The organism is Pseudoneobacillus rhizolycopersici (assembly GCF_054786815.1).
In genome coordinates, this window is sequence record NZ_JBTOOE010000001.1 from 403099 (window position 1) to 460769 (window position 57671).

58 protein-coding genes and 2 pseudogenes (1 of these 60 running past the window's edge) are annotated in these 57671 nt (G+C 36.8%); 11 read left to right on the forward strand and 49 right to left on the reverse strand.

The features are described 5' to 3' along the window. Positions 1-680 precede the first annotated feature (680 nt). The 3 genes and pseudogenes from ACX9YW_RS02110 to ACX9YW_RS02120 all read right to left on the reverse strand — a co-directional run. Positions 681-1535: a malate synthase gene (locus tag ACX9YW_RS02110; RefSeq protein WP_460340991.1), complete on the reverse strand. Its 855-nt coding sequence runs from the start codon at positions 1533-1535 to the stop codon at positions 681-683. Between the two features lie 623 nt (positions 1536-2158). Further along, entirely contained in the window at positions 2159-2440 is a 282-nt protein-coding gene (locus ACX9YW_RS02115) for a YokU family protein (protein WP_460341285.1), read from the reverse strand. A gap of 30 nt (positions 2441-2470) precedes the next feature. Then, positions 2471-2814 (reverse strand): annotated as a pseudogene (locus ACX9YW_RS02120) (lysine 2,3-aminomutase); the annotation flags it as partial. 256 nt (positions 2815-3070) lie between these two features. Here ACX9YW_RS02120 and ACX9YW_RS02125 point away from each other — a divergent pair. Continuing rightward, positions 3071-4768 carry a M3 family oligoendopeptidase gene (locus tag ACX9YW_RS02125; protein WP_460340994.1) on the forward strand — a complete coding sequence of 566 codons (1698 nt, stop codon included), beginning with the start codon at positions 3071-3073 and terminating at the stop codon, positions 4766-4768. A 308-nt stretch (positions 4769-5076) separates the two neighbouring features. Here the strand turns inward: ACX9YW_RS02125 and ACX9YW_RS02130 are convergent, their stop codons facing one another. From ACX9YW_RS02130 to ACX9YW_RS02265, 28 genes are all read right to left on the reverse strand, one after another. Then, positions 5077-5358: a YokU family protein gene (locus ACX9YW_RS02130; RefSeq protein WP_460340997.1), complete on the reverse strand. Its 282-nt coding sequence runs from the start codon at positions 5356-5358 to the stop codon at positions 5077-5079. Positions 5359-5368: 10 nt separating this feature from the next. Further along, the gene (kamA, locus tag ACX9YW_RS02135; RefSeq protein ID WP_460341000.1) at positions 5369-6799 is read right to left on the reverse strand and encodes a lysine 2,3-aminomutase; all 1431 of its coding nucleotides are present in this window, start codon (positions 6797-6799) and stop codon (positions 5369-5371) included. Positions 6800-6972: 173 nt separating this feature from the next. Next, on the reverse strand, positions 6973-8385 hold the full coding sequence (locus ACX9YW_RS02140; protein WP_460341003.1) for a sigma-54 interaction domain-containing protein: 1413 nt from the start codon (positions 8383-8385) through the stop codon (positions 6973-6975). Positions 8386-8438: 53 nt separating this feature from the next. Continuing rightward, positions 8439-9308, reverse strand: coding sequence for a putative beta-lysine N-acetyltransferase (gene ablB / locus ACX9YW_RS02145; RefSeq protein ID WP_460341006.1), 870 nt, complete (start codon positions 9306-9308; stop codon positions 8439-8441). 49 nt (positions 9309-9357) lie between these two features. Further along, positions 9358-10776, reverse strand: a complete 1419-nt coding sequence (locus ACX9YW_RS02150) for an aldehyde dehydrogenase family protein (RefSeq protein ID WP_460341009.1) — start codon at positions 10774-10776, stop codon at positions 9358-9360. A 52-nt stretch (positions 10777-10828) separates the two neighbouring features. Then, positions 10829-12106: a peptidase gene (locus ACX9YW_RS02155; protein ID WP_460341012.1), complete on the reverse strand. Its 1278-nt coding sequence runs from the start codon at positions 12104-12106 to the stop codon at positions 10829-10831. Between the two features lie 128 nt (positions 12107-12234). Then, the gene (locus tag ACX9YW_RS02160; RefSeq protein WP_460341015.1) at positions 12235-12900 is read right to left on the reverse strand and encodes a 3-oxoacid CoA-transferase subunit B; all 666 of its coding nucleotides are present in this window, start codon (positions 12898-12900) and stop codon (positions 12235-12237) included. Then, on the reverse strand, positions 12885-13577 hold the full coding sequence (locus tag ACX9YW_RS02165; RefSeq protein ID WP_460341018.1) for a CoA transferase subunit A: 693 nt from the start codon (positions 13575-13577) through the stop codon (positions 12885-12887). The genes ACX9YW_RS02160 and ACX9YW_RS02165 overlap by 16 nt, the downstream gene beginning before the upstream one ends. Before the next feature lie 3 nt (positions 13578-13580). Continuing rightward, positions 13581-14933: an aspartate aminotransferase family protein gene (locus ACX9YW_RS02170; RefSeq protein ID WP_460341021.1), complete on the reverse strand. Its 1353-nt coding sequence runs from the start codon at positions 14931-14933 to the stop codon at positions 13581-13583. Positions 14934-15045: 112 nt separating this feature from the next. Further along, positions 15046-15630, reverse strand: a complete 585-nt coding sequence (locus ACX9YW_RS02175; RefSeq protein WP_460341024.1) for a YpmS family protein — start codon at positions 15628-15630, stop codon at positions 15046-15048. Next, complete coding sequence (locus tag ACX9YW_RS02180; RefSeq protein ID WP_460341027.1) at positions 15630-16466, reverse strand: SGNH/GDSL hydrolase family protein; 837 nt, start codon at positions 16464-16466, stop codon at positions 15630-15632. The genes ACX9YW_RS02175 and ACX9YW_RS02180 overlap by 1 nt, the downstream gene beginning before the upstream one ends. A 103-nt stretch (positions 16467-16569) precedes the next feature. Further along, entirely contained in the window at positions 16570-17142 is a 573-nt protein-coding gene (locus ACX9YW_RS02185) for an SCO family protein (protein WP_460341030.1), read from the reverse strand. 103 nt (positions 17143-17245) lie between these two features. Continuing rightward, positions 17246-18877, reverse strand: coding sequence for an ATP-binding protein (locus tag ACX9YW_RS02190; RefSeq protein ID WP_460341033.1), 1632 nt, complete (start codon positions 18875-18877; stop codon positions 17246-17248). Positions 18878-19000: 123 nt separating this feature from the next. Further along, positions 19001-19843: a DegV family protein gene (locus ACX9YW_RS02195; protein ID WP_460341288.1), complete on the reverse strand. Its 843-nt coding sequence runs from the start codon at positions 19841-19843 to the stop codon at positions 19001-19003. A 135-nt stretch (positions 19844-19978) separates the two neighbouring features. Beyond that, positions 19979-20230 (reverse strand): DUF2535 family protein, encoded by a 252-nt coding sequence (locus ACX9YW_RS02200; RefSeq protein ID WP_460341036.1) that lies wholly within the window; start codon positions 20228-20230, stop codon positions 19979-19981. 179 nt (positions 20231-20409) lie between these two features. After that, positions 20410-21153, reverse strand: a complete 744-nt coding sequence (gene tatC / locus ACX9YW_RS02205; RefSeq protein WP_460341039.1) for a twin-arginine translocase subunit TatC — start codon at positions 21151-21153, stop codon at positions 20410-20412. A 60-nt stretch (positions 21154-21213) separates the two neighbouring features. Then, positions 21214-21408 (reverse strand): twin-arginine translocase TatA/TatE family subunit, encoded by a 195-nt coding sequence (locus tag ACX9YW_RS02210; protein ID WP_460341042.1) that lies wholly within the window; start codon positions 21406-21408, stop codon positions 21214-21216. Between the two features lie 190 nt (positions 21409-21598). Next, positions 21599-22096 carry a dihydrofolate reductase gene (locus ACX9YW_RS02215; protein ID WP_460341045.1) on the reverse strand — a complete coding sequence of 166 codons (498 nt, stop codon included), beginning with the start codon at positions 22094-22096 and terminating at the stop codon, positions 21599-21601. A 45-nt stretch (positions 22097-22141) separates the two neighbouring features. Continuing rightward, positions 22142-23122 carry a thymidylate synthase gene (locus ACX9YW_RS02220; RefSeq protein WP_460341048.1) on the reverse strand — a complete coding sequence of 327 codons (981 nt, stop codon included), beginning with the start codon at positions 23120-23122 and terminating at the stop codon, positions 22142-22144. A 102-nt stretch (positions 23123-23224) separates the two neighbouring features. Further along, complete coding sequence (locus tag ACX9YW_RS02225; protein ID WP_460341051.1) at positions 23225-23929, reverse strand: anthrax toxin lethal factor-related metalloendopeptidase; 705 nt, start codon at positions 23927-23929, stop codon at positions 23225-23227. 130 nt (positions 23930-24059) lie between these two features. Further along, entirely contained in the window at positions 24060-24650 is a 591-nt protein-coding gene (locus tag ACX9YW_RS02230) for a YpjP family protein (protein ID WP_460341054.1), read from the reverse strand. A gap of 68 nt (positions 24651-24718) precedes the next feature. Continuing rightward, positions 24719-25510 carry a class I SAM-dependent methyltransferase gene (locus tag ACX9YW_RS02235; RefSeq protein WP_460341057.1) on the reverse strand — a complete coding sequence of 264 codons (792 nt, stop codon included), beginning with the start codon at positions 25508-25510 and terminating at the stop codon, positions 24719-24721. 43 nt (positions 25511-25553) lie between these two features. Further along, positions 25554-25991, reverse strand: a complete 438-nt coding sequence (locus ACX9YW_RS02240; protein ID WP_460341060.1) for a BrxA/BrxB family bacilliredoxin — start codon at positions 25989-25991, stop codon at positions 25554-25556. 85 nt (positions 25992-26076) lie between these two features. Further along, positions 26077-27210, reverse strand: a complete 1134-nt coding sequence (locus ACX9YW_RS02245; RefSeq protein WP_460341063.1) for a conserved virulence factor C family protein — start codon at positions 27208-27210, stop codon at positions 26077-26079. 71 nt (positions 27211-27281) lie between these two features. Then, on the reverse strand, positions 27282-29156 hold the full coding sequence (locus ACX9YW_RS02250; RefSeq protein ID WP_460341066.1) for an ABC-F family ATP-binding cassette domain-containing protein: 1875 nt from the start codon (positions 29154-29156) through the stop codon (positions 27282-27284). Next, positions 29153-29752 carry an HD domain-containing protein gene (locus ACX9YW_RS02255; protein WP_460341291.1) on the reverse strand — a complete coding sequence of 200 codons (600 nt, stop codon included), beginning with the start codon at positions 29750-29752 and terminating at the stop codon, positions 29153-29155. The genes ACX9YW_RS02250 and ACX9YW_RS02255 overlap by 4 nt, the downstream gene beginning before the upstream one ends. 239 nt (positions 29753-29991) lie before the next feature. Beyond that, a complete protein-coding gene (locus tag ACX9YW_RS02260) occupies positions 29992-30837 on the reverse strand; it encodes a DegV family protein (RefSeq protein WP_460341069.1) in 846 nt (281 codons plus the stop codon). Between the two features lie 141 nt (positions 30838-30978). Next, the gene (locus ACX9YW_RS02265; RefSeq protein WP_460341072.1) at positions 30979-32664 is read right to left on the reverse strand and encodes a formate--tetrahydrofolate ligase; all 1686 of its coding nucleotides are present in this window, start codon (positions 32662-32664) and stop codon (positions 30979-30981) included. Positions 32665-32804: 140 nt separating this feature from the next. On the opposite strand from ACX9YW_RS02265, the gene ACX9YW_RS02270 reads away from it, so the two are divergent. Next, a complete protein-coding gene (locus ACX9YW_RS02270) occupies positions 32805-33017 on the forward strand; it encodes a DUF3892 domain-containing protein (protein WP_460341074.1) in 213 nt (70 codons plus the stop codon). A 118-nt stretch (positions 33018-33135) separates the two neighbouring features. Here the strand turns inward: ACX9YW_RS02270 and mntR are convergent, their stop codons facing one another. From mntR to ACX9YW_RS02295, 5 genes are all read right to left on the reverse strand, one after another. Continuing rightward, positions 33136-33567, reverse strand: coding sequence for a transcriptional regulator MntR (gene mntR / locus ACX9YW_RS02275; protein ID WP_460341075.1), 432 nt, complete (start codon positions 33565-33567; stop codon positions 33136-33138). Positions 33568-33637: 70 nt separating this feature from the next. Then, a complete protein-coding gene (locus tag ACX9YW_RS02280) occupies positions 33638-35827 on the reverse strand; it encodes a DNA topoisomerase III (protein ID WP_460341078.1) in 2190 nt (729 codons plus the stop codon). Between the two features lie 78 nt (positions 35828-35905). Next, on the reverse strand, positions 35906-37303 hold the full coding sequence (locus ACX9YW_RS02285; RefSeq protein ID WP_460341081.1) for a nucleoside recognition domain-containing protein: 1398 nt from the start codon (positions 37301-37303) through the stop codon (positions 35906-35908). A 5-nt stretch (positions 37304-37308) separates the two neighbouring features. Further along, positions 37309-38001: a FeoB small GTPase domain-containing protein gene (locus ACX9YW_RS02290; RefSeq protein WP_460341084.1), complete on the reverse strand. Its 693-nt coding sequence runs from the start codon at positions 37999-38001 to the stop codon at positions 37309-37311. Beyond that, a complete protein-coding gene (locus tag ACX9YW_RS02295; protein ID WP_460341087.1) occupies positions 37998-38246 on the reverse strand; it encodes a FeoA family protein in 249 nt (82 codons plus the stop codon). The genes ACX9YW_RS02290 and ACX9YW_RS02295 overlap by 4 nt, the downstream gene beginning before the upstream one ends. A gap of 753 nt (positions 38247-38999) precedes the next feature. Between ACX9YW_RS02295 and cspD the strand changes: the two genes are divergently transcribed. Then, the gene (cspD, locus tag ACX9YW_RS02300) at positions 39000-39200 is read left to right on the forward strand and encodes a cold-shock protein CspD (protein WP_053476725.1); all 201 of its coding nucleotides are present in this window, start codon (positions 39000-39002) and stop codon (positions 39198-39200) included. A 53-nt stretch (positions 39201-39253) separates the two neighbouring features. Here the strand turns inward: cspD and ACX9YW_RS02305 are convergent, their stop codons facing one another. Both ACX9YW_RS02305 and ACX9YW_RS02310 read right to left on the reverse strand, forming a co-directional pair. Further along, a complete protein-coding gene (locus ACX9YW_RS02305) occupies positions 39254-39442 on the reverse strand; it encodes a zinc-finger domain-containing protein (protein ID WP_460341091.1) in 189 nt (62 codons plus the stop codon). Positions 39443-39454: 12 nt separating this feature from the next. Then, the gene (locus ACX9YW_RS02310; RefSeq protein ID WP_460341093.1) at positions 39455-40111 is read right to left on the reverse strand and encodes a ribonuclease H family protein; all 657 of its coding nucleotides are present in this window, start codon (positions 40109-40111) and stop codon (positions 39455-39457) included. A 120-nt stretch (positions 40112-40231) separates the two neighbouring features. Between ACX9YW_RS02310 and ACX9YW_RS02315 the strand changes: the two genes are divergently transcribed. After that, entirely contained in the window at positions 40232-40639 is a 408-nt protein-coding gene (locus tag ACX9YW_RS02315) for a reverse transcriptase-like protein (RefSeq protein WP_460341096.1), read from the forward strand. Next, a complete protein-coding gene (locus ACX9YW_RS02320) occupies positions 40636-41565 on the forward strand; it encodes a DMT family transporter (RefSeq protein WP_460341099.1) in 930 nt (309 codons plus the stop codon). Before ACX9YW_RS02315 ends, ACX9YW_RS02320 begins: the two co-directional genes overlap by 4 nt. Positions 41566-41573: 8 nt before the next feature. Here ACX9YW_RS02320 and ACX9YW_RS02325 read toward each other — a convergent pair whose 3' ends face one another. Continuing rightward, the gene (locus tag ACX9YW_RS02325; RefSeq protein ID WP_460341102.1) at positions 41574-41864 is read right to left on the reverse strand and encodes a DUF6123 family protein; all 291 of its coding nucleotides are present in this window, start codon (positions 41862-41864) and stop codon (positions 41574-41576) included. 25 nt (positions 41865-41889) lie between these two features. Further along, positions 41890-42393 (reverse strand): divergent PAP2 family protein, encoded by a 504-nt coding sequence (locus ACX9YW_RS02330; RefSeq protein WP_460341105.1) that lies wholly within the window; start codon positions 42391-42393, stop codon positions 41890-41892. Between the two features lie 85 nt (positions 42394-42478). On the opposite strand from ACX9YW_RS02330, the gene sspL reads away from it, so the two are divergent. Next, positions 42479-42607: a small, acid-soluble spore protein L gene (gene sspL / locus ACX9YW_RS02335; protein ID WP_460341107.1), complete on the forward strand. Its 129-nt coding sequence runs from the start codon at positions 42479-42481 to the stop codon at positions 42605-42607. Positions 42608-42647: 40 nt separating this feature from the next. Here the strand turns inward: sspL and ACX9YW_RS02340 are convergent, their stop codons facing one another. The 6 genes and pseudogenes from ACX9YW_RS02340 to ACX9YW_RS02365 form a co-directional block, all read right to left on the reverse strand. Then, a complete protein-coding gene (locus ACX9YW_RS02340) occupies positions 42648-43514 on the reverse strand; it encodes a 5'-3' exonuclease (RefSeq protein ID WP_460341294.1) in 867 nt (288 codons plus the stop codon). A 112-nt stretch (positions 43515-43626) separates the two neighbouring features. After that, positions 43627-44457: a sulfurtransferase gene (locus tag ACX9YW_RS02345; protein ID WP_460341109.1), complete on the reverse strand. Its 831-nt coding sequence runs from the start codon at positions 44455-44457 to the stop codon at positions 43627-43629. Between the two features lie 16 nt (positions 44458-44473). Next, positions 44474-48115 carry a dynamin family protein gene (locus ACX9YW_RS02350; protein WP_460341112.1) on the reverse strand — a complete coding sequence of 1214 codons (3642 nt, stop codon included), beginning with the start codon at positions 48113-48115 and terminating at the stop codon, positions 44474-44476. 527 nt (positions 48116-48642) lie between these two features. Continuing rightward, positions 48643-49197: an isoprenylcysteine carboxyl methyltransferase family protein gene (locus tag ACX9YW_RS02355; RefSeq protein WP_460341115.1), complete on the reverse strand. Its 555-nt coding sequence runs from the start codon at positions 49195-49197 to the stop codon at positions 48643-48645. Position 49198: 1 nt separating this feature from the next. Next, positions 49199-50287: a type III polyketide synthase gene (locus ACX9YW_RS02360; protein ID WP_460341118.1), complete on the reverse strand. Its 1089-nt coding sequence runs from the start codon at positions 50285-50287 to the stop codon at positions 49199-49201. 190 nt (positions 50288-50477) lie between these two features. Further along, positions 50478-51248 (reverse strand): annotated as a pseudogene (locus tag ACX9YW_RS02365) (SDR family NAD(P)-dependent oxidoreductase). Between the two features lie 550 nt (positions 51249-51798). Between ACX9YW_RS02365 and ACX9YW_RS02370 the strand changes: the two are divergent. From ACX9YW_RS02370 to ACX9YW_RS02380, 3 genes are read left to right on the forward strand one after another with little or no spacing between them, the layout of a single operon-like run. Continuing rightward, positions 51799-51951 carry a cytochrome c oxidase subunit 2A gene (locus tag ACX9YW_RS02370; protein WP_460341121.1) on the forward strand — a complete coding sequence of 51 codons (153 nt, stop codon included), beginning with the start codon at positions 51799-51801 and terminating at the stop codon, positions 51949-51951. 21 nt (positions 51952-51972) lie between these two features. Next, positions 51973-52449 (forward strand): cytochrome c oxidase subunit II, encoded by a 477-nt coding sequence (locus tag ACX9YW_RS02375; RefSeq protein ID WP_460341124.1) that lies wholly within the window; start codon positions 51973-51975, stop codon positions 52447-52449. After that, positions 52449-54104: a b(o/a)3-type cytochrome-c oxidase subunit 1 gene (locus ACX9YW_RS02380; protein ID WP_460341127.1), complete on the forward strand. Its 1656-nt coding sequence runs from the start codon at positions 52449-52451 to the stop codon at positions 54102-54104. Before ACX9YW_RS02375 ends, ACX9YW_RS02380 begins: the two co-directional genes overlap by 1 nt. Positions 54105-54121: 17 nt before the next feature. On the opposite strand, the gene ACX9YW_RS02385 is transcribed toward ACX9YW_RS02380, so the two are convergent. The 3 genes from ACX9YW_RS02385 to ACX9YW_RS02395 all read right to left on the reverse strand — a co-directional run bounded on the left by ACX9YW_RS02385 (position 54122) and on the right by ACX9YW_RS02395 (position 56920). Further along, positions 54122-55027, reverse strand: coding sequence for a DMT family transporter (locus ACX9YW_RS02385; protein ID WP_460341129.1), 906 nt, complete (start codon positions 55025-55027; stop codon positions 54122-54124). Between the two features lie 54 nt (positions 55028-55081). Beyond that, positions 55082-56587: a carboxypeptidase M32 gene (locus ACX9YW_RS02390; RefSeq protein ID WP_460341132.1), complete on the reverse strand. Its 1506-nt coding sequence runs from the start codon at positions 56585-56587 to the stop codon at positions 55082-55084. A gap of 96 nt (positions 56588-56683) precedes the next feature. Beyond that, a complete protein-coding gene (locus tag ACX9YW_RS02395; RefSeq protein WP_460341135.1) occupies positions 56684-56920 on the reverse strand; it encodes a DUF2249 domain-containing protein in 237 nt (78 codons plus the stop codon). A 448-nt stretch (positions 56921-57368) separates the two neighbouring features. On the opposite strand from ACX9YW_RS02395, the gene ACX9YW_RS02400 reads away from it, so the two are divergent. Both ACX9YW_RS02400 and ACX9YW_RS02405 read left to right on the forward strand, forming a co-directional pair. Beyond that, positions 57369-57611 (forward strand): DUF2249 domain-containing protein, encoded by a 243-nt coding sequence (locus ACX9YW_RS02400; RefSeq protein WP_460341137.1) that lies wholly within the window; start codon positions 57369-57371, stop codon positions 57609-57611. Beyond that, a protein-coding gene (locus ACX9YW_RS02405) for a DUF2249 domain-containing protein (protein WP_460341140.1) crosses the window boundary here: on the forward strand, positions 57608-57671 show its 5' portion. 143 nt of this gene lie beyond the right edge of the window; the window shows 64 of its 207 coding nt (coding positions 1-64); the start codon lies at positions 57608-57610; its stop codon lies off the right edge, out of view. The genes ACX9YW_RS02400 and ACX9YW_RS02405 overlap by 4 nt, the downstream gene beginning before the upstream one ends.

Genomic DNA, 57671 nt, shown 5'->3' on the forward strand with positions numbered 1-57671 from the left:
GTCAACTTTACAATGAATCTGATTTTTTAGGAATTTACGGAGATTGTATTAACGAATTGAATTTGAAATTACAACTAACTCGTGTATTCTTTATCACCCTTTTGTGTGCAAGTATATTTGGTATCATTGCGCAACTTATTAGCAATGAAAAAATTTCAGGATTTTAGAAAACTGTCATTTCCTTTATTCAAGGACCAACAGAACTGCTACAAGTCGATAGAATTAACCCTAAAGAAAAAATGGAAACTACCGTAAACCTTTCCATTTTTAGTCACCTCCAAAGTGTTGATATAATGCCTACGCTGTTAATCTAACAAATATATATATCGATAAATTATGCAGTTTTTTATTGTCATGAATTGTACATATAACTTAATTCCCTTCATTCAAAAATCAGAAAAAATGCGACCTCCACAGGTCGCATTTTTTAGGGGGATGGGTTTGTGGCCCAGGTTCTATTCGTATTAAATACAACCTACACATTTGCAGATTCATAAATTTCTTGTATTTCCCCTAACAAAAAAGCAAATGGTATAGATATTTTCTATTTCATCTGCTTTTCTATTATACCAACTCCAACTACCAGAACGCTTCACAATATCCAGGCACTTTTCTCCTTTAGTGATGGGTGGGAAAAATGTGTCAGTTCCCTGTCATTCTTATTATCTTTGGGCCAACGTCTAAATACGCATTAATGCCCCATTAGGCTTTGGTAACTCTCGATCTGTTATCTGATTCATTTTACAAAAATGTTCAAAAAATTGTTGTGCCAGCTCTTGTTCCTTTGGGTCACTTTTCAACGAAACTATATCAAGCAATATTTGAGCCATCCATGAATTATCAAAATAACGGTATTTACCTGATTTCCATGTCATTTTGTGGGGGGATTTTTCATTTGCATAATATTCCCAGAAAAGCATCTGATCTGATTCCTGTTCTGTAAGTTGGAGTCTGTATTTAGAATGAGCGGCAATATATCCATCTTCACAAAGTTTACCGATAAAATCTTCTTTCACCATATAGACTCCTAGGATACGTCTGTCTTTTTCAGGCATGCTAGAATCTATTGTTGTTAGCAGGACAGCACTATTTTGGTGCAAGCGGATGGGTTTGTTTGGCTTCCCTTTGTTAGTACCACTTTTTATTACGCCTGAAAAAACCTTCCACTCCGAAAAAGAACTATTCTGTTCTTCTGTGTCACACCAATAAACCATTTGTGATTCGGAATGAAGTTTATAATTTTTCATAAGTTTTTCATGTTCCAAGCGAAGTTCGAGGTTTTTTTGTTGTAGTTTTTTTTCCTCTTCCTTCTTCCATTCTTCCTCCTTTCGTTCCATTTCCCTTTTTTGTATAATTTCCCCAAGTGAATTAGCGGCACTTTTATCATGTAGTGTTAGGTGCTTTTCAAATACATCAGGGAAAACAAACTTTTTATTTTCTGATGCGAAATGTATTTCAATACTAGAATCATTATGTTTAACTATACTACCCATGCCAAAACGCTTGTGTGTAACTTTCTTATTGATTAGATTCATTATTCTAGTCCTCCTTGTAGAATAAAAACTCGGTTACTTTCGATAGTAAATTGATAATTTTATTCAACTAACTTCCTTTAAAGCTCCCAACTATTTGAATTTTTCTTCGGTTTAAAAAAGGATATAAAAAAACGTATCCACAATTCTATCTGCAAAAAAAAATACAGCGGAATTTGGAATACGATTGAAAAAATAATAGTAAGACTATTATAACATTTTTTAAAAATATTACAAATTTATTATTGACAAGATATTTTATCATGAGGTAAAATAAAAAATTATCCTCTGAAATACCTTGAAATAACTATGAAATAAAGTCCTCTAAAAAGTCGCGAAACTTCTGGAAAGCCCTAATGAATAACCACTTGATTACCGTTGATTTTCAAATGTTTTAATTATATCCTTAACTTCTTTCATATTGATGGATAGCCTTATGGCCATCTTATCCGACTCAAATCCTTGGGATAGAGAGCAACAGCGCGAGTTGTATTATTCTGAATATTTATGAGAACTTCCTCATAACACACTTTCATTTAATCGGGGAAGAATAAAGGTCAATTTAAAAATAGGTTTATCACATAATAAATGACACCCATTTTTACTGAGTGCCCTGAGAAATCACGCTAAGAAGAAAAATCAAAATAATTTCTCTTCAACAATCTTGGCAACCCCATAAGTTCCTTAAAACTTATAGAGTTACCGATTGCTTTTGTATCAACCAAAAACAATTCATCCACAATTTCCTTAGTTACAGTACCAGTCTGGAACACCATATCACATTCATTGCAAAGTACGGTAGGGGTTGCCGTAATCTCAATAGCCCTAGACCCATCAGGCAACTCCCAATAAACTGTCCCTTCCCCTTTCGAGGCTTTTCCTCCACACCACTCGCAGTATATATTTATATTCATACTCCTATTCAACAGTAGTTGAACCTTCTCACTTTTATCCTTTAAAGAAGTATGTGATGAATCCTCTTGATACTTCTTTCTACGATTTAAACGGTTCAAGTCTTCAGGGATAAGGTTAAATTTACTGTCATTCATGACCGTAGCTATTCCAACATTTGATTTATTCTTTTCATAATAATTGTAGATTCCTTTGAAATAATCCTCCTCTCTACCTGGCACGTAATTCTCTGGTTCCGGATACGAGGTGTTGACCCCTTCAAAGTTTCGTAGAACTACTTTATTAGCACTCTGCGAAATTAAATAATTCGGCTACACAACGCAATCTTCCCGCCCCCACCAGGAGCATTAACCACAAAGCTTGGGACTGCGTTCTTTATTGTAAGTATAAAAAACAAAAAACTGCATATCAAGATGATTTTTTATCCTGCTAATTTGCAGTATCAATTAGCTTTACCAATACTCGTAATGCTATCTCTAGTTTGGACCTTATCATCCTCTCTTTTTGGTCTTCATAAATCTTATCGGTCTAAATCATCAGAATTTTTAAAATATAAAATAGATTTAAGCAATAGGAATCAATAATATATATATTATGTAACGAAAAAGCGGGGAGGAAGTGATTTAATGTCAAAAGAATTAAGTCAAAAGTTTTATAAAGAATTAGTTGATTTGAAGAATCTAGAAGGGGTAGATGCTCAATTTCGAAACTTACTAAATCTACCAATCGAATCCGTTTCTGATCTAGAAAAGTGGTTACAAGATGAAAAGGAATTAATGATGAAAATCAATGAGGTGATGGTAGGACACCGAATCGACTTCTACCGAAACACAGAGGATGCTGAGATGAAGTCGACATATCTTCACGATCAGCAAGTCATCCAGCCACTTTTACTTAAATATGAAGCAAAACGCAATGAGAAATGCTGTAAGTCTCCATACTTTCATGAATTAGATGAAAAACGTTACGGCTTAATGCGACGCGTTCGCGAGACCAAAGTGAAGCTGTTCAGAGAAGAAAACATTCCATTAATGGTAAAAGAACAAGAACTCTGTACGAAGTATAGTGAGATTATGGGAGGATTAACCGTTGAATGGGAGGGGGAGGAAAAGCCTTTTCCGTTTATCAGATCTCAGCAAAATCATCTAGATAGAGCAATAAGAGAAAAAGCGTATCATGCCCTTATGTCAGCCCATCGTCAAATTAAACCCGAAATGGATGCCATCATGGACGAACTCGTTAAAGTGCGCCATCAAATGGCTTTACATGCAGGCTTTGAAAATTATCGTGATTATATGTTTGTAGCCAAAAATCGTGAGTATAGTGTTCAAGATTGTTATGACTTTCATGAAAACGTAGAAAAGCATATTATCCCCGCTTGGAACAGGCTCGAAGGTGTCTTTAAGTCTATGCTTGGTGTCGATACCTATCAGCCTTGGGATAACACGGCTAAATTGTTGAAAAACCCACCCTACTCCGAAGTGTCTACTCTTATGGCTGGCGTTTCTGAAATGTTAGGAAAGACCGATCCCTGTTTTGGAGAGCGATTTGATTATATGAGAGAGCATGGGTTACTAGACCTTGGAGACCGGAAAGGAAAAGGCCCGGGTGCTTTCTGTGAATTCTTACCTGTTTCAGGGGATAGCTTTGTTTTTTCGAACTTAAGTCCAACCTTTAATTCAGTACTTGCCCTAATTCATGCAATGGGTCAAGCGGTGAATGAGTACCTTGGTTTTTCCGAGCACGGTCCGGTTGAAGACTACCAATTACGAGCGGAAGTTACTGAACTATATTCTTTTGGGATGCAAATGCTCTTATTGGATAAGCTGGATCGTTTTTATCCCGAAAAAGAAGATCTTAAGAACGCACAGCGTGAAGAGCTAAGAGTTGCCTTTACCATGATAATCGGCCCACTATCAGGGGATCTCTTCCAGCACTGGATGTATACAAATCCTACTCACACTGCCAAAGAACGTGATGAAAAATTCTTTGAAATCTCAAAACGTTATGACTTAAACCCTGTCGATATTTCAGGGCTTGAGAAGGAAATTGGAATGAGTTGGTTAGGCATCCCTCATTTCTTCCAATTTCCTTTCTATACTATTGAAATCTCCATGTCGATGCTCGGAGCTCTTCAATTACTTGAGAATTATCAGAAAAACCCCGAGCAGGCTGTGGAATCCTTCAAAAAAGGTGCAAGTGCGGACTTAAATCAATCTATCGCAAAGGTTTATGAAAAAACGGGAGTCCGTTTTGATTTTTCAGAGCCAGTCGTTAAGCAAATGGGTGACTTCTTAGAAAAAGTTATTCAAGACATTCATTAACGACGTTGATGCACCTGGACCATTCTTATAGAGTTTTACGCGCAAAAAGCACAACTGATGAAGTTGTGCCTTTTGCTTTAATCTTCAAAGGTTCTGTCCGCAACATTTTTAATATCCTGGTATTCCTTCACAAATTCACCCAAAATGCAAAATACTTATTGCGCAGTATACATCTACTACGCATTAAGCAAATGAAGATTCTCTTAACCCACATCTCCCTTTAATTCACGAATTAATACAAACCCAAGGTAGATTTATCACATGACAAAGGCACCCATTGCTGAGTGCCTGGTAATAATAGAATAATTCTAAGAAGAAAAATCAAAATAATTTCTCTTCAACAATCTAGGCAGTTCCATCAATTCCTTAAAACTTATGGAATTACCAATCTTTTTTGTATCAACTATAAACAATTGGTCCTCAATTTCCTTAGTTACACTATCAGGCTGGTACACCATATCACATTCCTTGCAGATAACGGTAGGCGTTTCTGTAATCTCAATGGCTCTCGAACCATCAGGCAACTCCCAATAAACTGTCCCTTCCCCTTTCGAGGCTTTTCCTCCGCACCATTCGCAATATATATCCATATTCACACTCCTATTCAACGGTAGTTGAACCTTCCTTTTGGGCTGCTTGGCTATCAACCGATTTAGTTTGTTGCGCCTGGAATTTCTTCTCCTTCAACTCGTCACGCTTCTCACGTTTATCCTTTAAGGAAGAATGTGATGAATCCTCTTGATATTTCTTTCTACGATTCAAACGGTTCAGGTCTTCAGGGACAAGGTTGAATTTACTATCATTCATAACTGCTGCTATCCCTACATTTGATTTGTACTTTTCATACTCATGATAGATTCCCTTGAAATAGTCATCCGCTCGGCCAGGTATATAATTCTCCGGTTCCGGATATGATGTGATTACTCCTTCAAAATTCCTCAACACCACTTTATCCGCACTTTGAGAAATCAGATAATTAGGCTGTAACGCAATCTTCCCACCCCCACCAGGAGCATCACAAACGAAGGTTGGGACCGCGTACCCCGATGTATGACCTCTCAATCCTTCAATGATTTCTAACCCCTTTGAAACCGGTGCACGGAAATGTCCAATCCCTTCCGAAAGGTCACATTGGTAAATATAATATGGTCTAACTCTGATTTTAACTAAATCATGCATCAGCTTCTTCATAATTGGGACACTGTCGTTTATTCCCGCTAAGATTACGGATTGATTTCCAACAGGTACTCCTGCATTGGCCAGCATCTCACAGGCTCTTTTCGAATCCTCGGTAATTTCAATGGAAGTATTAAAATGAGTGTTAAGCCAAACCGGATGATATTTTTTCAAGATGTTGCAAAGGTTTTCTGTGATTCGTTGCGGGAAAACGACCGGGGCCCGTGTGCCGATGCGGATGATTTCAACATGCTCGATGGCACGAAGATTTTTTAAAATATATTCTAAAATATTATCATTAATTAGTAAGCCATCACCGCCAGAAATTAGGACGTCTCGCACTTCCGGTGTTTGGCGAATATATTCAATGGCAGCATCCAACTGTTTCTTTGGAACTCCCATCCCAATCTGTCCAGAAAACCTCCTCCGTGTACAATAACGGCAATACATTGAGCATTGGTTAGTCACAAGGAATAGCACCCGATCAGGATATCGATGGGTTAGCCCAGGTGTAGGCGAGTCTTCGTCTTCATGGAGAGGATCTTCTAGATCATATTTCGTTTTATAAATTTCCTTTGAGATAGGGACTGATTGCATCCGAATTGGGCAACGCGGATCATCCGGATTCATTAACGATGCGTAATAAGGTGTAATATTTAAAGGAATCGTTTTCGTTGATATTCTGACACCCTCTTCTTCGTCTGGTGTCAAGTTAATAACCTTTTTCAAATCTTTAAGCGTTCTTATCGTATTCGTTAATTGCCATAACCAATCATTCCATTGCTCCTCGGTCACATCCTTCCAAAGCTCAATATCCTTCCAATGTCTTTTTGGTTTATATAAAAATGATTTCATCACGAATCTCCTCCCGTCACTTTATCATTTCAATTTGCAAGAAATGTGCCAAAACTAAAAATAGTCAGTAAAATACGTTAAATGGTTGCAATAGCCTATGATTGGACGCTTACTAATGTTCCAGTTTACAGGATTCAACGTTTTTTAAGAAAAGAAAAATAACCTAATGCCAATTAATCGGCAGTTAGGTTATTAGCGAACTTTTGTAGTTTGTATTGAAGCGTTTGCCTTGGAATTTCCAACAGTTTGGAAGCTTGATTAATGTTCCCTTTACAAGTCGCCAAAGCTTTAGAAATTAACTCAGTTTCTAGTTCTTGGAGATTTTTTCTAAGCGAGAGATTTGTAGTTTTTACTTCTACTTCCTTTTTTTCGGGATTTTTGGTAATAAAAAGCGGTGGTAAATCGTCTAAGGTTAGCTGGTAATCCTCACTCATATTCATCATATACTCAATGGTATGCTTAAGTTCTCGTACATTTCCCGGCCAGTTATATTGTAAGAACAGAGCCTCTACCTCATTAGATATCCCTTGAACTTTCTTCCCCAGTCTGCTGTTGAAATGATCAATAAATGACTTGGTTAATAGAGGAATGTCTCCTTTTCTTTCTCTTAAGGGTATTAGCTCGAATGTAAGAACATTTAGCCGATAAAATAAATCCAATCGTATTTTTTGTTGTGAAAGAGCTTCGTTTGGATGCTCATTCATGGCGGCAATAATACGAACATCAACAGAAATACTTTTGGCGCCGCCTACCCTTCTAATAATCCCGTCTTCAAGCACCCTTAAAAGCTTCGCTTGTAATTCAATGGGCATCGTATGCAATTCATCTAAAAATAAGGTACCACCATCCGCTAATTCAAATAATCCCGGCCGGTCAACCGCCCCTGTGTAGCTTCCTTTAGCAGTGCCAAACAACATACTTTCTAGTAAGCTTTCAGGGATTGCGGCACAATTTTGAGCAATAAATGGCCCATGTGCACGTTTAGAAGCTGCGTGAATTCCTTGAACCACTAATTCCTTTCCTGTTCCACTTTCACCGTACACGAGAATCGGTGAATCTGTTTTTGCTAGCTTATACGCACGTGCTTTGATATCTTCAAATTTTTCATCTCCTGTAATAATACTATCTAATGTATAATGAGTATTTTTTGGGGATTCCTTTTGAGCTTTGTGAAGATGAAGTCCTTTTTGGAGCTCCAAGAGACGCTCCGTCAAAAGTTTCATTCGTGAATAGTCCTTAGCAATCTCCACAGCACCAAAAAATTCCCCTTTAACAAAAATCGGTAAAGTCGTATTAACTGTTTCAATTCTCACACTGTGTTTATTTAAATAGGTTTGGACTCTATTAAAAATTGGTTTCTTTGTTAAAAGAACCTTATATAGGGTACTCGTTTCTTTAGAAAGAGAAGGAAAGGCCTCTAATAATGGCTTCTCCAAAACCTCCTCCTGCCTTAATCCATCATGCTTGGCCGCTACTTCATTATAAAAAATCGTGATTCCCTCCGTATTTACAACATGAATTCCTTCATCGATTGTTTTTAAGATGGCTGCCAAAACCTCATTTGAAACTTCGGATAATAATACCAACCCAATCACTCTCCCATACTATCTATATGAGAAAGTGCCGAAAAATTGTCACTTTACTGCCGAATATTTGGCTCTAATGCTAAATTTTTGACCCATACATTCATATTTTCGAGCTTATCATAAATAAAAACATTATTCTTTAAGCGGCCGCGATATTTATAGCCTAATTGATGGAGACAAGCATTCATGCCAAATGATAACGATCGGGCAATTGAATACGAGCAATATATTCCTCCACGGAACAACTCTTCTTCCAGTTTTTTTAAAAGAATTTTCATTAGCCCATGCTTACGGTGATCGGGTAAGGTCGCACAATCTGTCAACTCAGCATTTCGGTATACTTGGTTTACCTCTGCAGAGGCTGCACTGACAATTTCCCCATTACAATAGAATGCATAATAAATTGTCCCTTCCGAGATGGTTTTTTTTATATATTCAACATCATGTAGGGGAGTAGGATAAATCTGAAAAACTGTACGATAAACTTTAGCTAGCCTCTCGGCATCATGTTGTTCAACTCTTTTCAAGTGATAATCCTTTGGGGGAGTTACTGTATCCTTCTGGATTTCTAACTGATGAATGCTCTTTAGCATCTGGTCTTCCGTCAACCAGTGGTCATTTATTAATCTTTTGGATTCAAAGTATTTAGTAAAAAAGAACATTTTCGATCCGAGGTAATAATCATCGATAACGGCTTCACATATATAGCCATTCTCAAGGAATGGATGAAAGTGTTCGCTCCTCACTTTGATGATCAACTTTTCCAACTGGGATCGTTTCATTAACTCTTCCATATATTCGATTATATTGTTGGTATCTCCATAATAATCATCCACACGAACTCGTTTATTAAAGGGGTCTTCGTAAATTTCTATCCAGAAGCCTAATTGATCTACTTCATACTGCTTAGCAGTCTCATTCACTCTATTCACTCCTTTTAAAAAGGGGGCGACCCAAGTCACCCCCTCAGCCTTATAATTTAAAACTAACCAATTTTAATTCAGTCATTTCTTCTACGGCATACTGAATTCCTTCGCGTCCCATACCACTCATCTTTACACCGCCATACGGCATATGATCAACGCGGAAGGTAGGAATATCATTGATCATGACACCACCCACCTCAAGCTTTTTAACGGCTTGAAAGGCATGATGAAGATTGCGGGTGTAGACACCTGCTTGAAGACCAAATTCAGAATCATTTACAAGGTTTAATGCCTCTGAAAAATCTTCAAAAGGATTGACATGCACGACTGGGGCAAACACCTCTTGGCAAGAAATTTTTTCTGTTGGGGCGACATTTAAGAGAATCGTAGGATCCATGATTCTTTCCCCTTTTTCGGAACCATATGCCAACTTAGCGCCATTAGCAACAGCATCCTCGACCCAAGCTTTTGCGCGTTTTACATCCGTTTTGGAAATCAACGCTGATATATCGGTATCCTCCTCTAATGGGTCGCCGATTACTAATTTTTTTGTCCCTTTCACAAATGCGTCAACAAACGGCTCATATAAAGATTGATGGACATAAATGCGCTGAATGGAGATGCAGACCTGGCCTTGGAAGCTAAAAGCTCCGGTGATAACTCGTGGGATCATCGAATCAATATCTGTATTTTCATCAATAATTAAAGCAGAATTTGAACCAAGCTCTAATGTCACTCGCTTAAGACCTGCATTTTCTTTTATATATTCGCCCACTTCAGGACTTCCAGTAAACGTTATCATTTTTACACGCTTATCCTTAATCAAGACATCTCCTACTGTACGACCACTGCCAGTTACGATATTCAATACTCCGGATGGGAGTCCGGCTTCATGAAATATTTCTGCCATTTTATAAGCACTTAGCGGAGTTTGACTAGCTGGTTTTAATACAACAGTATTCCCTGATGCGATTGCTGGTCCAACCTTGTGGGCAACAAGATTCATTGGAAAATTAAATGGTGTTATGGCGGCAATTACCCCAAGTGGTTCGCGAACGGTGAACGTAATGCGATTCTCCCCCCCAGGCGCTGCATCAAGTGGAATCGTTTCACCATGAATTTTGCGAGCTTCTATTGCTGCAAACTGGTAGGTCATGATTGTTCTTTCTACTTCAGTTCTAGCCATTTTTATCGGCTTAGCAGCTTCTAAAGCAATCATTTTTGCACATTCCTCTTGTTGCTCTTTCAGTAAGTCAACAACTTTTTCTAATATTTCAGCTCGACGATAAGCAGGCGTATTTTTCCAAGTTCGAAATGCTTCTACAGCAGATGCTATCGCTTCTTCCACTTGATGTGTATTTGCAGTGGCAATTTCTGCAATTTTTTTACCTGAGTAAGGGTTGATTAAATCATAAAATTGTGTTGTTTCACTATTTTTCCCATTAATCCATAGTTGTTTCTTCAAAAAATCTCCCCCTCTCTAGTTAATTGACTCACATTGAATGGATGTCAATTTTTCACCCCGTCGTATCGTTAGCAAGTTCACACCAATCCATTAAACAATAGGCGATGATTTCCGCTGCGTCAAATAATTCCTCTAGGACGATATATTCATTTGAATGATGTGCTACCTCCGTTACTCCAGGTCCAAAAACAACCACAGGTGTCCCACCTATAGTTGATAGAATACCACCATCGGTTCCCCACGGGGATGCTTCAATCACAGGCGGTTGTTTTTTTACTTCCATAAAGCATTTCGTCAAGCAATCCATTAAAGGGTGATTATTTTCTAAGCTTCCAGGAATCCATCGTCCGCCAAACCATTCGATAGTAGGTGGGTGTTCCTTTAACCAGTTATCCTTGAGGCAAAGTTTTTGGATACAATTTTCTAGTTCTTCTCTAGCATGATCCATCGTTTCTTCTGGGGCAACCCCGATTCTTCCTTCAATTATCGCAAGGTCTGGAACCGAAGAAGGCCACTGTCCACTTTCAATTTTTCCGATATTAACTGGAATCGGGATTGGGATGTTGTTATATAAAGGGTCCGTGATTCGTGAATTTCTTTCTGTCTCTAACTCTTGTAAACTTTTTACGACAAGCATCATTTTTTCGATCGCACTAACTCCTTCATATCTGGTCCCACCGTGGGCTCCCTTCCCATTTACAGTAATCCGAAACCACATTGAGCCTTGTTGTTTCGGAAATAACTTCATGTTTGTCGGTTCAGGAATAATAGCTCCGTCTGCTTTATAACCTCTTAGTACTGCAGCAAGCGTACCTGCCCCCCCACTTTCTTCTTCAATCACGCTTTCAAAAATCACATCACCCTTCAATTTGATGCTATTAGCAATTAAGGCTTCTAAAGCGAATAGAAGAGCTACATTGCCACCTTTCATATCAGTAGTCCCTCTACCAAATAACTTCCCTTCCTGAATATGACCACTAAACGGATCATCATTCCAGGTTAACAAATCCCCTGCTGGAACGACGTCAATATGGCCATTAAGGAGCATGGACCTGCCCCCTCCCGTTCCTTTTAATACCCCAACAACATTAGGATTACCTTTGAAGTCTTTCCTATCAGAATAAAAGGCAGGATGTTCGAACAATGAGCTCTGGCCAATCTCCCAAATATCAAGCTCTAAACCGAGCTGACGGCATTTTTCAATCACAATCGCCTGGGCACTACTTTCCTTCCCACGTGTACTATCCTCCTGTACAAGTTTCTGCAACAACCTTGCCCCACGAGCCCGATTCTGCTTCAACCACTCCTTCACAACTAACCGCTGCTCCAAAGCCGCTCCACTCCTTCTAACTTTAACGCTTTAAAGCATGTGGGGACTGTCCCCAAATCTATTAAAACACTAAAGCACTAAAGTGTTTTGGTGTTTTAATCATGTACTTGCTTTAGAGCGTTAAAGTGTTAGTATTGTATGGTTTTGATTGTTTTGGTGATTTGAATTGGACATGGTGTAGATTTTTGTATGTCGGTGATGGTGGTTGGGTGGAAGATTTCTTTTAGTAGTAAACCTTTATTGGTTACTTCAAACACACCCAGTTCAGTTATAATGAGGTCAACGCATTTTGCTGATGTTAATGGCAGGGTACATTCGGGAACGATTTTGGACAAGCCATTTTTATCGAAGTGATTCATCACAACGATGACCTTCTTTGCTTTCTGGGCTAATTCCATTGCCCCTCCCATACCCGGAACCTTTTTACCCGGTACAATCCAATTGGCTAAATCGCCAAATTGACTAACCTGGAGGGCCCCTAATATCGTAACATCAATGCGCCCGCGCCTTATCATACCGAAAGCAATTGCACTGTCGCAATAGGACGCTCCAGAGCGAATGGTTACCGGGAACCCGCCTGCATTGCATAGATTTTCATCTTCCTCTCCCTTAGGAGGACTTCCCCCCATACCAATAATTCCATTTTCAGCATGAAACATAACCTGATAATGGCTAGGGAGATGGTTCGGAACTAGGGATGGAATCCCAATTCCTAAATTGACTACCATCCCATTATGAATCTCTTCAGCAGCCCGTTTAGCCATTCTGTTTCTACTATCTACTCCCATGCCCATTTCCAATTCACTCCCTTCGATGGAATAACATAGTCCACAAAAACCCCTGGTGTCATAATTTCTTCTGGGTTTAAACTTCCTAATGGTACTATTTCTTCCACTTCGGCTATCGTAATATTTCCAGCCATCGCAACAAGAGGATTTGTATTGCGAGCACTTTTATCATAAATCAAGTTTCCATACGGATCTGCCTTTTTGGCAAAAACAATTGAAACCTCAGCCGTTAAAGCCGTTTCAATCAAATATTCCTTTCCATTAAGCACAAATCGTGGTTTATCCCCTGAAACTATCTCATTATCCATCCCAATATCGGCCAATATTGCGCCGAGACCAACGCCACCGGCACGAATACGTTCAGCCAAAATCCCTTGCGGGGAGAATTCGACTTCCATTTTCCCTTCATTCATCAGTTTCCCGGCGATTGGATTGGAACCAATATGAGAGGCGATTACCTTTTTAGCTCGACCAAGGCTGACAATTTTGCCAATCCCGATATGTGGGAATCCGGTATCATTACCTATTAGTACTAAATCCTTAACATTTTTTTCGATAATCGCATCAATTAAATCCGGAGGCGAGCCCACCCCACCAAATCCTCCAAACATGAGTGACATTCCATCATGAAAAAACGGCGTTATCCTCTCTAAAGTCGTTAATTTTCCAAATAAATTGTCCATTATCTATTCCACACCTTTATTAGTAGAGATAAACTCGGTAAAATTCTGCATTGTCACCTTTAATAATCTCGTTAATTCTTGCATTTCTCTTTTCGTAATCGTAAGTGGTGGGGCAATGATAATGGCATCACCATTAACACCGTCAATCCCGGCACCTGCTGGATAGATTAGGAGACCATTCTTCCCCGCAAGTTGAACTAATTTTTGTGTGACAAGCATTTGTCTTGGAAACGGTTCTTTCGTTTTACGATTTTGAACAATTTCAATGCCGATTAATAGTCCTTTTCCACGTATATCACCAATGAATTCAAATTCTAATTCCAATTTAGCCAGAAGATTACGCAGATAATGACTTTTGGAATCTACTTCTTTAATAACCTCGTTTTTTTCCAAATACTCAAGGACAGCAAGGGAAACCGCACAAGTTTGCGGATTGGCACTTAAAGTATGACCACTCATGACAACCTTTGATCCCTTCATAATCGGTTCCATCACCCGTTCGCTTACTAAAGCAGCCGCAATGGGGGCATACCCAGCACCCATTCCCTTTCCTAAAGCGACAATATCAGGAATAACCCCCCAATGCTCCATGGCAAGTGTTTTTCCGGTACGTCCAAAACCTGTCATCACTTCATCGGCAATAAAAAGAATTTCATGGCGTTCACATATATCTTTGATTTCTTGAAAATATCCATCAGGTGGTGTAATCGCTCCCCCAGCTGCTCCAATAACCGGTTCTGCAATAAACGCAGCAATCTGTGTAGCACCAATTCGATTTATGGCATTTTCCAGCTCATGGGCACATAAATATCCACACCCAGGTGCTTCCAAATTATATGGACACCGATAGCAATAGGGCGGATTTATAATAGGGAAATCCTGCAATAAAGGAACGAACCTGGCGCGCCTTGCCGAATGCCCCGATAGAGACAAAGCACCTAATGTAATTCCGTGATAACTTACCCATCTCGACAGAACTTTATTTTTCGTTTTTACACCTTTTTCCTGCCAATATTGAATGGCGATTTTCATAGCAGTCTCAGTAGCTTCGGAACCACTATTAACGAAGAAGCTCCAATTTAGATCCCCCATCGTCATTTCCGCTATTTTTTCAGCCAACTTTTCAGCAGATTCACTTGTAAATTGGGACCGATACACAAAGGAAACCCTTTGTGCTTGCTCAAGCATCGCATTAATAATTTCCTGTACACCATGACCAATATTAGCTGTCACAGCTCCAGAAGAACCATCTAAATATTTTTTCCCTTCCAAATCATACAGATAAACGCCTTTGCCATAGTCAATGGTTGGATAATTTTCATCTAACAATGGTTTAATTAAATTGGATTCCCCCACCTTTACACCCCACCTCAAAATGGACAATATACTAGAGTATATGAAACTAAATTTTATTTAAGAAAACTTAAATCAAAATAAATATAGGTGACTCTCCAAAAAGGAGGCCACCTTATTTAATCGGTACATATAATTGAAAAGAAATTTGATCTCGTTTTAAATCGAACTCATTAACCCTGATTTTAAAATCAGATTTTAATTTAAGCCTATCCATTGAAACGTAAATTGATTTTTCATTTGGCTGAATCGTTACCCCTTTTGGTAATCGATATTGATCAGCTATAAATTTTAATACATACGCAACAGGTAATTGCATTTTGCCAATTGCCATTGATTTTTGATGGAGAACCAAATCCCCATTATCAAGTCCCTTTGGTTCAAAAGTCATCTTCATTTCAATTTCTTCTGAGAAAATAGGGATGGTTCCGTAAAGTTCCACCTCATCTCCAATCACAACCTGATATTGAATTGGCCCACCTGACACTTCCTTTTCCACATAATGGTTAATTACCCTAGTAAGATTATCCTTTTCAGTATGAATGAGAAATGGGACATATCCCTCTAATGCATTTTTCTCATGTCTAATTTTATAATCCTTTATTGGCAATGAAATAGATATGATAAAATAAAGTAAAATACATATGTTTATACCTAACAAAAGGAAAAACCAACTTTTCCAACTAGCCTTTTTCAACATTATTTCTCCTCTTTACGGACCATATAAATATCACGAGAATAGTCCTCTATTGTTTTTTCAGTTATTGTTTCATAAATGCGGCGAGAAACTAATTGATAACCCCTATCATTGGGATGAAAGTTATCGGAGGACAATAATTGTCTATTAGGTACTTTAAACAGGTCATCAATGCTGACAAAATAAGTATTATCGTATGTATCAATGACTTGATTGCCGACCATATTCCAATCTGTTAAAATTTCCTCCAATTCCTTCACGTCAGAAAACCAAATAAAAAAAGGATTATAAAGACTAACTAAAATAATCGGGATACGTGGATGTGATTTTCTAATTAGATCGATAATAGAATACAAATTGCTTTCAAATTTATCCCTAGCAAGGGTGAAATCGCTTTTTTGCAAATTCGAAATATTCCCCTTTACTACTTTCATTATATCGTTTCCACCAATTGTTAATATGACCATATTAGAGCTTTTAAGCTCATTTTGGACGGATCTTTTTCTTAGTTGAACAATTAAATCGGAACTTTTTAGACCTTTAATACCTAAATTAACAATTTCAATCTTTTTTATCCCTTTTGTATTTTCAAGACTTGTTTTTAGAAAGGGAATGTACCCTCCTCTTTCCGTACTATCACCGACTCCCTTTGTTAAAGAGTCACCAATTGAGGCAATTTTTAAGTTAATTGGTATAAAGTCTTGTGAGATTTGCCTTTTTACCAATGACGGGCCTGTTCGATTTGAATGGAATTCAGCATGAACTTTTGTACTCATTCCAGTTGAAAATGCCGATAAAATGAATACAAAAAGAATAGGTAAGAGGATAGCTTTTTTCAAATGCATCACCCCATTTTATTGAAATTATATAGATATTATAACTCTAAAAATGGGATTCAATCCGAGATTATCCAAAGGGTTAGAGTAAAAAACCCTACAGCTACTACTGTAGGGTTTTGATATCACTAATGATGTCTTCCATTGGAATTTCATTTAAACCTGTATAGGTTTTCAAGATTTTTCCTTCTGGTCCAACTAAATAGAAATCAGTGCCATGGATAACCTGGTCGCCTTTTTGTGGTTTTTTTACCCAAGCTTTAAAACTATCGAACGCTAATTTTTCAATTGTATTTTGATCATAACCAGTTAAAAAGTTCCAGTTATTAAAATCAGCATTAAATTTGACTCCATATTCCTTAAGAATTTCAGGTGTATCTATACCAGGATCGACACTAAAGGAAACAAATTGTAAATTTTCAATTCCTTCTTTTTTTGCCATATCCTGCAACTTTTGCATATTATAAGTCATCGGTAAGCACACATCTTCACAATTGGTAAAAATAAAGTCGGCTATCCAAACCTTCCCATTAAGATTCCCTAGTCCAAACTCTTCGCCATTTTGGTTGGTAAAGTTAAAATCACCAACTTTCCAATTTAAGGGGTTTTCTATCTGTTTTTTTCCACAGGCGGTTACTACAAACAAAATTAAAACAAAAATAGTCCATTTCTTAAACACAAAAAGCACCTTCATTTCTAATTATCATCATAAAAATTATTTTAACAAACCTTTGTTAATAAGAAAAGAAAAGCGCTTGTTTTCGCTGTTAGGTCAATATTTATTATTCATTTGAAAGTGGTAAATAAATATTAAACGTTGTGCCTACACCCTTCGTGCTTTCTACCTCGATTTTCCCTTTCATTCTTTCAATAATCTGATAGCAAACCATTAATCCTATTCCAGTACCTTTTTCTTTTAAGGAATAAAAGGCTGTTCCTAACCTAGAAAGTTCCTCTACTGTCATCCCGATTCCGGTATCACTAATCGAAAACACGGCCATATCATTTTCTTCAGATACCTTTATCGTTAATTGTCCGCCTTCCTTCATCGCTTCAATTCCGTTTTTTAAGATATTGATTAATACCTGTTTAATCTCACTTTTATTCCCTTTTATCCAAACGTCTTTTGGTAAAATTGTTTCCAATTGGATACTCTTTGAAAGCAGAGCATAGGAATTCATTAGGTCCATCACTTTAATGGTCAATTCATTGGCGTTTATTATTTCCGCTTCTTGATTAAAATCAGGCTTAGCCAGCGATAAATAATCATTAATAATGATTTCAGCCCTATTTAACTCATCAATCATTAACTGAATATAGCTATGTTCTTCTTCTGTCATATGTTTTTTACCAAGGAATATTTGTAAAAATCCCTTTACCACAGTCATTGGATTTCTAATTTCATGGGCTACGGAGGCAGCAAGCTGGCCTATTGCATTCATTTTTTCTGCTCGTTGCAACTCTTTCTGAAGTCTAGTTTTCTCAATAATTTGCTCCATTTCGTCAATGGCATCTTCAAACCGATATAAAAGCTTTGCATCCTTATTTGGGTGACCTAACTCCTTTGAAGTAACTGATAATTGTTCAAACAAAACCGATAATTTGTCAGTCATTTGATTAAAGGTTTTCCCTAATCTGCCTAAATCCGATTCATCCTGAACTATCAGTTTCACCTCAAAATTACCAGAGCTTACTTGATTTATTCCGGAAATAATCTCATTAATGGGTTCTGTAACTTTTTTTAGGCCCCATCTTAAGGAAAAGAAAACAAAAATGGTAATAAACAGAAAAGACCCAAATAAATACAAGGCGATTCTTTTCTGGTTTTTCTCAATAATAGACGCGTCAACATCCACACCTAACACTGCGATAACCTTCTCGTTTTGATCTAATATTGGGGCAAATGCTGTAACCCAAGTACCATATTGATCGCGATGGATTTTGGTAAACTGGACATTTTTTTGTTTGATGGTGTTTTGAAAGGCACGCAAATATTCCCGGCCTGCATGATAATACGTAAAATTAACGAATCCATTTTCGTTCCCTTTTTTGGAAACGGATACAAAATAAAGTTTGTTTTGTTGGTAAACCTTCGCATCAAATATATATCCGTCTATATAATCTCCACTTCGTTCATTTATCATTGAGACAATATGATTGATACGCTTAGAAGTCGGATGTTCCTGGTCTTTATGTTTTTTGGCACCGATAACATCTTCCGGTGGAATCGTCGCACTCCATAACGATGCAACACCCACTACTTTATCAGTTAATTGGTCCTTAAGTTGACTTGATTGATTAACGAAACTTATTCCAGCTGTTGAAACGACAACAAGAAAGGTCATCATAAAAGAAAATAATAATATCTTTTTATATAACGATAAATTTCGAAAAAAACCTTTGAGCCTCATCATAACTTTCCCTTCAAATTACTATAAATAGGAAATTCGACAAACTCCCTTTCATATCCTCTTTTTATTTACAGTTTTAGACAAAAAACCTAAGTAGTTTTTACCTACTTAGGTTACTAAAATACTTTATTCGAAATAATACATTAGGGCGATTGCACCTAATCCTGTATGCGTGGCTATAACAGGAGTCGTATAATCAATTCCAATTTGCTTAAAGCCTGTTAAATTCTCTATTTCTGTTTTCAATTGCTCAGTAAGCTCAATCGCCCTTGTATGGGCCATTCCGACTCGCTTGACCTTTTTACCGGCAATATCCTCAGAAAATTGTTTCAATAAATACTTTTTCACTTGTGAATGACTTCTTACCTTTGCAACTGGCGTGTATTCACCGCCGTCTAATGAAGCAATTGGTTTAATATTTAATAATGACCCGATAAATGCTCTACCTTTTCCGATTCGCCCACCCTTTACAAGATTCTCCAGAGTATCAACCATTATGTATAAACGCGTTTGCTTTCTTACATGTTCAAGGTGATGAACAATTTCCGCAACCGTTTTTCCCTCATTTACCAATTCCGCTGCTTCTAATACTTGAAACGAAAGAGCTTTGGATATGTATCTGGAATCAACTACTGTAACCTTCCCTTTTGCCATTTGGGCAGCACTTTCCGCAGAACGAACGGTACCACTCATACCACCTGTCATATGAATGGAGAGTACCTCGTAACCTTCCTCCGCTAACCGATCATACAATTCAAGGAATGCACCTGTTGCAGGTTGAGAAGTTTTCGGGAGTTCCTTTGCCTTTTTCATTTTCATCAAAAATTCCTCAGGTGTAATATCAACTCTGTCTATGTAAGATTGATTATCAATCGTTATCGTTAAAGGAACTACTTCAATATTATTTTTTTTTAATATTTCTTCGTTTATATCAACAGTTGAATCAGTGACAATTTTAATTTTATCTATCATTTCGTTTCACTCCTGTATAGGTAAACCCATTTTCTATGTCCATTATACAGATTTATGATTTGATTGAAAAACTTTCTTAATATGCATCAAACATAAAAAGAGAATCGAAAATCCGATTCTCAAGTAAAAGTTCTAAGCATTATTTTTCAATTCGCCTATTTTGTATAATTCCTCATAATCAGGCCATTTTAAAGTGCGCTTTAAATAATCTCGAAAGGAATAGCATTTTTTTGCTTTCGGTTCCTTGTAAAGCATAGTAATAAACGATTGCAAACGGACTTGGATCATAAAATAATACCGGTTATCTTCCTCCAATACAGGAATATCCATGACTTTTACCTTCTGTCCAACAACATTTTTGAACTCTAGGCTTTTGAACAACAAATTATCAATCCTCTTTTTTACCCGTTTGAATCTATTATAACCTATAATTCACTCGAAATGTGTCTGTTTGTGCGTATTTTATAAAATATTTATGACTTTTTTCGACTATTCCTAAAATTTACACAACTCCATTATCTAAAAAAAACTCTGGTATTTTACCAGAGTCTTATTTCAACTTACTATGCTTGTTCTGTACTCTCTTCCCATTCTTTCTCCTTTTTTAACTTCTTACGGTAAACAATTTTCGATAAATTGATGCTGATTTCATATAATACAAGCAATGGGACCGTAACAAGGAAGTCTGACATAAAATCAGGAGGAGTAATGAGAACGGCAATAATAATTAAAATAAAATAAGCATATTTGCGAATTTTTGAAAGAACATAAGGGTTGATGATTCCCAATGATGTAAGAAACATAACGATTACCGGTAGTTCAAACAATACACCAAATGGCAAGGTCATATTCATTACAAACCGAAAATACTTGTCTGCTGTAAAGTTTGCAACCAACATATCCCCGCTAAGCTCAATTAGAAAACTTAATACGGTTGGAAAAATGACAAAATAACCAAATGCTAGACCAACGATAAATAAGATAAATAATGCTGGTATATACGACAAGGATATTTTACGTTCAATTGGTTTAAGAGCTGGTTTAACAAACAACCAAATTTGTAAAGCCAGGACAGGTATCGTTCCAGCTATTGCTACAATTGTCGCGAGCATAAAATAAATCCAAACGATGTCACTAGGTCCTAATGCAATTAATTTTATATCAAGATCACGAACAAACCAAGAATAGATATCCTTTACATAGATGAAGCCTACGACAAAAAATGCTACAAAAGCTACCGCTGAAATAATCAAGCGTTTTCTCAATTCATCTAAATGATCTACTAAATTCAATTCCTTATCTTCCATAGTATTCCCCTACCCATTTGTTTTGAAGAAAAAAAGGTGCGAGATAAAATCTCTTACACCTTATTTAAGCGCGTTTTTCTTTTCTTCTTCAAATTCTTCCATTACATCACTAGTTAATTCACGGGTAGACTTTTTGAATTCACGAAGTGTTTGACCAAAAGCTCTTCCGATTTCAGGTAATTTTTTAGGACCAAATATAATCAAAGCTAAAACTAAAATTAAGATTAATCCAGGTACTCCAATATTTGATAACATGTAGTTACACCCCTTAATAAAATTTAAACCCTATAATGATTATAGTACTTAGAACTAGGATTTGAATAGTGCAAACCCAAAGTTCATAAGAATTTCACATCTAACGTAAATATAGTAACGAGAATAGACTTATTTGTCCACTAATTTTAAAAAACGTCTGAATCCAGACGTTTCTTCAAAAGCCAGTTTCTTACGTTAAACTCCCTATTTTTTCGTATATCAAAAATTCGTAGTCATATGGATTCAGTTCGTCGCGAATCCCTTTTTCTTGAAAAATCAACTTAAAATCAGAAAGTGAAATCTCTGGAAAATACGTATCTCCATCAAATTGATGGTGGATCATCGTTAGATATAGCTTGTCCACTACTGGCAATAACTCTCGAAAAATTTCCGAACCACCTATAACAAATACTTCTGTATCAAGCTTTTGACAATAGCTTTTGAAGTCTGCGACCGAAGAAACAACCGTACAGCCCTCACATTCAAAATCCGGGTTTCTCGTAATCACAATATTTTCACGTCCAGGCAATAACCGCCCAATCGATTCATGGGTTTTTCTTCCCATCGCAACAGGATGACCCATTGTAACTCTTTTAAAAAACTTTAAGTCCTCGGGAAGATGCCAAGGAAGTTGATTGTTTTTCCCAATCACTCGGTTTTCATCCATCGCCCAAATAAACGAAATCATACGTTCACCTCTCCTTAAATATGAGAATGTGGATACCCTACAATCTTATACCGCAATTGGAGCCTTTATACTAGGATGAGGGTCATATCCAATAATTTTCAAGTCCTCTACTTCAATATCAAAGATTGATTTTTTATCTGGATTAATGTTTAAAGTAGGCAGTGGTCTTAATTGACGTGATAATTGCTCTTTTACTTGCTCTACATGGTTTAAATAGATATGTGCATCACTAATGCTGTACACAAACTCACCAACTTCTAATCCACATTCTCTTGCAATTAAGTGGGTTAATAATGAGTATGAAGGGATGTTGAAGTTTGATCCCAAAAACGAATCAGCACTGCGTTGTAGTAAATGGCAACTTAATTTACCATTACCGACATAGAATTGGAACATTACATGGCAAGGTGGTAAGGCAGCTTTACTTCCTTTGGCCCCAGCATTGATTACATCCTCGGGATTCCAGGCATTTACAATTAATCGACGGGAATCTGGATTGATTTTTATCTGTTTAATAACATCTTTTAATTGATCTATTGTTTCTCCTGTTGAGGTTGTCCAATTACGCCATTGTTTGCCGTACACATTACCTAGGTCACCATACTTTGCGGCAAAATCATCGTCTTCTAAGACATTCTGACAGAACTTCTGCATTTCAGCTTGATATAAATAATTAAATTCTTCATCTACTAAGCACCGGTTCCCAAAATCCGTCATATCTGGACCTATGTACTCGTCAGATTCAACCCACTTTTTAAAAGCCCATTCATCCCAGATATGATTATTATTTTGAAGTAAATAACGAATATTGGTATCCCCTTTAATGAACCATAATAACTCACTTGCGATTAAGCGGAAAGGTGTACGTTTTGTTGTAAATAGAGGAAATCCTTTAGATAAATCAAAACGCATTTGATAACCAAAAACACTGATTGTCCCTGTTCCCGTTCGGTCTTTTTTTATTTCACCTTTGTCTAAAATATGTTGTAAAAAATCTAAATATATTTGTTCTAACTCATTCGACAATTTATTTCACCTCGAATATTTATCACTCATACATAATGATTTTAACATATTCAGAAAGAAGGAAGTCTACTTAACACAAAAAAATGAGCCGGGATTTCCAGCTCATTGGGTTTCACGATATATAAAGTCATAGGTTAGAGGAGCAAATTGATATAAAGTTTGCCGTGTTTCATCACTATAATAATACATCGCAAATGTTTCTGCGAAATATTCTTCGGGATAGTTTAAAAAATAGCTCTGATTTGGAAATAGTGACGCCTTTTCTTGCTCCCAAATCATTAAGAAAGTATGATTATTTCTTAAATCATTTAAAATTATGTGATCAATTGAATGTGCAAGCTCATGGAGTTCAAGGTTTATTGATCCATGTCCTTTTCCTTTTTCACTTGAGCCAATTTTGACAAGAACTGTTTTTCCCCCGCCAATTCCAGGAACATCATCCCACGTTGTGTTGGATTGGTATCCCCTCGGGATCACACCTTTTAAGTGACTGGCTGTTGGATTATCTGTCAGTTTCCCCACGAATAATTTCACAATAATTCTTTTTTGGTTCATTTTTCCTAACAATTTTGGTGAGAGTAAGGATATATGATTAACAATTTTCGCTGCCTCCAGCTGATCAAAAGTTGCTTTTGGAAAGGTAATAATATTTTCTAGCACATTAGCTGGAATCTCTTCTAATGTTTTTTGAAGAATAGTATCTTTCGAAAAGTCCGATAGTCTGCGACTATCATTTGTTGCATGAGAAATACGATAAATAGATAATGATAGTATCAGAACACTAAAAAAAATGGGTAGTTTTTTCATATTTACAACACCTTAATTTTATTCTACTAAAATTATATCATAGTAAACTGGTTCAAAATATGATTAAAGGTGTTAGGAAAAATGTAACAAAAAAAACCGGCCACCCCAATGACCGAGTTCTTTTACCAATTTAGCTCATCCACTTCGGTGGCATATTTTTCGCCCAATAGATTGTTCCAAGTGGAAAATGCTCCTGAAAGCCATCAGTATAAGTATGATAGTGAAAATTAAACCAATAACCCTCTTGTGGTGGGTTATCCCGTCTTACATGGAAACGAATCAAATCCTCACCAGTCAATTGGTTAGTGATATGAAAAATCCTTTCAGAGACCCCACCACTTGGGAATTCCGAAATAGCTAAGTATTGGAGGTTATTCTCAGGAAATTGTTTTGTCATCTCCTCCATGACCTTTTCAATTTCAGGTAAAATGACCTCTTTAAATTCATCTTCAATCACTGGTTTTATTTTTGTTCCAAATTTTTGATACGAATAGATTTCCGCTTGAGTAAGAATGTCATCTAAAAATTGCTCTCTTGTGGATACAGTGCTTTCACTCTCAACTTCAAGATCGGAATTTCGAGGTTCTGATTCTAAAATATCACGCTTAAAACCAGGATCTTGTCCAAGTTCCTCTAACCAAGCTGCCTGTGAGGGAGTCACCATTCCAAACGATAAAACAGTAATCATCACGACTAAACTTTTGCGTAACCATTTTGGCATACAGGATTCCTCCCTTCCTCTTTTAAACTATTATACTTCTTTTTTCAGAAAATTTAAAAGTACGAGGTTTATTTTTTCATAAAAATTTCTTTTTCTATGACACCATAATGAAATTTCGCTGTTTTTCTTCTCAATACCTCAAAGCCAAACTGGGTAAATCTTTTGCTTAAATAATGATCCTTTAAAACAACTCTTTGACGAGCCACTCTCAGGGCTTCTTCAATCCACTCTGCCCGTAAATCATCATATACAGCAATCTTACCTAAGGACTTTATACCATCAGATTCGAGAATTTTTTTGTCAAACATCGGGTCAAAGTAAACACAATCGAAACTTTCTGCTGGCAAACTCTTTAAAATGTCATAACTAAAAGCATGATTTACTTCCACACTTCTCATGGCCTCATCGATAATAGCCCGGCCAGAAGACCATTTCCTTAGTCCCGTTCCAACGATAAAACTTAAATACTTATCCGCTTCAAGGCCAATAACCTTCCCTGATGCACCTACTACAAAGCTAGCAACAATGCTATCAGAAGCAAGTCCTAAGGTACAATCTAAAAAACTCATTCCATCAGATAACTTACAAACATCCACAAAAGGATCAGATTCTCCTAAACATAATCGCTTAATTCGAAACATAGCTGAATTAGGATGAAAGAAAAAGGCCGTCTTTTCACCAAATGGATATAGCTCCAGCCTTTCCTTTCCAACTACGATACATGAGCCTCCCCACTCCCGTTGCATGAACTCGACTGATTGTTTTTTTCGTTCTAGAAAGGGAACACCTAATTCATAAGAGATCGCTTTTGCTTGTAAAATCATCTCTTCATTCGTTCTTCCTGCTGTTGTAACAAACATAAGTCCATCACCTATACAAAAAGGATGCCAATAAAGGGCACCCTTAGTCCATTTTTGTTTCAAACGCTGTTAAAAGATTTTCCATGATTGCTTCCATTGGGACGCTTTCAATATCATGTCTCGGAATAAAATGTACAACTTCTTTCCCTTTTAACAAAGCCATCGATGGTGAAGATGGTGGAATATCACCAAAATACTCGCGCATTTTAGCCGTCGCTTCTTTGTCTTGACCAGCAAAAACAGTTACTAAATGGTTGGGTTGTTTCTCAGTACGTAACACAGCTTGAGTGGCAGCTGGACGTGCCAAACCTGCCGCACAACCGCATACAGAATTGACAACAACTAATGTAGTTCCTTCTACATTGTTCATAAACTCATCTACGGCTTGGGCTGTTAATAATTCCTGAAATCCCGATTGTGTTAATTCTTGACGCATTGGAATAACCATTTGTCTCATATATTCTTCATATGCCATTGACATGTGTAAAACCTCCAAAAATTAATCATCCTTTAGGGTAAGCATACTATATTTTACTTACACCATGCAAAGAAGTGCCCTCAGAAATTTAATCATTTTTTCGGGCTTCCGTCATTTGTTTCCAGACAGAACCCTTTGCCTCTTCGCCACCTTCAATACGTTCAATCGCCATTTTCACTTGTAGACTTACTTCAAATTCAGGATCATTTTCGGCAGCTTTTAAAGCAGGTAAGGCACTCTTGTCACCAACTTCAAATAAATACATCGCAGCTCTCCATCGTACAAGTTTGCTGGAATCCTTCAAGGCACGACACATTTCAGGAATCGCTTCTTCGAATCCTAAATCGGATAAACAATCTCCTGCGGTTCTTCTTACTGCTACTGAAGAATCTTTCAAAGCTTGATAAAGAAGAGGTAGAACTTGTTTATCCTCCACCATCCCGACATAAACCGTTGTCAATCTGCGGATTGACATTTTCTCATCTTTTAAAGCCTGTTTCAGAACAGCTAGATCTTGGATAGTCGGATCTTCCATTTGCTCTAGAGCCTGATAACGGATTCGCCAATCATTGTGAGCAAAATCTGCGAGTGTAATTCTCTTCTTCGTACGATTCTTTCTTACTGAAATTTCATCCGTATCCTTTTTCGCTTCATTGACTAACTGCTTCACCCGTTCTTCTGGATAGGCAGCTAGCAATTCTTCTAAAATTTCTTGTCCAATTTGCTCTATATCACCATAGCGAATGCCAAAATCCTGCCATTTGCGGAGAAGAATATAATTGTCACCAGGCAACTGTGCTTCAAATGCAGCATTTTTATAAAGATCAGGAAGACCAAAACGTTTCTCTATATCATCCTCAGTAAGCTTTATTTGTAAGGGAATTCCCTTAAACATTTGCACCTGGGCTTTTACTTCACCAAAATGTTGATTAACCGACCCGCTTTCAGTTCCAACTAAAGTTGTTTCCTCCCCAAAAGCTCCCCTAACCTTTGGTAAAATTTCTTTCCAATCATACTTAGCATTTCGTTCTACAGCAAGAAAATCTGCAACATGGTAGACACCCTTAACCCCTTCTATAGCAAGAATTTGTTGGATTACTTCAGGTGCCCCTTCATGCTGATCTTTTTTATAGTTATGGCTTTTCCCCATCGCCAATTCTTGGTCTAAAATGACTTTCATTGTGTTTGGGCTTGGTGTTGGCTCTATTGAAATGATTTTCATCGAATCATCCTTTTTACATTTTCTTTAAACCAGTTTACCATAACCAGCTTTTCACAATCACCTAAAGTGATTTATGATTCATTCAGTTCTGATAAATACGACCATCGTTCGATTAAATATTCCAATTGTTCATTTAGACTTGCTTCTTTTTCCGCTAATTGATGAGCCTTTTCAAAATCACTGCCAACCACAGATAATTCTTCAGAAACCTTCAACAATTCAGCTTCAACCTCAGAAATCTTATCATCCATTTCTTCCCATTCTTTTTGTTCTTTATAGGTCATTTTCTTTTTCTTTTTCTCAGGTTGCTGTCTCTGCACTTCGACTTTTGGCTTCACTTCTTTTTTGGCAAGCTCTGATTCCAAATAATCTGAATAAGTGCCAAAGTAGGAAGTTACGACACCTTCCCCCTCAAAGACTAGTAATTGATCAACCACTTTATCTAAAAAATATCGATCATGAGAAACGGTAATGACAACCCCGGGAAAATCATCTAAATAATCCTCTAGGACCGTTAAGGTTTGAGTATCCAGGTCATTTGTAGGTTCGTCCAAAATCAAAACATTAGGCTCTTCCATTAATTTCTTTAATAAGTAAAGGCGACGTTTTTCACCGCCCGATAATTTTCGAATAGGCGTTCCATGTGTATTCATTGGAAAAAGGAAACGCTCTAACATTTGAGCAGCTGAAATGTACTTACCGTCAGTGGTATGAATCATTTGAGCGGTTTCCTTTAAATACTCAATCATTCGTTTATTTTCATCCATATCATCATTCTCTTGGGTATAATAGGCGATTTTAACGGTTTGACCGGTGATAATCTCACCTTTATCGGGTAGAATTCTGCCTGCCAATAAATTTAACAAGGTCGACTTTCCGGTGCCATTACGACCAATGATGCCAATCCTGTCTCCAGGTTTCATTAAATAATCAAAATCAGTAAGGATTACTTTATTTTCAAAGTTTTTACTGACACTCTTTAGTTCAAAAACCTGTTTTCCAAGCCGACTTCCACTTAAGGCAATATCAAGCTTGTCTGTGGATTTCTGTGTAGAAAGCTTGTCGTCTAAAGTTTCAAATCTTTGAATTCTTGCCTTCTGCTTCGTTGTTCTAGCCTTCGCACCCCTTCTCATCCATTCAAGCTCGTTACGATATAAATTGCGCAATTTTTCAAAGGAGGCTGACTCGTTTTCTTCACGAATGGCTTTGGCTTCTAAAAAAGAAGCATAATTTCCTTTATAGCTATATAAATTTCCGCCATCTAATTCAAAAATTCTGTTCGTCACTCGATCCAAAAAATATCGGTCGTGAGTAACTAATAAAATTGCGCCACTATATCGGCTTAAATAATCCTCTAACCATTTTACGGAATCAAAATCAAGATGGTTGGTTGGCTCATCTAATATTAACAAGTCAGGGGAATCGATTAATACTTCAGCAAGGGCAACTCGCTTTTTCTGGCCACCTGAAAGTTCTGATATTTTTTGTTGATAATTTTCTATCCCTAATTTATTGAGAATAGCCTTCGCATTAGCACTAGCATCCCAAGCATTTAATGTATCCATTTCCTTTTGAAGTGAAAATAATCGATCTTGAACTTGATTGTTATTAGGGTCGACATTTAGTTGTTCTAGCGCTGCTTCATATTGACGTACGATTTTAAAAGTTGGTGAATCTCCCTTAAAAACCTGTTCTAATACAGTCAAATTTCCGTCTAGTTCAGGTTGCTGTGATAAATAGGAAACAGTGTAATCTTTGCCGGCTACAATTTCCCCTTCGTCTGCGAGATCAATACCTGCAACAATTTTTAATAGTGACGACTTACCCGTTCCATTAACCCCAATAAGACCAACTCGCTCTTTTTCCGTTATTGTAAAGGAGATCCCATCAAATAGTTTTTTCTCTCCATATGTTTTTGACACATTTTCAATTGAAATCATTTTCAAGCTAAACCATTCCATTCCTGATAAAATTGTGTTAAAAATTGTTCCATATAGCGGTGCCGGTCCTCTGCGATCAGTTTTGCCGTTTCTGTATTTAATAAGTCTTTTAATAATAAAAGTTTTTCATAAAAATGGTGGATACTAGAAGATTTACCGTGACGATATTCTTCGACAGTCATCTTTTCTCTTATTTTGAATGAAGGATTATATATTGGGTTTCCCTTTTTCCCTCCATAAGCAAACGCTCTCGTTATTCCTATTGCCCCTATAGCATCAAGCCTGTCTGCGTCTTGAACGATTTTAGCTTCCCAGGAAGGGAGATTTTTTTTCTCACCACCGCGAAATGATATAGAATGAATAACTTCTAAAATCTTAAGATTAGATTCAGATTCAAGTTCGATTTTGTTTAAAAAATCTTGCAGCCGTTTCTGGCCAGACTCTATGGTTTCATTTAACTTTTCATCCGGTATATCATGTAAAAGGGCCGCCATCTCAATGATAAACAAGTCACCCTCATGTTCTTTACTCGCTATGTATAAAGCATTTTTTCGAACCCGATCCACATGAAACCAATCGTGACCTGTTGAATCATCGCCCATAACACTTTTAACGAAATTTTCTGTTTCATTAATAATTTGTTGTCTTGTCACCAAACTCCCTCACCTTCTAACATTTTTATTTTATCATAACCTATCTAAATAATGGCGGTGTGAGAAAAGCAGAGCTAAAACTATTTTCAATTGGCCAGTAAAATCCGGTTCTCAATTGTTAGATAACATATTCTCTTCAGCGTCGCTGGCGCCCCATTTCCATAAAAAAAAGTGCCCAACGGACACTTTTAGCGATTATACCAACTGATACCTAATGTATTTTCTCCGGCGTGAACGCCAATTACAGCACTTAATGGGCATAAAATAAACTCTATTTGTGAAAATTGTTCCTCCAAGTCCTTTTTCCATCTCAACGCCTCTTCCGGATTTAATCCATATAAAATGTAAGCTTCCTTTATTGGAGATTTTTCATTAGCCTTTTGTAGTAATCCAATTATTCTCTCTTTTGCTTTCTTTTCACTTCTTACTTTTTCTTTTGTCTCCAGTTTACCGTCCTCGATGCTAATGATTGGTTTTACGTTTAACATGCTCCCCAAAAAGAATTGGACTCCATTCATTCGCCCGCTGCGATGCAATTGTTCCAAGCTTCCAATTAAGACATAGGTTTCATTTTTACTGGTCTGCTCTTCAAGAAAGTTGATAACGCTTTCAATTTCATCACCTTCTTGAAGTCTTTCAATACCCATTTTGATTAAAGCTGTTAAAGGATAGGTTAATATTTTCGAATCGATTGTTACTACAGGAACGTCAACCAACTGGGCCGCTTGCTGGCTGGAAGAAACGGTTCCACTTAATTTAGAAGAAATAAGAACGGAAATAATCATATCATATTTTTTCCCCAATTCCTCATAGAGCTTTTGAAATTCGCCAACTGAAGGTTGAGAAGTTTTCGGTGGAGTACTTAATGTTTTTAATCTTGTATATAACTCTTGTGGGGTTAAATCAATACCATCTAAATATTCTTTTTCGTCCAAAATAATCATCATTGGTATGGTATAAACATCTGGATTATTTTGTATCTCCTCATCAATAAATGCTGTACTGTCAGTTACCCAAGCAATTTTTTTCGTCAACTTTTATCCCCCTTAATAATTAGTAGTAGATACTAGTAGTTAATTATAACTCTTACTATCATATTATGAGTTATAAGACTATATTAGGCAATAACAAAAAACAGACCAGAGATATTGCCTCTGGTCTGTTTTTTGTTAGCCTTAAAATAATCCTAAAGCATTCCCGTTTTCGTCAACGTCCATATTAAGCGCAGCAGGTTTTTTAGGCAAGCCTGGCATTGTCATAACATCACCTGTTAAGGCAACGATAAAGCCGGCACCAATTGAAGGCTTAAATTCACGAATGGTAACGGTAAAGTCGGATGGTCTACCAAGCTTTGTCGGATCATCGGATAATGAATATTGGGTTTTCGCCATACAAACTGGAAGATTTGACCAACCATAGCTATCAAAATCCTGTAGTTGCTTTTTCGCTTTCGATGAAAATTCTACATCTCTTCCACCATAAACTTTTTGGACAATCGTTCTGACTTTATCTGCAATGGAGTCCGTTAGGTCATATAAAGGTTCGAAGTTATTTTCTTGTGTTTCGATTGCCTCAACAATTTTATTAGCAAGTTCTACTCCACCTTCTCCACCCTTTTCCCACACCTCAGTTAGGGCAACAGATATACTTTGTTCCTTGCAAAAGTCTAATAATGCTTGAACCTCAGCTTCCGTGTCAGTGACAAATCGGTTAATCGCCACAACTGCAGGTAAGCCAAAACTTTGAATTGTTTCAACATGTTTTTTAAGGTTTGCAAAACCATCCTTAAGCGCTTGAACATTTTCGTTTACTAATTCTGTTTTTAACATACCACCATGCATTTTAAGAGCTCGAATGGTAGCGACAATGACAACTGCTTCAGGTTTAAAACCAGCACTTCTTGATTTAATATGCAGAAACTTCTCTGCACCTAAATCAGCACCAAATCCAGCTTCAGTGACAACAAAATCAGCAAGTTTAGATGCTGTTGTGGTCGCAATGACGCTGTTACAACCATGGGCAATATTTGCAAATGGTCCGCCATGAATAAGAGCTGGAGTACCTTCAATGGTTTGAACAAGGTTTGGTTTAACGGCTTCTTTTAACAGAAGAGTTAAAGCTCCTTCTATTCCTAAATCTCCTGCGGTAACAGGTTGCTTTTGATAGTTATATGCAACAACCATTTTAGCAAGGCGTTTCTTTAAATCTTGTAGATCAGTAGCCAAGCATAATACAGCCATGATTTCTGAAGCTACTGTAATATCAAATCCATCTTCTCGTGGAACACCTTGAGTCGGTCCACCAAGACCGATGATAACCTTTCTAAGAGCGCGATCATTAAGGTCAACTGCCCGTTTCCAAACAATTCGACGTTGGTCAATTTGCAATTCATTTCCTTGTTGCAGGTGATTATCGATAAAAGCTGCAAGTGCATTGTTTGCTGTAGTAATGGCATGAAGATCACCAGTAAAATGTAGGTTGATATCTTCCATTGGAAGGACTTGTGCGTAGCCTCCCCCAGTTGCACCACCTTTTACTCCCATCGTGGGTCCTAATGATGGTTCACGCATAGCAATCATTGCTTTTTTTCCGATGCGATTAAAAGCATCTCCCAACCCAACCGTAACGGTGGATTTACCTTCTCCCGCTGCAGTTGGATTAATAGCTGTGACGAGAATTACTTTTCCACTTTGTTTTGTTTGAATTTTATTAAGTGCTTCAGTGGAAAGCTTTGCCTTGTACTTGCCGTAGAGCTCAAGATCATCTTCCGACAAACCCAGTTTGGAAGCGATTTCAAGAATAGGTTTCATTGTTGCTTCTTGAGCAATTTCAATATCCGATTTATACTTGATCTTTTCCATGTAATCCCCCTACCATTTATCCATAATAGTTCAACCCACTCTATTTTAACATTCTCACTGTTATTGGGAAAATGTTTTTCTTTGATTAATTATCATTTAATCAGGCTAAAACTATAAAAAAGAAAGGGATGTGACATAAATTGGACACAATTATTGCTTTGCATCGAAATTACTCCGGAGACATCATTAGTTTCCAAACATCTTCAGGGAGGATTATTTCTTATCGAAAAGCTTTAATGGAGGTAGAGAATGGTATTATTGATGGAGTTACTATTGACTCTAACTCAGTAGGTGAAAGAGTTTTATCTCCTATGACGGAGGAGTCGTTTGACCATTACCCTCAAATTTATTAGGCCGATTTTCGTGTAAATTCTCACAAATAAATGCCAACGAGACAAAATGTTATACGGGATAAAAACTAATACGAAGAGCAACATTCTATTCGAAAATGGCCATTATGAAAGGATCAGACTAAAAGTCTGATCCTTCTTCGTTACCTTTTTGAATTTCCCTCAATCTTTCGACACGCTCTTGGTTTTCTTCGAAAAATTGTATCAAATCACCAATCCTGTCAATTGCATCCCAACTTAAATGATGTTCGATTCCCTCAACATCAACATATATGTTTTCCTCTTTCACACCAATTATTTGCATAAATTGCTCTAATAAATCGTGTCGAAACACAAGTCTTTTTCCAATTTTCTTTCCTTTTGGGGTTAACATTAACCCCCGATACTTTTCATAAACCAAGTATTCATCCTTGTCTAACTTCTGTACCATTTTTGTTACAGAGGAAGGGTGAACCGAAAGTGATTCAGCAATATCCGAAACTCTCGCATAGCCCTTTTCTTCAATCAATATATATATTTGCTCGATATAATCTTCCATACTTGGTGTTGGCATTAATGGACCCCCTGTACACTCAATCAAACTAAATTTTACTATAGAAGGGAAAGCAGGACAAGGGAATTGGTTATTTTTGCGTGATTTCTAACTGGTTGCTATGGGATGATTGGCTAAATACGAAAACAACCCTTTGCTGTTCCGGATTCCAGGTCAGTTTGGCGCTGAACGTTTTCTCCCTACTGGTAAAGCCATCAATTTGTTCTGTTATCCCATTAGCGAGAATGGCTTTTACATGCTTTTGCGTTATCGATTTTCCTAATATCTTTTTCGAGATCGTAAAGTTACAATGGGTAGCATTATAATTAGAGCAGCCGTAGAAACTTCCCTTATCCACTACTTTACCATCACATTTTTTACATTTTCCTAATTGAGTTGCCCCCTTACTGCCTTTAAACTTTCTAGGTTCAAATTCCTCCTGTATTTGGGAAGAAAACTCCCATAAATGCATAGACTGGCAGGTGCTTTCAATTAAATGCTGGACCATTTTCTTGGTTTGTTCCATGAACTGACCAGGAGATGCCGTTCCTTCTGAAATTTCATGGAGTCTTTGTTCCCACTTAGCCGTCATTTCAGGTGATGCAAGTATTTGCTCACCAACTGCAGCAATGAGAACCTTTGCTTTGGCTGTAGCATAGACGAGATTTTTTTGCACCAGAATATACTTGCGATCCTTTAACATGGTGATAATCCCCGCACGAGTGGCTTCTGTTCCTAGACCCTCTGTTTTTAGTAAAACTTTTTCCAATTCCTTATCATCGAGATGCTTTCCTGCCGTTTTCATCACATTGATTAATTGACCTTCCGTATATCTTTTTGGCGGTTGTGTTTTGCTTTCTTTCACCTTCACTTTATCAACTCGACCTTGTTCTCCTTTTTCGAGATTCGGCAGCAAGGTATCCTTTTCTTTTTCGAATGTAGGTATCACTTTCTTCCAGCCTTCTTGAAGCTGTACCTTCCCTTTTGAAATAAAGGTAGCTCTCCCGTCTACAAGGGTCGTTACCGTTGTATATTCCACAATCGATTTTTCATAATGCGCCGCTATTAAACTCCTAACAATTAGGTCGTATAATTGTTTTTCTTCAGCAGAAAGCTTATTTAAATTCGGAATCTGCTCAGTTGGAATGATCGCATAGTGGTCAGTGACTTTTTTCTCATTTACATAGCGACTGTTATTTTGAATGGATGGAATTGGAAGTGGAAATAAATCCTGATATTCTTGGAGTTGACTGAATTTTTGTAAAATGCCTGGAAATGTTTTGGCCTCCCCAGGTGTAACAAATCGCGAATCTGAACGCGGATATGAAATATTTCCTTTTTGATAAAGCTTTTGTAAAGTGTCAAGCGTATTTTTCGGTGACATTTTAAATCGTTTGTTTGCCTCAGTTTGCAAGGCTGATAGGTTGTATAAATAGGGGGGCAAATATTCCTTCTTTTCAGCTTGGACATCGGAAATCTCCGCTGCTTTTTTTTCACAAAAGGCGGCAATTTTTTCTGCCAGTTCTTTTGTTTCGATTCTGGAATGACCGTCCTTTTCCCATTTTCCTGTATATTTATTTTTGCCAAAAATAAAGCTGGCTTCAACTTCCCAAAAAGGTTCAGATATGAAATTTTCGATTTCAAGCTCCCGCTTCACGATTAGTGCCAATGTAGGTGTTTGGACTCTTCCAACGCTAAAAGCATCGGAAAACCCTTTCTGCTGTAAAAGTAAACTGTATAATCTTGAAGCATTCATTCCTACTAACCAATCAGCACAAGCTCTCGTATAGGCTTCAAAATATAGGTTTTTCGTATCTAGTTCGGATAATAGATTTTTGAAGCCCTCCCTAATTGAATTGGCAGTTAGGGAGGAAATCCAAAGACGCTTCATTGGTTTATTGGATTTCGATAAACGTAGTATGTTTCGTACAATCAGTTCTCCTTCTCGCCCGGCGTCTCCCGCGTGGATGATTTCTGTTACGGAAGCGTGATGGACCAGTTTTTGAATGATATCAAATTGCTTTTTCTTACTCTTGACCACCTCATATTGATAGTGTTCCGGGGAAATTGGCAATGTTTGTAATGACCATTTTTTAAAAGAGGCATCATACTTTTCAGGTGCAGCAAGCTCACAAAGATGGCCAATCGCCCAGGTAACAAAAGCGCCATTGGGGAAAATTTCATTAGGCAGCACTTCAATATAGCCGTTTTGCTTTTTGTTTTTAAACACAGAAGCTAATGTTGAGCCTTGGTCAGGTTTTTCTGCAATGATTAACTTCATCTGAATCGCCTTCATTCTATCATTATTTGATTCAGTTTTATTTTAGGCTTATTCATGGATTTCGTAAAGCTAGAGTTTCTATATAAGATGAGCACTTCGAACGATAAAGGCTACAACAAAGGTAACGGCAAAAGCAATCAATGTTGGTATTAAAAATGCCAGGAATGTCCATTTCGGGCTTTTTGTTTCTTTATAAATATTCAGTAGAGTCGTGCCACATGGATAATGTAAAAGTGAAAATAACATCATATTAAGCGCTGTAAGCCATGTCCAGCCGTGATTAATGAAAATTTGCTTAATACCGCTAATCCCATCGACATCGATTAGAGCTCCGGTAGATAAGTAGCCCATTAAAAGCACTGGCAATACAATTTCATTGGCAGGCAGACCAACCAAAAAAGCCATTAAAATATATCCATCTAGACCAATCGCTTTGCCTAAGGGATCAAGAAATTCGACAATATAGAGGAGAATACTAGAATCTCCTATCGTGATATTGGCTAAAACCCACGTTAGGATTGCTGCCGGTGCGGCTACTTTAATGGCACGCATTAACACCGACAATGATTTCGTTAAGGATTCTCTGACAACCGTTTCAAAAATCTTAGGTTTACGATAGGGAGGAAGTTCTAAAGTATAGTGAGTAGGTACTCCTTTTAATAAGGTTTTGGATAGCCCCCATGAAACAGCAAACGTAACGATAATTCCAAATACAACTATGCCGACAATCACAGTTGTTGAGATGAGTGATTTCATACCTCCTGTAAAGCCCGATGCCATAAACAATGATGAAAGGATAATCAGTGTTCCCCACCGGCCGTTACATGGTACAAAATTATTCGTCAAGATGGCTAGCATTCGCTCCCTTGGGGACTCGATAATTCTAGTGGACATGATGGCAGCCGCATTACAGCCGAACCCCATTGCCATCGTAAGAGATTGTTTGCCATGTGCGCCTACTGATTTGAATAACCGGTCAAGATTAAAGGCAACCCTTGGCAGATACCCATAATTCTCTAATAAAGCAAATGTCGGAAAAAATATCGCCATAGGTGGCAACATAACCGCAATAACCCATGTTGTTCCACGATATAATCCTAAAACTATGATTCCATGAAGCCATTGAGGAGCATGTAAGAATTGAAACATCTTGGTTAGTTGTTCTTCCAAAAAGACAAAGAAATCTGCAAGAAGACCTGATGGAATATTTGCTCCGGCAATTGTAATGTAGAAGATGAGTCCTAAAATACTAAGCATAATTGGAAATCCGATAATGGGTGAGGTAAAGATATTATCTAACTTTTCGGTCAGCCGGTCTTGTTTTGATTTAGAATAAATAACCCCCGATTTTATGATTTGGTTGCTTTCCATAAACAGTTTTTCAACAATCCTGTCGCGTAGATCAGTAGAGCTTAATTGTTTTGCTTCATCTAGCAGACTATGAAACTCATCTACTTGGTGCAATTGATTACCCATATTATTTAGACCCCCATATGAAAATACTTTTCTTCTATCGCCTTAATTAAACTACTATCCCCGTCAAGCATTCTCAATGCCAGCCATCTTAGTGGCAATCCATCTCCGAATATTTTTGTTAATTTCTTTTCTAGATAGAGAATATTTTGCTCGGTTTCCGAATCGTATTGGATTTGGGTTGGCTTACACTCAATTTTTCCTGTCATGAGTCGGTCAATTGTATCTTGCAAAAACGATATCCCCGTTTTGTTACGTGCTGAGATTTTAATGACCGGAACTCCTAAACGTCTCATTAATTTTTTTTCATTGATGTTAATCCCGTTCTTTTCAGCTTCATCAATCAGGTTCAAACAAATGACAACGTTTTTTGTCACCTCTAACACCTGAAGAGCCAGGTTTAAATTTCGTTCTAACGCAGTTGAGTCGACAACGACAATCGTCACATCGGGTTGCTCAAATAAAATATAATCCCTTGCCACTTGCTCATCTAAAGAATTGGAAAAAAGCGAATAGCTTCCAGGTAGATCAATCATTTTATAGGAATTTCCTTTGTATTCAAATAAGCCTTCTTTTAGATCGACCGTTTTACCTGCCCAGTTGCCAGTATGTTGCTTTAGACCCGTTAAGGCATTAAAGAGAGTGCTTTTACCTGTATTAGGATTGCCTACTAAAGCCAAACGAAATGATTTTTTGGTCATCTTTCAATCAACTCCCCTTCAATTTTTTGACTCTCTTCCTTTCTTAAAGCAATTAAGGTTTGACTAACCCTGAAAGCGATTGGATCTCCTAATGGACTTTTTCTAACTACCTCTACAATCGCTCCTGGGACAAAGCCCAAATCAAACAGTCTTCTTCTCATTACACCTTCTACTAAAACCTTTGTTACCTTAATCAATTGCCCCTTTTTCCCTTGGGCTAAAAGAACAACATTTGATTCATCCATGATTATTTCCTCCATCTCAATATGTTTCCTTCAACCAACTTTTCTTTATAATATGAATTTATTCATAAGATGTCAAAATTATTTATAAAAAATTACTACGTTCAAGATAAAGGGTGTTTTGAGCACCCGTTGATTGGAGGAAGCGGAAATCAACAGTTTAATTAACACAGCAAAAAAAATAAAAACTACCCTTTTAATAAGAGCAGTTTTCAATCAATTTTTATTGAAATGGACTTAGTTTTGAATTTTTTTGAACATACCAATTTTCTTTTGATACAATGTTAGAAATAGTAAGAATTAGTGAAGGAATCCGTTCTACATCAAAAATAAACAAACCCATTTTTTCTGTAAAAATACTAAATGCACTTCCGTGAGGAATTTTGCGCAAGTCCTTGCCTAATTGGATAAGAAGATGAACAATTTCATTTCGCTCGGATTGTTCTAAATTAATATGTGGGGAAAATCTCAATATCCAACTCTCTCCATTAATCGAAAACCGATACATATCCTCACCCTTTTATTCAGATTATTAATAAATATGTAACTAGTTAGCTGTTATGATTAGAATAATAGTGGTTGCATGATAGTTACATGTGAAAATTTTCTAAAAATTTGATATCTATTCTTGACTGTTTATGCCATTCGTTGTATAGTAAAACCATCATTTTTACTATATTTTTCAAATTATAGTTAAAATGATAATATTTATCTAAAGCACCAAAGGGTGTTTTGAAAGGCTTAGGAGGAAGAGTAATGCAAAATGGTAAAGTAAAATGGTTTAACAATGAAAAAGGCTTTGGATTTATCGAAGTTGAAGGCGGAGACGATGTATTCGTTCACTTCACTGCAATCACTGGCGAAGGCTTCAAATCATTAGAAGAAGGTCAAGAAGTTTCTTTCGAAATCGTAGAAGGAAATCGTGGACCTCAAGCTGCTAACGTAGTAAAGCTTTAATTTTTTAAACCAAAAACTTTCAGGCTGGCAAATATTTGCCAGCCTTTTACTATTTATTTCACCAGTTGTTGCCCATATTTCTTAATTTCTTCTCCAACTGTACACTGGGTGATACAAAATCGGTGAGCATATCTACGCCCTTTTTCTATCTTTAACTGTTTGTGTAGAAAACAACCTTTGCAATATTGTTTTTGAACTTTGTCTAAACTTGCCAATATTTGTTGTTTATTCAATCCCTTCACACCCTTTAACCCCTATATAATTTGCATTTTGCTATTAATTTTTTTTCCTTCTAATGCTTGGCTAGCTAATTTATCCGCTTCTTTATTTTCGTTTCTCGGGATTGGTGTATATCTTGGTTCAATTCCAAGACTCCTTAACTTTTCCTCAATTCGATCAAGCCATCGATTGAAGTCTTCTTCATAACATGGCCATTCCCCTTCTAGCTGTTTTAAGACAACTTGCGAATCTCCTTTAAATTCACAAATCATATGATTCACACCTAATTCGTCTAACATGTTAACGGCAAAATAAAAGGCGGCATATTCTGCCTCGTTATTGGAATTAATATTGGAGAATTGTTCATTTGCCCGCAACCGATATTTCTTTTTTCCTTCTTTGTAATAGATTACTACCCCTAGACCCGCTTCCTTAAGTGACTCGCTATAGCCTCCATCAAAGAAAACGGTAATATCATGCGGCTCTTCTTCAACCTCAGCGGTCAATTTTTTCATTTCTTTTAATGTCCATGATGTGCCTAATTCGTCATAGAAAAATAGCTCAGCAGCCTTCCCTGACTTTTCAATTTCTTCCCCTAATTCAATTACCTCTTCTCCATCCACCCACTCAGAATGAAATATGACAGGAGCTTTGCCTTTTCGTTTGTAGCTCCACTCAATTTTGTATTTCATCGTAAATCAACCTTTCTCCTTGAAAGATTTAACCTTGTATAAACATTCATTTATTCCTTTATTTTATCCGAATATGGTAAACTTACCATTAGTGTATGTAAAAACCGAGGTGATTAGTTATTGATTGAAGTATATATTGATGGTGCCAGCGCCGGAAATCCCGGGCCAAGTGGTGCTGGAATTTTTATCAAAGTTCACGGGGCCGTTGAACGTTTTTCACTTCCACTAGGTATTATGTCAAATCACGAGGCAGAATACCATGCGTTAATAAAGGCATTGGAAATCTGTATCGAAAATAACTATAAGGTCGTTTCGTTTCGTACAGACTCTGAGCTGGTAAACCGGGCAATCGAAAAAGAATTTGCCAAAAACAAAATCTATAAACCACTATTAGACCGTGCACTAGAGCTAACGAAGCAACTGGACTTATTTTTCATGAAATGGATCCCAAGCAGCGAAAATAAATCCGCCGATGAATTAGCTCGATTGGCAATTAGAAAAAATGGGGAGCAGGATACATCACGATGAAAAAAACAGCTTTTGCCGATCTTAGTTTATTATTTATTTCCTTTGTCTGGGGGACAACCTTTGTTCTTGTTCAAAATGCGATTGCTACTTTAGAGCCTTTTGCTTTTAATGGATTTCGCTTTTTGATCGCCTTTTTGATTCTTTTTCTTGCCTTAGTAATCTTTCAAAGGCAGCAGTTGCAATTTTTATCAAAAAAGATTATTTTATCAGGATTTATCCTAGGCTTTTGGCTATTTCTTGGCTATGCAACCCAAACGCTAGGACTTTTATATACGACCTCATCCAAGGCTGGTTTCATCACTGGACTTAGCGTCGTTCTTGTACCGCTTTTTTCATTTTTACTACTAAGGCAAAAACCAAGTTTTGGTGCCATTATTGGTGTTTGTATTGCTACGATTGGATTATTTTTACTAACAATGACCGATATATCTGCCTTAAATATTGGTGATTTTTATGTTTTAATATGTGCAGTTGGTTTTGCGATGCAGATTATTTTCACAGGTAAATATAGTGCAAAATTTCCAACCCTCTTGCTTACAGCGATTCAGATATTGACTGTTTCTGTCCTTTCGATCATCAGTTCACTCATTTTTGAAGATTTTAGAGGTATGCTAAGCGTAAGCGTCTTTTCAAACTCATCCGTTCTTGTTGCCTTGGTGGTAACCTCAGTTTTTGCTACTGCGCTTGCCTTTTTTGTGCAAACCAGTGTCCAGAAATTTACGACGCCTACAAGGGTAGCACTAATCTTCGCAATGGAGCCTGTATTCGCAGCCATCGCTGGTTACTATTGGGCAGATGAAAGACTTTCTTATAGTGCAATCGCAGGCTGTTTGTTCATTTTTATAGGGATGGTTTTGGCAGAACTCCCTATTGATAAACTAGCCCGGTTTCGAAAAAAGTTCATGACCAAACAACAAATAAACTAGGGACCATTTTACATAGTCCCTAGTGAAATTAATTCTTTTTCTTTTATATATTGAATCGCTTCTGCCCTTGATGTTACTTTTTGATGCGATAATGTTTCCAACAGTGATATATAAAAACTTCCGTCAAAGCATTTCTGTGCCTTTAGTGTCATTTCTATTGCTGCAATGATTACTTCGTCAGGCGCATTGGTAAAATGCTTCCCGAAATAAATAAAGCCAATCGCATCCTCCTGTAAATGGAAACCTTTAGCTTTTATTTTCAGTAAAAATTCTTCCAGTTCATTAAATGACTTCCCCATTTTTTCTACCTCGGACATTTTTTCTTTAGAGTAAGTCCTTTAATTTTAATCGAAGTTTCGACAATTTTCTATCTTTTTTTGTTAACGCGTAGCCAATTGATCCTGTAATTATTCCAAATATTGCCCCACCAATTACTTCTTCCGGCTCATGCCCTAACATTTCCTTTAGTTTTTCAGGAGATTTTTCCTCAAATTTGACAGGACGTTCTTCATTGATTTTATCAACTAATTCATCAATGTTATTTACTTTTAAGGTTAAATGACCTGTTTGCCTTCTTACCCCTTGGGCATCATACATAACAATTAGGCCATAAACAAGAGAAAGGGCAAAATCAATCGTTGGAATTCCTCTTGATAAGGCAACAAAGGTAGTCAGAGACGACACACCGGCCGAGTGTGAGCTAGGCATTCCACCTGTTTGAAAAATTACTTCCGGTCGCCATTCTTTCTTTTTCAAGTAATGAATTGGAATTTTTGCAGCTTGAGCCAAACCAATGCTTGCTAAGGCAATAAAGACACCCTTATTCATATTTCTTCACCCCTCTTCAAATAGTTTGAGGATAAAGGCTTTTCTTTATTCTAAGTGGGTAAACTAGGAAAGGAGGTGAAAGTTTATGCCAAAACAAGGTCGTGGAACGAAAGCGCCTGGGGTCAATCCACAAGGGTATGGGCAAGATGCTGAGTTTGCCGAAGAACCAAAAAGTAAATTAGAAAATGCAGCGAAAAAGAAAAATACAAAATAACATCCAAAAGGGGTTACACAAAAGTGTGTAACCCCCGAAACTAGGCATATTCTTTCTCAAATTCTAAGAAACGATGAATTCCCTTTAGTTCTACTTCCTCAAGCATATTCATCACCTTCGCTCGATTAAAGGCGAATATGGCCTCATCACTAGAACAACTTACTGGCACATCACATTTTATTTCCGCAAGTTTACGGCTTAAATGAAGCATCTCTAGACTTTGTTCAATTTTACTACGATGTGATTTTGAAAGACCTTCAAGATTTCCTAAGATTCCATCAATACTTTCATATTGTTGTAAAAGCTTTAGGGCCGTTTTTTCACCAATTCCTTTCACACCGGGATAGTTATCACTTGGGTCACCCATTAATCCTTTTAGATCAATCATTTGTCGAGGCATAATGCCTTTTTCTTCATAAAAGCTATTTGGTGTATGAACTAAATAATTACCGAAACCTTTTTTTAACAAGATAACCGAAATATTGTCATCTAATAATTGTAAAATATCTTGGTCACCTGTTAAAATTGAAACCTTCATATTCTCTTTTAGACTATTAGCAACTGTTCCAATACAATCATCTGCTTCATAACCTTCCAAACCAATATTCGGAATATCAAATGAAGCTACAACTTCTTTTACTAAATCAAATTGAGGAATCAGCTCTAATGGCGCCTCTCCTCTATTTCCTTTATACTCTGTGTATAGCTCACTTCGGAACGTCTTACTTCCCATATCCCAGCAGATAGCTAAATGAGAAGGACGAAAAGATGACACAGCCGTTAACATATGCTTTAAAAATCCGGAAATACCATTAGTCGGGATCCCTTTTGAATTAATCATATATTGTCCTGTAATGGCTGTTGCATAAAAAGCTCTAAATAATAAGGCCATTCCATCAACTAACATAATATGGGGAGTATTTTGGCTTTCATTCACAGTTTGTTCCTCCATTTCTTTAGCATTGTTTCATTATAACATGGGAAGATAATAGCTTTCGAACGAATATCTTTCCAATTTATTAATCCCTTTCAATCGGAGTGTCCGAATAGGATACCCAATCACTATAACTGCCGATGTAAAGCTTTATATTTTTATAGCCAAGCTCATCTAAAATCAGATAATTTGGTGTTGCTGTTACTCCTGACCCGCAGTAAACAATTATTTGAGCATCTTGATTAATATCAAGAAAACGCTTCTTCTGGTCGTCTAGTGATTTAAAAAGACCATTTTCAAAGCCCTCACTCCAAAATTTATTCAATGCCCCCGGAATGCGACCAGCAATTTTATCGATTGGCTCCTCTAACCCTTGATAACGTCGCATTTCTCGAGAATCAATTAATATTGCTTGTTTCGTGCCTTCCACAGCAGCTTTTACCTCTTGATATGAAGCCAGTATTGTTGAGTTTAGATTCATCTCATAAGAGCCTTTTTCCCAATGTGGAATGACTCTATCAACCGGATATCCAGCATCACACCATTTAGCATATCCGCCATCGAGAACATAAACCTCCTGATGGCCCAAATATTTCAAGACCCACCATAAACGAGCTGCGTAAGCCCCTTCACCATTATCATAAGACACTACAGTCGTTTGATTAGAGATTCCTGCATTTTCTAGAAATAATTTTAATTCCTCGAGATTTGGCAGTGGATGGCGGCCCCCATGGACCATTACTTTTCCAGACAAATTTTCCTCTAAATCGCAAAAAATAGCTCCTGGAATATGAGACAGTTGATAGGCTTCTTTCCCTGCCTTGTGATTTGCTAAAGAAAAACGACAATCCAATAGAACAAGGTTAGGCTCACCTAACCTTGATTTTAATCCATCAATACTGATGATGTTTTTCAAGTACTTCCCCCCTATGCTAACTTGAGTAACCTTCAATTTTCGTTAATACATTTGATAATTCTTCGCCCTGACCTGTATTTTCCAAAGAGGAAAGATATCTTTTATAAAAAGCATCAACTTCATTTATTGCCGTTTCAATTTTATCGGTAAATTCCTCCCGTAATAGCTGCCCGTAAAGGTCCTGAAGCCGTTCACCTTCTAATTGCAAATAAATTTCAGCCGGCTGCTGAAGTACTTCATATAGTTCATCACTCATTTTTTTCTTTTCATTTTTTTCGAAAAAAGCTTTTGGGCTTTTAAAGTGAACCAATACTCTTTGAAGTATGTCCCGATTTATTTGATCAAAGGCATTTTGAAACTCTAAATGACGGTTATGCTCAAAATCTTTTAACGAAAGTGAAATAGCAGGATTTGTTTCTTTTAATCCATTCGAAAGAGTTTGATGATAATCTGTTAATTGCTTTCGAAGAAAAGCATCCATTCTTAAAGAAGTAGCACGTAATTCTTGGGAGAAATCATAACCAAAGCTTAATAAAAATTCGTCCATAGCAGCTTGTAAGGCTTTTTTTAGATTTCTCCCATCATCCTTTAATACTGATGGATTAAAGGATTCTTTAAAAAAATCGCCAAAACGTAGAAAGACTCTTTGATTTATATAAAAAAGTAATTCTTTCAATTCTTGTAAAACCTTCATTTCCAAATAACTACTGGATTGATCCATGAGGTATTTTCTTAACTTCTTATGTTCAATGTTTAACTGGTTTTTTCGTTCCAAACGAACTGAATCGTCTAAATGAGACGCTTCAATTAATACATTTATTTCACTAATGATTCGTTCGATATCCCGCTCGGCTGAAGCAAGCGATGTTTGCAGTAAATCATTCGCAATAAACTGGTAAAATGCTCCTTCAAAGTCATTCATACCTGAAGGGGAATGATTTTCTCCTGCAAGTTTCATTCTCAACGCCAGTAAGCTCGAAAGGCCATATAAATGTGGTTGACGAATCCCATATTGTAGTAATTGCTGTTCCACATACGATTTTACCGTCTGCAATTCCTCATCACTATTGGCTAAGTCGCATGCATTTATAATAAAAAACATTTTGTCAAGTTCAAACGACTCTTTTACGCGCCCTAACTGAATTAAAAATTCGCGATCTGCCTTTGAAAAAGCATGGTTATAGTAGGTAACAAATAGGATGGCATCGGAATTTTTAATATAATCAAAAGCAACCCCAGTATGACGAGCATTGATTGAATCAGCCCCAGGTGTATCCACTAACGTTATACCTTTTCTCGTTAATTCACAGTCATAATATAATTCAATCCATTCGACAAAACAGGATTTTGTTTCGTTCGCTACAAAGTCACGGAAATCATTTATATCGGTCTGAATAATCTCCCCTAATGAATGAGAAACGTTCGAATAGCCTAATCGAAAAGCATTTAAAAAGCTAAAATGGATTTTTTCATTACCGATAAAGTTATCAGATTGGTTGATGATTTTTTCGATTTGACTTAAGGCTCCCTGAAATTCTGTTGCCTCCAAATCAAATACTTTTAATGATCGACCCACTTCTGCAAGTAATTGATCAACATCCTTCAATTTCACTCTGACAGTTCCATGCTGGTATTGTTCGTTAATTGGCAAAATCTTGTTAATCGCCGCCGTTGTTGGGTTTGGAGAAACAGGTAAAATATCGGCACCCATTAATGCATTAGCAAACGATGATTTCCCGGCACTGAACGCACCAAATAATGCCACCGTAAAGCCTTGGTTTTCAATTCGAGAAGCTTTTTCCATCAATTCCTTAGCCCTGTGCTCAAATCCATGGATAGGTGTTAATTCTCTTGCCGTTTTTTTCAAATGATCAATGATATGTTTTTTATTTATCGTCCCCAATGGAGATGATTTAAAGGTTTCAACTTGACTAGAATCGTAACTGTTTTCCGGTTTCACCATCAATTTTTGACTTTCTCGAACAATTTCAACCTCTTCCTCGCTTGCGGTAAACAAGGTCTGTTTAAAGTGCAATTCCTTTATTTCTCCTGCCAAAATATTAGCGACAGCCTTACTTTCTCCATCTTGATTTGTCGCTAAGTGGGATAAGGTTTGTTTCGCAGTCAAATACGGACTTATATGATCTAACTCATCTTGAAGCTTTTTTCTTTGCTCTTTTAAACCAATAACAATAGCTTGATGAAATTTTTCAGCAATCCCATTTATTTCTTTTCGTGCGGCTCTTGTGATATCTAGGACAACATCATTCGTATAATTCAATAAATATTCTCCGGATAAAACCGCTCCAGATTTAACATTTCCAACAAGCAATTCAGTTGAAAAGGGCGTTTGGTAACTTTGTGAAATTTGCAAGCATTCTGGATCTTGGATATTCATTTCCTTTACTACTTTTTGGAAGTAACCACGAAGATGCCAATCTATTTGTGTTGATATTTTTTCTTGTAAATCTTCAAAAAATTGCTTTAAGCGATTTTCCCGTTCTGTTTCCGTTTTTTGTTTTGAAAATAATAGTCCTACCTTAAACCCTTTTTGATTGGCTTCTAAAAAGCTTTTGGCCAATTCTCTAGTTTGAAAAGGCATTAAGTAGGCATTTTTTAATATTTTTTCCGTTTCTTGGGTAATTTCAGTTTCATAAGCTAATAAAGATTCATCAATGGACTGAATCTGATTGGATAACTCTCCACCGCTTTCTTCAAGCATTTCTAACTCATTTTTTGGTAAACGGTCTAGAAGTTCATAAGCCTGTTCCTTTTTGTCAGCATTCTGCTCTTCAAGCCATAGCAAATGTTCGTTTGCTAGTTGTTTTAAGGAAATGGTTAATGATTCCTGTAAAAGCTCTTCGCTTTCTGCAAAACGTTGAGTAATGAATGTTTGTAAAGCTTCATATTGGTTTTCCGGATGAGTAGGTACTTTTAGACTAGTATAAAAAATTCCTTTTGGTTTAACTCCCCAAGAAGCAAAGGAATCCTCAACCGATTTTTGAAATGCATGAAACGATAACTCTTCGTTTCGATGTTTATCAATTTGATTAATTACTAAATAAATCTCTTTCCCTGCAATCGTCAAATCCTTGGTAAATAGGAAATTTACCTCTGACTGGACATGATTGTAGTCCATCACATAAAAAATCAAATCAGCCAAATGTAAGGCAGATTCGCTAGCAATCCGGTGAGCATCGTCGGTTGAATCAATACCGGGAGTATCTAAAATCACAATTCCCTTTGGCAAGTTGGAATCTGAATGGCTAATTTCTACCCATTCAATTTGATCGCCATCCTTACAATAATTCTTTACTTGCTCATAATCATATGGAGGCAAATACATTCGCGGTATTTCCTTTTTAAAATATACCTTGGCATATTCTTCTCCCGTTTTTACTTTTACCAAATTGGCACTTGTCGGAATTGGACTTGACGGTAATAAATTCTCACCGATAAGTCGATTAATCATCGTTGATTTCCCTGCAGAAAAATGACCGCAAAAAGCGATCGAATACTCTTGATTCCTGGTTTTTTCGGCAAGTTGTCCCAGTTTTTTCTCAAGATTTAGATTATTTTGTTTATGTACATAACTGTATAAACTACTAATAATATCCTGTAGTTCTGATTGGTCTAGTTGTTTTGTTTTTTGAATCATTTCTTTTACCCCTTAATTAACTTCATAATGGTATTATTTTATACGATAAATTTTAATTTTGATACCATTTTGATTCATTTCTGTGAATAAAAAGGCTGTGTTAAATTAGACTGTTGATTTCCGCTGCAGGCACTCGCTTTCCGCGGGGCGTCCGGTGAGCCTCCTCATCGCTTCGCTCCTACGGGGTCTCACCCTGGACGCTATTTCCCGCAGGAGTCGAGTGCCTTCCGCTCCAATCAACAGGTGCCTAAAACAACATTTATCTTGAAACACAGCCAATATAAAAAGACCAGTCCGTAGAATGACTGGTCTATGTAATAATGGCAATTATTTTGTTGGACGAAGAACATGTTTCATAATGTATTTTGTCATGTATCCATATATTAATAAGGTTCCCGATACAAATGCGATTGTCATTTAAGGCACCCCTTTACAATAAGTATTGAGAATAATTTTCAATCTCATGATAAATTTTAACATGGACGATAATGATTTTCAATACCAATCATAAACGTTTCACAAATGATTCATATTTTTGGTACGAAACGATGCAGTTGACCAAGTGAGTCCTGATAAGTGGTCAATGTGTTTAGCGCCTTTTCCTCTTCAGGAATTCGGATTGATAACACCCAGAGATTCAATAAGGAAAAAATAATGGCTGTGAAATATGCTTGAAATAATAAAGGGATTATTAAGAATTCAATCATGACAATTACATAATTAGGGTGTTTCAGATACTTATATGGGCCTTTTACCACAACATTTGCTCCAGGTACAACAATGATTTTTGTGTTCCAATATTTACCAAGTGAAACAAGTGCCCATACACGACCTGCTTGTGTAAGCAAAAATACGGCTAATAAATATGGCCATATCGGTGATATTTTTTTATTTAAAATGACTACTTCGATAAAATAAATTATAAAAAACAATGAATGAATCATCACTATAATTCGATAATGGTTTTCTCCAAACTCTCTGCCACCTTGTTTTTTCATCCATCGCTCGTTATGCTTAGCAAGAATTAATTCTGAGATTCTTTGCAGAATCATAATTATCAAGAATAAAAAGAACCCCAACATCTTATTCCCACCTCACCAATAATAATTCCGAACTAAAACCTGGTCCTAGTGCACAAATGATACCTAAATCCCCTTTTGAAAGATCCTTTTGCATAAATTGATCTAAGACATAAAAGATAGTGGCTGAAGACATATTGCCAAATTCCTTAAGAACCTGTAATGAGTGATTCAACTTGGTTCCTTCTATATTTAAAGCTTTTTTATACGCCTCCAATACCTTCATTCCACCTGGGTGGGCAATATAATGCTGTATATCTTCGACGGTCAGCTGATTGATTGACAAGAATTTTGCCATATTAGGTTTTAACCAGCTTTCAATAATTGACGGTATGCTTTTTGAGAAAACCACATATAACCCCTCATCTTTTATTTCCCAACCCATCACATCTAAGGAATCCATTTTTAAAGTGGAAAGGGTGTCAATGATTTTAGGCAATGTGGCCTTTTTTGATAAATGATTTAATGGAACCTCATCGCCCACCATTAGCACGCATGCAACCCCATCTGCAAACAACGATGTTCCTATTAAATTGCTTTTTGAGAGATCACTTTTTTGAAAGGTTAAACTACATAATTCAATCGATAAAATTAACACCTTCGCATTTGGAAAAGCCAAGCAGTATTCATATCCCCGGGACAGCCCAGATGCACCACCGGCACAGCCAAGACCCCATATGGGGATTCTTTTGGTGTGAGGTGAGAATGGAAGTATATTCATAATTCTTGCCTCAATACTAGGTGTTGCAATGCCACTGCTTGAAATCATGAAAATGGCATCAATTTCATCAAATTCCACTTGTTGCTGAAGATAATAATTAGAGGTAAGACAACTTTCAATTGCCTTTTTTCCTAAATCGGTTGCCTCTTTTATGTATAGATTGTTTTTTTCACTAAAACTATGATTTTCTCTAAACCAGTCCAATCCCTTTACAAAATGCCGTTTTTCAATTTGACCATTTTGAAAGGCAGGTAAAATTCTTTCAATATCTTTAAAGGATTCCGAAAATAGTTCTCTTGCAAATTCGGTTGTCTCAGCTTGGGAAATCTGATACGGGGGAATATTTTTTGCTACAGATACAATTTTAGGCATAAATTTTTCTCCTTAAGGTTCTTTGCTATCATCCCAATTATTCCCAAAAAATGATAAAAATAAATAAAAAAAACTCCCTTTTTTAAAAAGGGAGTTTGCTCTAAGAGCAAAACGTTTTGAAGGTTGTTGTTGTGCATTTTTATTATACTTCGAAAACCCTCTTTGTTCACCCTCCAAAATTCACCAGTTCTTAAAACCCATGGATAGTCATTCCGCCATCAACAAATAAAGTTTGTCCAGTAATATAATTTGCAGCATCAGAAGCTAAGAAAATGGCGGGACCGACTAATTCGGGTAGTTCACCGATTCGCTTTAACGGTGTAACAGCAAGAATTTCATTCACATACTGTTCGTTACTTAATAATTTTTCTGTTAGCGGTGTTTTAAAATACCATGGACCGATTGCATTGACTCCAATCCCATATTGTCCCCATTCCATCGCAAGGACCTTTGTCATTTGAATAAGTCCAGCCTTCGTTGCGGCATAGACTACACCTGTCCTTAAGGCTACATGCCCCGCAACAGAGGTAATATTGATGATTTTCCCACCATTTCCATGTTCCTTCATAATTTTACCAACTTCTTGGGAAACGATAAAAGCAGATTTCAAGTTAGTATCCATAATGGTTTGCCACTCATCATCTGTAACGTTTAGGGCTTGTGATCGTATGTTCATTCCAGCATTATTAATCAGAATATCAATTTTCCCCCACTTTTCAACAACCTTACGAATCTAGCTATGTACTTCATCCCGTTTTGTCACATCTGTAGGCAAAATGAATGTACGTCGACCAGTCGCTTCAACAAGCTTCGCGGTCTCAATTAAATCATTTTCTGTCCGAGACATTAACACAATGTCGGCACCGGCTTCAGCTAGTCCAATTGCTAAAGCCCGTCCGATTCCCCTTCCCGCTCCTGTAACGACTGCAATTTTTTGATCTAAACGAAATGAAGGCATCATCTCTTATCCACCCCAGCTAAATTTTTATTCATTTTAACATAGATTTAAATGAAGATGCTAAAAATTTCCTTATTAGAAATCATGATTTTCCTTTGGTTCTTGTTTTTGTACCTCAATCCAAATTTTGATCGAAGCTAAATCACCACATATTTTACAATTTTCTAATTTACCATATATTAGACGGCACTTTTCACAATAATACTTCTCCATTAATCCCATTCTCCCTTCTAATAAGAAAACTTTATGAAATATTTTATTGCGTTATGTTAGTGTGGTGACAGCTTTTTCACTATTTTGCATTAGCAGTTTTTTCTAGATTCCTTTTTTAAAATTATTTTAGACTTTCACACTTTGTTCACATTTTAAAAATCTTCGATGTGATTAAAATCACTGATATATAAACTTTACACTTTATAAATAGTGTTAATGTAACAATTGAACATTTTGTGAACTCAATAAAAACATATTTTCCTTTTCCAAATGTTTTGTATGATGTAAGTGTAGATATCAGTCATTATTATCCAACTACAATATAAAGGGGTGTTCAAGAATGGCGAAAGCGGAACTAAACACTAAAAAGAAAATTAAAGTAAAGGACGCGGAAGGTAATTTAACCGGAACTTTGGCTTCAGTTTTCTTATTAGGCTTCTTCATCATCGTCACATGGGTAGGCGTCTGGCTATTATTTCTAGATCGGTTTTAATTCAATAAGGGGGAGAATGCAATGCATATTCATAAGTTTGAAAAGATTTGGCTTACATTTGGAATTGGCTGTCTAGTTTTCTTTCTCTCAGTGATTGGAGTCAGTGCCTTTTATTTAGGAAACCAACCACCGAGCTGTTTAACTACCATTGATCCTGAGAAAGTAGATCAGCAAGCACCGTTTACAAATCCTGGTTTAAACAAAGTCGAGGGAAAAGAATGGGACTATGAACTAGTTTATGTTGCACAAGCTTTCTCATATAATCCTTTAGAGGTGGAAGTCCCACTGGGGGCCAAAGTAAAAGTGATCGCAACGACAAAAGATGTTGTACATGGTTTTGAGGTAGCTGGAACAAATATTAATATGATGCTTGAGCCTGGGTACGTTAGTGAAATTGTTACTACGTTTGACAAAGCTGGGGAGTACCTTGTTGTCTGTAACGAATATTGCGGAACTGGACACCACTTAATGCATTCTATGATAAAGGTGGTTGAATAATGGTGAACACTAATCAAATGATGAAAGTAGATTCTAAAGATGCTAAACTTTCAATGGCGTTTTTCTATGTTGCTTTTACCGCATTAGCATTGGGCGGATTAGCAGGTTTATTGCAAACCTTAGTACGCTCAGGGAAGGTTACACTTCCATGGGGAATTGATTATTATCAAGTATTAACCGTTCATGGTGTTCTATTAGGACTTGTACTTACTACTTTTTTTATTATGGGTTTTCAGCTTGCTGCAATTAGTAGAACAACAGGTGCCTTAACAAATGGTGCCAGAAAAACTGGTTGGATTGGCTTTTGGCTAATGACAATCGGTACTGCAATGGCTGCCACTATGATTTTGCTAAAAGAAGCAAGCGTTTTATTTACTTTTTATGCACCATTGATGGCACATCCCATTTTCTATATTGGATTAACACTTGTGATTGTCGGAAGTTGGGTGGCAGGTGGTGCTATGATTGCAGCCTACACTAAATGGAGAAGAAATAATCCTGGTCAGTCAAGCCCATTATTGAGCTTTATGGCTATTGTCAATACATTTATGTGGATCATTGCTACACTTGGTGTTGCTGCTACTGTACTGATTCAAATGCTACCTTGGTCATTGGGATTAGTGGATACAATTGATATTTTAGTAAGCCGGACATTATTCTGGTACTTTGGACATCCTTTAGTTTATTTCTGGTTATTACCTGCATATATGTGCTGGTATGCCATTATTCCAAAAATTATCGGTGGAAAGATTTTTTCAGATTCATTAGCACGTCTATCATTTATTTTGTTCTTATTATTCTCTATTCCTGTAGGCTTCCACCATCAATTAATGGAGCCTGGTATCGATCCTGCATGGAAATATATACAGGTAGTCTTAACCTTTATGGTTGTTATTCCATCGCTTATGACTGCTTTCTCACTGTTTGCAACCTTTGAAAGCTATGGTCGATCAAAAGGAGCTACTGGTCTTTTCGGATGGTTTAGAAAGTTACCTTGGGGTGACGCGCGATTTGTTGTACCATTTATCGGAATGGTTGCATTCATCCCTGCCGGTGCCGGAGGAATTGTCAATGCCTCTCACCAAATGAACGCCGTAATCCATAACACCATTTGGGTAACTGGACACTTCCACTTAACAGCTGCTACATCGGTTGTCTTAACATTCTTTGGTATTTCGTACTGGTTGATTCCACATTTAACTGGACGTGTACTTACAAAAGCAATGAATAAATTAGCAATCATACAAGCTATTGTTTGGACGATTGGTATGAGCTTTATGTCAGGCGCGATGCACGCTGCTGGTTTGTTAGGAGCACCAAGACGTTCTTCTTTCTCTGAATACGGTGGAGCTGCACAGGCTGCTGATTGGATTCCTTATCAAATTGCACAAGCTGTAGGTGGTTCAATCCTTTTCATTGGGATTATCCTAGTCGTAATCATCTTTATCAATTTAGCTTTCTTTGCTCCTAAAGGTGAACAAGAATTCCCTGTTGGTGAAGCTTCTGACCTAGCAGAAAAGCCACCTTTAGTATTCGAAAATTGGAAACTTTGGTTAGGTATTGCTGCCGTACTAATTTTATTTGCCTACACCATTCCATTTATCGATATCATTCAAAATGCACCTCCTGGATCAAAGGGATACAAGTTTTGGTAATATAATAAGGACTGACTTTAGGTCAGTCCTTTTTTTACTTTAGTGATTCGAATGCTTGGGATATTGACGATAATCACTGCTGCAAATATCATTAAAGTTCCAACCATTTGTGTATGACTCATTCCTTCTTTATACAACATTACGCTTAATATTGTCGCCACAATTGGCTCTACTGTTGAAATGATCGCCGCTTTACTACTTTCAATTTTTTCTAAACCTTTCGTGTAGAAAAAATAAGCAACTACGGTAGGAAGTAATCCTAAACCTAAAGCCCAAAAAATAGTATCGATTCTAATCAATAGATCTATTTTATCCCAAAGGTGAGTAATCGGAATTAAAAATAAACAAGAGAATAAAAAGGTATAAAAGGTTATCGTAAACGGTTGATATTTTTCAATCGCTATTTTGCCAAAAATACTATATAGAGCGTACCCTACTCCAGACCCTAAACCAATCAAAAAGCCAATTAAGCTTAGCTCCTCTACTGAATTCGTTCCAATGCCTGTAATGAAAACGCATCCTAGCAATGTTCCTATTACAGCTAAAATTTTATTAATTGTTAATCTTTCTTTAAAAATAAATCTTGACAATAAAACAACTATCGCTGGAGCTGTGTAAAGTAAAATAACGGCTAATGATAGATTCATTTGATTGATTGCCGTAAAATAGCACCAATTAAAAAAAACAATACTTGCTATACCAGAGCCTGTAAAAATAGGTAAATCCTTAGCCTTCACCTTAAATTGGTTCCTAAAAAAACAAAGACCAATTATAACCAATAAAATAAACGCTACTGTCACCCTTATTGCTACGATCTCCATGGGAGTAAATCCGATTTCAGCTAGACCTTTTACAAATAATGCGATAACTCCCCATAACATTGCGGCAAAGGAAATCATCATGATTGAAGTAATGTTCTTCAAGAATATTCCCCCATATGGAAAAGGATGACAAAAAATGTCACCCTTTTCTAAATGTTATAATTGATAAACTTTTTCAAATTTAGTGTACAAATGCTCAACTAAATAGCGGGCGTTTAATCCTTCACCAGTAACTTCATGAAGAATTTCAAGTGGTTTTTTCAATTTACCAAATTGATGAATATGGGTAGTTAGCCATTCTTTAATCGGTAAGAGATTACCTTCTGCTAATAACTGATCAAAATGAGGTAGGTCTTCCAGCATTTTATGTTTAAATTGAGCTGCATACATATATCCTAGAGCATAAGATGGGAAGTATCCAAAACTTCCACCCGACCAATGTACATCTTGAAGAACTCCTTCTGCATCGTTTTCTGGTCGGATGCCCAAGTATTCCTCGTATTTCTCATTCCAGATCCTAGGTAAATCCTTTACTTCAATTTCATCATTAAACAACCCCTTTTCGATTTCATAACGTATAATAACGTGTAGTGGATACGTTAATTCATCTGCTTCAATTCGAATAAGTGAGGGTTTTGATTCATTGATGGCACGATAAAAATCCTCAAGGTTAACATTGTTAAACTGGCCGTTGGAATATTCTTTTAATACATCGAAATTGTGTTTCCAGAATGCAAAATGACGCCCTACAAAATTTTCATAAAACAAAGATTGAGATTCATGAATTCCCATAGAAGTGCCTGTACACAGGGAAGTGCCAATCAAGGTTTTAGAAATATTTTGCTCGTAAAGAGCATGGCCCCCCTCATGGATAGTACCAAAGACCGCGACACGGAAGTCATTCTCATTGTAATTCGTCGTCACACGTACATCCCCTGGGTTTAATCCCATTGCAAATGGATGAACGGTTTCATCTAAACGACCCGCCTGAAAGTTATATCCCATCTGTTTAAGAATAGTTAAACTAAAGTCCTTTTGCTTTTCTTTTGGGAAAGTTTCAAATAAAAATTCCGTTTTAGGTTTATTTGGAGATTCAGAGATTTTTTTTACTAATGGGACAATTTTATTCCTTAATTCACCAAAAACTTCATCTAACACTTCGACTGTAATTCCTGGCTCATACATGTCTAATAAGGTATTATATTTATTTCCAGTATAACCCCAATACTCGAGAAAACGTTTATTTGTTTCTACAAGTTTTTCTAAATAAGGACGAAAGACTTCGAAATTCGAATGGGCTTTAGCCTCTTCCCAAATACTTTCAGCCTTAGATTGAAGAATAACATATTCTTTGAATTCTTCTGCTGGAATTTTTTTATTACGATCATATTCTTTTTTACAGTCAAGTAATGTCTTCTGTGTAATCTCGTCAAGATTTTCTTCACTTAGTTGGGATATGTATTTTGCCATTTCGGCAGATGTCGACATTTGAAAGACTTCTTGGGACAACATTCCAATCACTTCAGAGCGCTGTTCAACACCTTCTTTTGGAGCTCCAGTACGTAAATCCCAATACATCAGAGAAATAGCCTCATGATAGGCCATCATCTTTTTTACATAATCAAGAAATGCTTGTTTGGTTTGAGTCAAATCATTTACCAAATTAATCCCCTCCTGTTCCTTTTTATTTTATCACACTATTGCAAAATCGGGTAAATCAAAAGGAGATAACCGTCACAGTCATCTCCTTACAAACTACTACTTTTTACTAATCGATACCTTCCAAACTTCTGGACCTTGTTCTAAATAGTTCCACTCAAATTGTTCCGGTCTCTCCATCATAAATTGATAAAGTAATGGTCTTGGATCATGATCATTTACAATAAACATATCCTCACCAGAATGGAGTCGGTCAAACGTATTAAAAATAGTTGGATGCTTTTCTCTCGGTGGATAGTCAGGGACATTTACAACCGCTGCAAAATTTTTTTCCATGATTGTTCACTCCTTTTAAATAACTGTTATTCCCCCTTATTATAATGAACGTATATTAGCTGTTTAGTGAGTGCAGTCACACATTGGGGATGTTTTTTACTACACTAATGGTAAGATTTAAATCATAAGCTTGATGCTGGAGGTGGTTTTGTGAAGGAATTAATTGGTAATTGCACAAAATGCCAGAAAGAATTGTTTTGTTTGGATGGCTTTTTTAACGGAATTATTTTAGATAATAAGGAACTGCTTTGCTTCGAATGTAACGAATTAGCGCAATAATTTTTTTGACCCTAAGACAATAGTCTTAGTGTTTTATAGTTTGAAGATTTTGTGACAATGATTGAGAATTAATTTCAAAAAGGTTTTATTCTATGATGTACATCACATTTTTAATACATTCAACTTGTTAAACTAAGTACATGATAACTTTTAACAGGAGTGATAATAAATGGACAGTAAAGTTGTAGAATTAGATGTTCGTGAAGATATAAAAAATAAACTCGAGCCATTTCAAAAAATAATGGCTGCTATTTCAGATTTAAAGGAAAAAGATACCTTCATTCTTCATGCGCCTTTTAAGCCAGTTCCTTTATATGCTGTCCTAAAGGCAAAGGGATTTACTCATGAAGAAGAAGAAATTGATAAGAAACATTGGAAGATTACTTTTATAAAAAGAGGTGCATCCAATTGATTTTAGATAACCGCGGATTAGAGCCACCTCAGCCAATGATGCGAACATTAGCTGCATTAG

Bases quoted from the DNA above. Each gene is read 5' to 3' on its own strand.
- ACX9YW_RS02110 (WP_460340991.1), bottom strand. From the start codon at position 1,535: ATGAATCTAATCAATAAGAAAGTTACACACAAGCGTTTTGGCATGGGT.
- ACX9YW_RS02125 (WP_460340994.1), top strand. From the start codon at position 3,071: ATGTCAAAAGAATTAAGTCAAAAGTTTTATAAAGAATTAGTTGATTTG.
- ACX9YW_RS02130 (WP_460340997.1), bottom strand. From the start codon at position 5,358: ATGGATATATATTGCGAATGGTGCGGAGGAAAAGCCTCGAAAGGGGAA.
- kamA (WP_460341000.1), bottom strand. From the start codon at position 6,799: ATGAAATCATTTTTATATAAACCAAAAAGACATTGGAAGGATATTGAG.
- ACX9YW_RS02160 (WP_460341015.1), bottom strand. From the start codon at position 12,900: ATGGGCATGGGAGTAGATAGTAGAAACAGAATGGCTAAACGGGCTGCT.
- ACX9YW_RS02165 (WP_460341018.1), bottom strand. From the start codon at position 13,577: ATGGACAATTTATTTGGAAAATTAACGACTTTAGAGAGGATAACGCCG.
- ACX9YW_RS02175 (WP_460341024.1), bottom strand. From the start codon at position 15,630: ATGTTGAAAAAGGCTAGTTGGAAAAGTTGGTTTTTCCTTTTGTTAGGT.
- ACX9YW_RS02190 (WP_460341033.1), bottom strand. From the start codon at position 18,877: ATGATGAGGCTCAAAGGTTTTTTTCGAAATTTATCGTTATATAAAAAG.
- tatC (WP_460341039.1), bottom strand. From the start codon at position 21,153: ATGGAAGATAAGGAATTGAATTTAGTAGATCATTTAGATGAATTGAGA.
- ACX9YW_RS02210 (WP_460341042.1), bottom strand. From the start codon at position 21,408: ATGTTATCAAATATTGGAGTACCTGGATTAATCTTAATTTTAGTTTTA.
- ACX9YW_RS02215 (WP_460341045.1), bottom strand. From the start codon at position 22,096: ATGATTTCGTTTATTTGGGCGATGGATGAAAACCGAGTGATTGGGAAA.
- ACX9YW_RS02225 (WP_460341051.1), bottom strand. From the start codon at position 23,929: ATGAAAAAACTACCCATTTTTTTTAGTGTTCTGATACTATCATTATCT.
- ACX9YW_RS02230 (WP_460341054.1), bottom strand. From the start codon at position 24,650: ATGCCAAAATGGTTACGCAAAAGTTTAGTCGTGATGATTACTGTTTTA.
- ACX9YW_RS02235 (WP_460341057.1), bottom strand. From the start codon at position 25,510: ATGTTTGTTACAACAGCAGGAAGAACGAATGAAGAGATGATTTTACAA.
- ACX9YW_RS02240 (WP_460341060.1), bottom strand. From the start codon at position 25,991: ATGTCAATGGCATATGAAGAATATATGAGACAAATGGTTATTCCAATG.
- ACX9YW_RS02245 (WP_460341063.1), bottom strand. From the start codon at position 27,210: ATGAAAATCATTTCAATAGAGCCAACACCAAGCCCAAACACAATGAAA.
- ACX9YW_RS02255 (WP_460341291.1), bottom strand. From the start codon at position 29,752: ATGGGCGATGATTCAACAGGTCACGATTGGTTTCATGTGGATCGGGTT.
- ACX9YW_RS02265 (WP_460341072.1), bottom strand. From the start codon at position 32,664: ATGGAAAAGATCAAGTATAAATCGGATATTGAAATTGCTCAAGAAGCA.
- mntR (WP_460341075.1), bottom strand. From the start codon at position 33,567: ATGCCAACACCAAGTATGGAAGATTATATCGAGCAAATATATATATTG.
- ACX9YW_RS02280 (WP_460341078.1), bottom strand. From the start codon at position 35,827: ATGAAGTTAATCATTGCAGAAAAACCTGACCAAGGCTCAACATTAGCT.
- ACX9YW_RS02285 (WP_460341081.1), bottom strand. From the start codon at position 37,303: ATGGGTAATCAATTGCACCAAGTAGATGAGTTTCATAGTCTGCTAGAT.
- ACX9YW_RS02290 (WP_460341084.1), bottom strand. From the start codon at position 38,001: ATGACCAAAAAATCATTTCGTTTGGCTTTAGTAGGCAATCCTAATACA.
- ACX9YW_RS02295 (WP_460341087.1), bottom strand. From the start codon at position 38,246: ATGGATGAATCAAATGTTGTTCTTTTAGCCCAAGGGAAAAAGGGGCAA.
- cspD (WP_053476725.1), top strand. From the start codon at position 39,000: ATGCAAAATGGTAAAGTAAAATGGTTTAACAATGAAAAAGGCTTTGGA.
- ACX9YW_RS02310 (WP_460341093.1), bottom strand. From the start codon at position 40,111: ATGAAATACAAAATTGAGTGGAGCTACAAACGAAAAGGCAAAGCTCCT.
- ACX9YW_RS02320 (WP_460341099.1), top strand. From the start codon at position 40,636: ATGAAAAAAACAGCTTTTGCCGATCTTAGTTTATTATTTATTTCCTTT.
- ACX9YW_RS02325 (WP_460341102.1), bottom strand. From the start codon at position 41,864: ATGGGGAAGTCATTTAATGAACTGGAAGAATTTTTACTGAAAATAAAA.
- ACX9YW_RS02330 (WP_460341105.1), bottom strand. From the start codon at position 42,393: ATGAATAAGGGTGTCTTTATTGCCTTAGCAAGCATTGGTTTGGCTCAA.
- sspL (WP_460341107.1), top strand. From the start codon at position 42,479: ATGCCAAAACAAGGTCGTGGAACGAAAGCGCCTGGGGTCAATCCACAA.
- ACX9YW_RS02340 (WP_460341294.1), bottom strand. From the start codon at position 43,514: ATGTTAGTTGATGGAATGGCCTTATTATTTAGAGCTTTTTATGCAACA.
- ACX9YW_RS02350 (WP_460341112.1), bottom strand. From the start codon at position 48,115: ATGATTCAAAAAACAAAACAACTAGACCAATCAGAACTACAGGATATT.
- ACX9YW_RS02355 (WP_460341115.1), bottom strand. From the start codon at position 49,197: ATGTTGGGGTTCTTTTTATTCTTGATAATTATGATTCTGCAAAGAATC.
- ACX9YW_RS02360 (WP_460341118.1), bottom strand. From the start codon at position 50,287: ATGCCTAAAATTGTATCTGTAGCAAAAAATATTCCCCCGTATCAGATT.
- ACX9YW_RS02370 (WP_460341121.1), top strand. From the start codon at position 51,799: ATGGCGAAAGCGGAACTAAACACTAAAAAGAAAATTAAAGTAAAGGAC.
- ACX9YW_RS02375 (WP_460341124.1), top strand. From the start codon at position 51,973: ATGCATATTCATAAGTTTGAAAAGATTTGGCTTACATTTGGAATTGGC.
- ACX9YW_RS02380 (WP_460341127.1), top strand. From the start codon at position 52,449: ATGGTGAACACTAATCAAATGATGAAAGTAGATTCTAAAGATGCTAAA.
- ACX9YW_RS02395 (WP_460341135.1), bottom strand. From the start codon at position 56,920: ATGGAAAAAAATTTTGCAGCGGTTGTAAATGTCCCTGACTATCCACCG.
- ACX9YW_RS02400 (WP_460341137.1), top strand. From the start codon at position 57,369: ATGGACAGTAAAGTTGTAGAATTAGATGTTCGTGAAGATATAAAAAAT.